The organism is Psychrobacter sp. DAB_AL32B (genome assembly GCF_002224105.1).
Taxonomy (GTDB): Bacteria; Pseudomonadota; Gammaproteobacteria; order Pseudomonadales; family Moraxellaceae; genus Psychrobacter.
On the sequence record NZ_NEXU01000027.1, the window covers coordinates 1 to 47,206 of the forward strand.

Here is a 47,206-nt window from a genome sequence, read left to right on the forward strand (position 1 = left end):
TAGTACTTGGCCTTTTATGAAAGATTTAGATTACAGGTTAAATTAAAACTTTTAACCATCCATTTAACCTATTGTTTAGCTGATCATCATTCTAGTTCGTCATATACTGACTAAACTCTTTGCGTAGCTTGGCAAGCTTAGGCGGAATGGCAAAGTTACAGTAAGCTTGACCAGGGTTTCTGTTGAAAAAGTCTTGATGAGCTTCTTCAGCTTCATAGAACTCAATTGCAGGATGTACCTCAGTAACGATATTAAGCCCCATATCTCGTAGCTTATTGATGGTGCGATCGATGGTTGGCTTTTGTGCTTCATCCGTGTAATACACGACGCTGCGGTACTGGCTGCCGACATCATTACCTTGACGGTCCTTAGTGGTAGGATCGTGCGTACCAAAGAAGACATCAAGTAGCACCTCTAGTGGTAGAACAGACTCATCAAAGGTGATGTTAATAACTTCGACGTGTCCAGTATTGCCGCCACATACCGCCTGATAATTAGCCGTGGCTGACTCGCCGCCCATATAGCCTGATACTACTGACTGTACGCCTTTTAGGGCTAAGAATACGGATTCGGTGCACCAAAAACAGCCACCGCCTAAGATAATATTTTGCATAGTTCTTCCTATTCTTATTACTATAAAATATGAGCCAAGCATGTTTGCCAAATCTAGTCTGCTTAGCGATATACATTTAGCTTAACAGCGCAGTTGCCTGCAATAAGTAACAAACAGTAATGTTATAATGTGCTTTTGCTACGTTGAGCAGCTCTCAATTAATAGCATCAAACAAAACTGCTAAATACTTCTAATCTAAGTTCTACTATCAAAGAATGAGTCGCACCATGAGCCAATCTAAGCCTGCTATTATTAAACACGATACCCTATTTGACAAACCGTTCACTACACCACTAGACAAAGCGGCGCGCTTTTCCTTTGATGAGCAAGTGGTGGCTTGTTTTCCAGATATGATTCGTCGTAGCGTACCGGGTTATGGTCAAGTGCTTGCGATGCTACCGATATTTGCCCGTCGTCATTGTAAGTATCGCCAACAGGGTGATAATGGTCAGCGTGTCAGCCGCATTTATGATTTGGGCTGCTCGCTTGGCGCGGCAAGCATGACTTTAGCTGGCGAGTTTGAGCCGCAAGATTTGCAGATTAAAGCGATTGATATATCGCCGGCGATGACCGCTGAAGCAACTATCTTACTGAGTGATAATTATCCTGAGCATGATATAGAAGTTATCACTGCTGATATTCGTAATGTTGAGCTTGAGCCATGTGATATGGTGATTTTAAATTTAACTTTACAGTTTTTACCAGCTGCCGATAGAGTAGCAGTGCTAGAGAAGATTTATGCCGCATTAAGCGAAGGCGGCATACTGGTATTGACTGAAAAAACTCATGCTTTTGATGAGCAGTATGATGCGTGGTTGGTTGAGCGTTATTATGACTTTAAACGCGCCAATGGTTACACCGAGATGGAAATCAGTGGCAAACGTAATGCGCTAGAAAACGTCCTCATTACCGATACTTTAGATGAGCATCATACGCGTTTGTCACAGGTTGGTTTTGAGCGTCATTTAACGTGGTTTCAGTTTTTAAATTTTGTATCCATCGTGGCGTTTAAATAATACTTACGCGCGATGTAAATAACGCTTAGCTTTTTAAAAAATACTTTTTACACTATCTTTTGATCAACACGGTAATCCGCTTTTATGCTTAACGACACTATTCTCCACGCTGAACGTGAACTGTATTTAACCTTGTTGACACTGGCACAGCAACAGCCCATGGCTTATGAGTGGCTCAAGCAGTTACCAACGTGGTTAAATGATATAAAAGACAAAGCCAATTATGCCCATGCGCCTGCTTATCAAGCGTCGGTAGCACGATTGCCAAAATTATCCGTCGATAATGTACAGTTAGATAGCGATATATTGACAGTCAATGCACAGTTGCGTGACTCTGAGCGTAAACAAGCGACTGCTTTGTTAAAGCAACTGATGCCGTGGCGTAAAGGACCTTTTCAAATCGGTAGTCAGATTGGTAGTGATCAGAATAAAGGGGAGCAAGCCGAGCCAATTTTCATCGATACTGAATGGCACAGTGATTGGAAATGGCAACGAGTTGCGCCGCATTTAGGTAATTTAAAAGGACGTCGCGTTCTAGATGTGGGCGGTGGCTCTGGTTATCATGGTTGGCGTATGGCAGGCGCAGGAGCGGATACGGTTATTATTATTGATCCGTCGTGCTTGTTTTATCATCAGTTTATGGCGATTCGTCATTTTGTGGGAGCGGCAGATAGCTATCGTACCCATTATATTCCGGTGCCACTGGAGGCTTTACCTGAAAATAGCCAGTTGTTTGATACGGTGTTTAGTATGGGCGTGCTTTATCATCGCCAATCGCCATTTGAGCATTTACAACAGCTGAAAGGACAATTGGTCAAAGGTGGCGAGCTGGTGCTTGAAACTTTAGTGATTGAAGGCGATGCTAATACCGTACTGGTGCCACATGACCGTTATGCGCAGATGAATAATGTGTATTTTTTACCGTCTGTAGCGGCACTTATTGGCTGGTTAGAGAAAGCTGGCTTTACCGATGTGCGCTGCGTCGATGTGGCAGTGACCTCGACCGATGAGCAGCGCAAAACGGAATGGATGAACTACCATTCGTTAGCGGACTTTTTAGATGTTAATGATTCGACAAAGACCATCGAAGGATATCCTGCTCCCATGCGTGCAACGATCATTGCAAAAAAATAGCACTTACGACGGCAGGCGGTCATGAAAACAAGGAGAAGAGATTATGAAAATATCGACTACTGTGATTATGATTGCTGTCAGTTTATTACCACTACCTACAATGGCGTATGATGCTTATGGCACGCCGTTTGAAGGTTGGGGGTTTGTCAAAGACGACTGGCAACTGGTCTGTGATAATACCTTGACTTGCCGAGCAGCAGGTTATGCAGATGAAGGTTTAGTATCTGAAGAAATACTTTCAGCTAGTATATTGTTGACGATCGTAGCCGGTGAAAAACTGCCTAGTGCAGAAGTTGTTTTGAGTAGCGAGGACTATGATGAGCAAGAAAAATTGGTGAGTGATCAACTATCAGAAAATACTGACAATGTTGAGCTGTCATTAAATGATAAATCTTATGGTATGGTGCAGTTTTCAGCTGACGGAAAAGGGCAGTTAAGTCGCGCCCAACTACAGCAACTGCTCAAACTTGCTAACCAGAATACTAAGATACAGTTCACATCAGGAATTTACAAATGGCAAGTATCGGACAAAGGATTGGCGGCGGTATTGCTAAAACTTGACGAAGTACAGGGTCGCATAGGTACGCCGCTAGCATTTATCAGTAAAAACAATCCCAATCGACAAACACCTAAAAAAGCGTTGAAAATACCTATCGTTAAAAAAGACTATAGCTATTTAGGCGATGCCGCGCTAGAAGCAGGTCAGCAAGCGCTCGACCCAAAAAAACTGGCGTACTTTCAAGCAAATATAAGTCGTTGGGTTGATATTAATTCTGAGCGGTTAATAGGCTCTGAAGATGGTATGGGAGATTGTGAGCTAGTTAATCCTAAAAGTGAGGCTTCTATCAACCTAGCGGAATATTCTAGTAATAATCTTGATTGGGATTTTACACCCGTTAATGCCAATTATACCTTGGCCAGTCACCTCTGTTGGCGCGGTGCCTATAATATGGGTGCAGGATTTTGGCTGATAATTCATGCTAAGCCAAGTAAGCCACAACTGATTACGACATCAGCGAGTGATTACTCTGATGGTGAAATTTCTGCTTTTCACAAGGATAGAGGGATAGGTGATTGCTGGAATAGCAGAACATGGGTATGGAATGGCAAAACCTTTGCACTAACGGAAGATTCTAGTACAGGAATGTGCCGAGGCTTTGCCGGTGGCGCATGGAATTTGCCAACTTACGTCAGTGAAGTCATAAGAAGTGATAACAAGGTTCAGTGAGTCGTGGCGGTACTTAAGCGGTACTTAAATAAACCACTTGTTAAAAGCCATTTCTAACAAGACCTTTAAGATAAAACCGATAAAACCAGCACCGAGGGCCAAAAACATCCAAAAGGTACCGGCACGACCAGCGCCGGACTGTTTTGATAAGTCCCAAATAATAAAAAATAAGAAGGCAATAAAGACGGGCAATAAAATGTAAAGTCCCCAGCTGGTGACGGTACTGGCAGCAATAGCAAACATAATTTTATCCTGTATAGAAAGTAGTAAAGTACTACGCTCTCTATTAGTTATTTTTATGACTTTTTAATGAAATACTTATAAATAGTTGAATAAGTATTCAAGAGTCACGATATGTAGAGAGAGTAGGCAATAAATGGCGTTATTATAACGCGGAATAGACTGGGTATAAATGTTTCGCCAACCTCAGGCAACAGGAACGCTACAATAGCTCTGACCCGCAAGTCATTTAGCGCTTATAATAATGATCAAAAGCAGTCATCAAAAACAGCTATCAAATAAAAGTCGTGACCATCAACTATAATAGTTAGCATTTTATGGCTATTTTTGCTTCAAATAGTGCAATAGCTTGTAAAGGTTGTTATATTTATAGGTTACTTATCTTTTCATCTTATTTTATATCCCATTAATTTTTTGTTTATTTATCTGAGTTTATAGTCCTATGTCACAAGCCCAAATTGATACGCTCGCCTCACTGTTTGACAGTGCGATTCAAGTCCTAAAAACTGACGGCGAACTACCGGCTGATTGGCAAAATAACAGCCAAATTACGCGTACTAAAGATGCCAGCCATGGTGACTTTGCGAGCAACATCGCCCTGACGGCTGCCAAAGCCGCTAAAGCTAATCCACGCCAAGTGGCTGAAAAAATCGTTAATGCCTTGCCTGAAAATCAAGATATCCGCCAAGTAGAAATCGCCGGTCCAGGATTCATCAATGTATTTTTGAATAGCGACGCCAAATTTGCGGTGTTAGACGATATCTTTAATCTGCAAGAACGCTTTGGTTTAAGCAAGCAGTTTGACGGGCAAAAAGTACAAGTTGAATTTGTCTCTGCCAATCCAACGTCGAGCTTACATGTTGGGCATGGGCGCGGTGCTGCATTTGGTATGAGCGTATCAAACTTGCTTGAAGCGATTGGCTATGACGTCACGCGTGAGTATTATGTCAACGATGCCGGTCGGCAGATGGATATCCTAGCCACCAGTACTTATTTGCGTTATTTAGAGATTAATAACGAAACAGTTATCTTCCCATCAAACGCGTATGTCGGTGATTATGTCCGCGATATCGCAGCAACGCTAAAAGTGCAGCATGGTGATAGCTACGTTCATAGTTTTGCAGAAGTTGCTAAAGATGTGCCAGAAGATGCACAATATGAGATAAATTCTGATGGCGAAAAAGTACTGCTATCAGGTGATAAAGAAGCCCATATCGACGGTCTGATTGTCAATAGCAAAGCATTACTTGGTGAAAGCTATGAGCTATTTTTAAATGCAGCATTGAATAGTATTTTGGCTGATATCAAAGACGATCTAAATGACTTCGGTGTAAGCTACCAATGCTGGTTTAGCGAAAGATCGATTGATAGTGAGATTGAGCCAGTCTTACAGATTTTAGATGACAAAGGCTATCTGTACGAAAAAGACGGGAATATTTGGTTTAAATCGACTGATTTTGGTGATGAAAAAGACCGTGTAGTACGCCGCGCCAACGGACAAAGTACGTATTTTGCTTCTGATATCGCTTATCATAAAAATAAGTTCGATCGTGGTTTTGACAAAGTCATTAACGTTTGGGGCGCAGACCATCATGGTTATGTGCCACGTGTAAAAGCTGCCTTGTTGGCACTTGGTATCGATGCTGATCGTCTTGATGTGGTACTGGTACAGTTTGTCGCATTATGGCGCGGTAGCGAAAAAGTGCAAATGTCATCACGTTCTGGCAAATTTGTCACCTTACGTGAGCTGCGTCATGAAGTTGGCAATGATGCGGCGCGTTTTTACTATGTCGCACGTAAGCCTGAAGTGCATGTTGACTTTGATTTAGAGCTGGCCAAATCGCAAAGTAAGGACAATTTGGTTTACTACATTCAGTATGCGCATGCGCGCGTTTGCCGCGTCCTTGAGAAATTAGTGAGCAGTGGTTTAAATGTTGATGATGCTATTGGTGCCGAGCAGCAGCAGTTACTCACTGCGCCTAGCGAAGATGAGCTGATTAAATTGCTTGCTGCTTATCCAGCTACTTTGCTACGCTCAGCGACAGGCTATGAGCCGCATATATTGACCAACTATCTTAAAGAATTAGCCGCACTATTTCATGGTTGGTACGACGGCAATCGCATCCTCCCGGTGAGTCTGACTTCAGGTGAAACACCGAGCGTAGATGAGATGGCTTTGATGCAAGCCCGTCTACGCTTGTCTAAAGCAGTACGGCAAGTATTGAGCAATGGGCTTGGTTTATTAGGGTTATCTGCACCGTCTAGCATGTAAGATAAAAGCAGACGATTGATAGTAATAATTCGACAATGACAGATATATTCAGTAGGGAGAACGAGATCCATGTTAGCCAAAAAACCAAAAGGTGCCACTGAAAAGCGCAAGACGAGTAGTGTGTCAGGCTTATTATGGATGTTTGTTGGAGCGGTTCTAACGCTCATGATTGGGGTATTTTTATACCTTTCACCATTGTTTAACTTTAGTCCTGGTGATAGCGCTGCCGGTACGGATCCTGATAAACAAATACAGCAAAGAGTCGACACGGATACTGATAATGGTGATTATGAGTTCTACGATATTTTACCCAATCAAGAAATGGCGACTATCCCTGATGAAGATTTCGGTAACACAGAAAACGGTCAAATAGGTCAAATTACAGATTTCGAACCTGATGTCGTTGTTAATCAATCTGAAAGTACTACCCCGAATAGTAACGATGATACCGGTAATTTTGGTATCTCTGAAAACACGACTATTGAACCCGGCCGCGGCAACAACGCTGCTACTGGCAATAACAGCGATGATATTGTCATTGTTGAAGAAGATGCGACTTACGATGGAACGCCAGCTACTAGCAATACGGCTGCTGGCTCAAACAGAACAAACACGGCGAATACAGGTAACGCGAGTATACAACCAGCCAAACCTGCTGCGACTTATATTTTGCAAATCAACAGCTTTGGTGATGCGGACGAAGCGGATCGTCGCCGTGCGCAAGTGCTTATGGCAGGTGTTGATGCTAGAGTGGTGAAGAACACCACTGGTAATGGCTTGCCTATTTATCAGGTTATCTCGCGCCCGATGAATAACCGCCAAGCAGTTGCTACTGCGCAGCAACGACTACAAAATAATGGTATTGATTCTATTATTGTTGAGCAGCGTCGTTAGGGTCGGTATTTTGGTGTGGTCTATCAAATAAAAAGCGTCACAACGACGCTTTTTTTATCCCTTTTTTTTAGAACATCCTATCAAACTTCATATAAGAGCATAATGATGACTGTCACCCATTCAGAAACTGTACCCGTCGGTATGATGAAAGCTTTCTTTCAAAAATACTTTATCGATGCCTTTACTGGCATGGCACTGGGACTTTTCGTGACCCTAATTGCTGGTCTTATTATCTCGCAAATCGGTGGCTGGCTAAATATACCAGCATTGATTGCGGTTGGTAAGCTGGCATCAGTATTGATGGGCGCGGGTATCGGTGTGGGCATCGCTTATTATCTCAAAGCACCAACCTTAGTGATGCTCAGTTGTTTAGTGGCGGGAATGTTGGGCGCACATTCCGAAGCGCTGATGGCGGGGACATTATTTACACCGCAAGTAGGCGGCCCTGCAACGTTTGTTGCGCTGCCTGGCAATCCGATTGGGGCTTATCTGACGTCAGTTTTCGCTTATCGGGCTGGTACATGGGTCGCTGGTAAGACTAAGCTTGATATTTTACTAGTACCGTTATTGGTATGCGCAGTGGCATTGGCAGTTTGCGCCCTACTTAATCCGCCTGTTGTTGCGGCTGTCAATGCGATTGGCCAAGGCATTCAAGCAGCAACGACCCTTCAGCCATTATTGATGGGTATTGTGATTGCTGTAGTGGTGGGCATTTTGCTGACCATGCCGACATCTAGTGCTGCTATTTGTATTGCGATTGGACTTGGTGGCGTAGCAGGCGGGGCAGCGGTAGTGGGCTGTGCAGCGCATATGATAGGTTTTGCGGTAGCAAGTTATAAAGATAATGGTATCAGCGGCGTGATATCTCAGGGTTTGGGAACCAGTATGCTACAGATTCCCAATGTCCTCAAAAAACCTATCGTTTTATTACCCGCAGTGATAGCAAGTGCTGTCGTTGGTCCTATCGCGACCGTCGGTTTTGGGCTGGCATGTACGGCTACAGGAGCCGGTATGGGTACCGCCGGATTGGTCGGCGTGTTTGGTGTGATTGAAGCGTCACAAGAGATTATGAGCACGGGACAGTTATGGACGGCGATTATTTTATTGATGTTTGTATTACCTGCTGTGATTGCTGGTATGGTGGCATATATAATGCGCCGAGCTGGTTGGTTGGTCGATGGTGATATGAAACTGCCTTAGGTTGTTTATGCACAATGCACAATGCTCAATGCTCAATGCTCAATGCTCAATGCTCAATGCTTAAAGTTATCCTAATGATGACTCATAAAGAAAGCCCAGCTATTTAAACAGCTGGGCTTTCTTTATTCTATCTTTTATACAGGATTTATTTATAAAAGCTTTTAAAATTAACGACGCACATCTTTAGGTGCATCGCCGTTTGGCCAATCTTTATCTTTATTGGCTTTTACAGGGCGAGGCAAGTGGGTAAAGTAAGCAGCAATATCGACCGCTTCTTGATCGCTTAACGAGTTACCTTGACCAAATGGCATTTTACCTTTGATAAATGCAGCGGCAGTATAGGTACGTGCCATACCGGCACCATCATTGAATGACTTATCGCCCGCAACTGCTGGATAGATATAAGTACCATCGTCATTGTATTGGCCTTCACCTTCAACGCCATGACAGACGGTACATTTCTCTGCAAATAGTTTTTTACCATTATCAGTATTTGGCTCTAAGTTTTTATCAACTTTAACAAAGCCGCGGCCTTCAGGTGACACACCAAACGGCATATCTTGTGACAGCCAGCTCATGTAAGAAACCATCGCATTCATATCATCTGAAGCTAGATCAAGTGCTTTACCATTCATTGAACGCTCAAAACAACCATTAATTCGCTCTTGTATCGTATTGACGCGACCAGCTCGCGTACGATAAATGGGATAAATACTTGGCATGTTATTCCAAGGTGCAGCATAGGCCTCTGAGCCTTTGCCTAAGTGACAGCTGGTACAATTAAGCTGATTACCGACGTTATCTGGCATTTCTTTGTAGGTATTGGTAGCGATTAGTAGACCACGGCGTACCGCTGCGCCATATTCGTCATCAGGAATAGTAGATTCGTCCGGCATTTTGATAGAAGGTTTGCCAGCTGCTGTAGCGTCGCCCCCTGCGCTAGCAGTCGTGTCATTGGCAGCTGGCATACTACCTTTTAATGTATCGGCATATGCCTGAAGGTCTTTTACCCTTGCTATTGCTGCTGCTTCTTCGACACGGTCAACCGCTTTGACTTCATTACTATCGCTACAGCCGGTCACACTGGCTGCACTAATCGCAAAAATGGTGGCTATTAAAAAGGAGGAGGACTTGGCGCGAGGGAATGTTTTCATTAGAATATCCTTATCTTAAAAAATAATATGTAAATCTGAATTTATATGATAGTTTAGTTGCCATAATGGCAAAAATAACTTTTTATTTCGAATAGATAGAATGCTCATAGTGCCAAGAACAAGAGCAATGATTAGAACAATGACAAGTATGCTTAGGCATTCGTAGCAATCTTATTCAATAATCAGCCTAACTCTACCTATCGAAATATAACAAGTAATTAATCTGTAAGCTGCTAGTAACATAATTGTACCAAATACAAATACGTAAAGTGTTTCAAAATTAAAAATAATAACCTATTTAGTAAATTAAAGATAAAATTTAGGTATATTGCCTATTATTTATAAAGTGTTTATTATTTTAATGATTAAAAAAGGGCTTAAACGTTATCTGCGTTTAAGCCCTTTTTGTATGGATGTTCTTTATCATTGCTGATTTAGCTCTAAGTTATTTAGCTTCAAGTTATTTAGCAATAACCGCCTTACGGACAGTAGTTTTTTTATGGTTTTTACCTTTTAACTTCCGAGAAATTTTATTGATGTCATTGAGCACTTTGCTATAACGTGCTGGGAACACACGCTGGACAGCATCCATCATTTTGGCATCATTTCCAATCAAGCAGCGCGGCTGGTTCGTCGCTGCGGCATGCAAAATAACCCATGCGGCCTTGCTGGCATCAAATTTTAAAAACTTATTAAAACTACTAATGGCTTTGCTGCCGCCGCGCATACCGATATCTTTGATGCTGTCGTTACCACGCGCGCTATTGGCGATGTTGGTTCTAATACCACCAGGATGAATACAGGTTGCTGACACACCGCAATGCTGAATATCTAGCTCTTGGCGCAAACTCTCGGTAAAGCCACGTACGGCAAATTTACTGGCGTTATAGGCAGATTGTGAAGGCTGAGCAGTCAAACCAAAGAGGCTTGAGATATTGACGATATGACCATGTTCTTTAAACTGGCGACATTTATTATCTTTATTGGCAAATTCGCTTTCTTTGACGCTATTTTTAATTAACGGCAAAAATGCTTTGGTGCCATAGACTACGCCCCAAAAATTGATATCCATTACCCATTCAAGTTCGCTAATGCTACTGCCTTCGACCGTCGAATACAGCGCTACGCCTGCATTATTAAAGATAAAATTCACTTTGCCATGCTCTGCCATGACATTATCCGCCCAAGCCTCAACGGCCTTGTTATTTGAGACGTCGAGTACCGTGGTAGTCGCTTTAATATCGTAACCAACGAGCAGCTCTTTGGTTTGTAGTAGCTGCTCGGCGTTGATATCAGATAACGCCACATGACAGCCCATTTTTGCTAAATGAATGGCAAGCTGACGTCCCATACCAGATCCTGCACCCGTAATAGCAGCGACATGGTTATGATAATAAGGAGCAATGTCATGGTCTGCATTGGTAGAAAAAGGCAGATGTTGACGTAGTGAGGTTGCTAGAGCAGATACGTTATTAAGCATGATAAACAGTCCTTTGTCTCATTAATAATATTACTAGATAATAGAGGCTTACTAGCGTTTCTACCTTAGCATGATTTATGATGAGGACTGATGGCGATTGATAGACGCCGCTGTCATTTTTATCCAGTACATTGGCTGCAATAAAAAAATGAAAAAATAAGCAGACATAAAAAGAGCGTCTAGCATAAGATATGATAGACGCTACTAATTTAATGACAGTTTTAATAAAGCAAATAAGACCCTTTAAGCGTCTATTGCTATCTGTTCTGAGTCATCATTAGAAAAGGTGATTTCAGGGATTTTACCTTCGTTAATTACTTGCTCATCAACGAGTACTGTCTTAGCATCTTTCATAGAAGGCAGCTCATACATCGTCTCAAGAAGGGCATTTTCAACGATAGAGCGCAGTCCACGAGCACCAGTTTTGCGTGCCATGGCTTTTTTAGCAATCGCATCAAGCGCTTCTTTGGTAAACGTAATGTCAGCGCCTTCCATATCAAACAGATACTTATACTGCTTAACCAAAGCATTTTTAGGCTCCGTCAATATTTGAACCAATGCATCTTCGTCCAGCTCTGTAAGCGCAGCAAGGACAGGAAGACGACCGATTAGCTCAGGAATAAGCCCAAACTTAATCAAATCTTCAGGCTCTACTTGTTGCAGCAGCTCTGAGCTACGTTTACTATCGTCTTTTGAGCTCACATCAGCATTAAAGCCAATGCCTGTTTTTTCCGTACGCTGCTGAATGACTTTATCAAGGCCAGCAAACGCGCCACCAACGATAATCAAGATATTGCTGGTATCAACTTGGATCAGCTCTTGCTGTGGATGCTTACGACCACCGTGCGGCGGAATAGCAGCAACCGTGCCTTCGATGAGCTTTAGCAAAGCTTGCTGAACGCCTTCGCCTGACACATCACGCGTGATAGAAGGGTTGTCACCTTTTTTGCTGATTTTATCAATCTCATCGATATAGATGATGCCTTGTTCCGCTTTACTGACATCATAATCTGATGCTTGTAATAGCTTCTGCACGATGTTTTCAACGTCTTCGCCGACATAACCTGCTTCGGTTAAAGTCGTCGCATCTGCCATCGCAAAAGGCACATCGAGTAGACGTGCTAAGGTTTGGGCAAGTAATGTCTTACCAGAACCTGTAGGACCAATCAGCAAGATGTTGCTTTTCGACAATTCAACCATCGCATCATCAGCGCCGATCTTAGCTTTTTTGCTGTCATTGGCTAAAGTTTGGCTAACTTTTAGACGCTTATAATGGTTATAAACGGCAACAGCCAAGGCTTTCTTGGCAGCATCCTGTCCGATGACGTACTCATCAAGCTTGGCACGCAATTCTTTTGGCGTTGGTAGCTTTTTATTGACCCAAGAAGTATCAATGTCGCTATCGTCATCACCATTTTCGTCAGTGTCGGCAATGAGATCAGTACACAGCTCAATACATTCATTACAGATATTGGCATCGTCAGCAGCAATCAGCTGCTTCACTTCACTTTTTTCTTTGCCGCAAAACGAGCACTGCGGGGTATTATCTTCTGCCATAAAAGGCGCTCCTAAAATTTAATGCTTATAAATATTCTGAATGTCTACGTCGATACTTGAGTGTGCTGCCATTAAGTTTAAATAGGGCATAACTAAGTTTAAATAGGGCATAATACTCAGGCATCGCGGCTTATCAAGGCTCTTATACGGTTACTAATATGGTAACTACAACTATTATAGTCACTATTTATAGTGACTATAAAACAGTGACTATAAAGAAGCAGGGCGACGCTCTAATACTTCATCGATCAGACCATATGCTTTGGCTTCTTTAGCATCTAGCCAATAATCACGCTCGACGTCTCTTTCAATTTTCTCTACCGGTTGCCCAGTACGCTCAGCCAAGATTTCATTTAAGCGAGCACGAGTTTTTAGGATTTCACGTGCATTAATTTCGATATCGGTTGCTTGACCTTGCGCACCGCCTGAAGGCTGGTGAATCATCACGCGAGCGTTGGCTAATGCGTAACGTTTACCTTTCTCACCAGCGGCCAATAGGAATGAACCCATGCTATACGCACCGCCCATACAAATGGTCGATACTTCAGGTTTGATAAAGTTCATGGTATCAAAGATTGCCAAACCAGCACTGACTGAGCCGCCTGGCGAGTTGATATATAAATGAATATCTTTATCAGGGTTTTCAGCTTCTAAAAATAGCAACTGCGCCACAATAAGATTGGCCATATGGTCTTCGACTTGACCGGTTAAAAAGATAACACGCTCACGCAATAGACGTGAAAAAATATCAAACGAGCGTTCACCACGTGCTGACTGCTCAACCACCATAGGAACCAATGCGCTTTGAGGGGCGCTCTGAGTATATTGCATGCTTTGAGCATCGTTGTGTGCACTCATCAACATATCAAAATGCGGGTTGGCAGTGATGCGATCATAATCTGTCATAAAAATATCCTGTTTATAAATATAAAAGATAAAAGGTAGAGGCTTGCAAATCGTTCATTTTTTATTGGTGTTTATCATTGTAAACATTGCTGGTTTGTAATAAAACTTACTAGCTAATAAAACCTATTGGGTTCAATGAAAATCTATATATGGTCAATAGCTGATAAATAATGGTACTGAACCGTAGCTGCTAAAAATAATTGAGCTAATGGTAACTTTTTTATCGGGACAATAGTAACTTTTTAATGTGACAAATGATAAATGACTCCCTATTAATAAGGGGTTTATGCGCATTTATCAAGGGCTGTACCGATAAACTATTCATAAAGATAGTATATAAGTTACCAATAAAAATGCCCTAACACATATGTTAGGGCATTGCGTTAGGGCATTTTTGGATCAATCTTAGCAATCAGTACCACTTAAAGGCAAGTTGCTAAGTTAGCGCTTGCTAAACTACATAGCTTGCTGCTGTTGTTGCTGAGCAGCCAATAGGTCTTGGTAGCTGACTTCTTTGTCAGTCACTTTACCTTGGCCAATCAGATAATCAACGACCTGGTCTTCTAGAACCACAGACTCAATGTTGGCGCGCTGTTGCTTGTCATTGGTATAGTACTCAATGACTTCGCTTGGATCTTCGTAGTTTTCTGCTGCTTCTTTGATGAAAGTTTCAACACGTTCTTGATCAACTTCTAAGCCTTTGGTATCGATAACACGAGCAACGATGATGCCAAGACGGGCAGCACGTAGCGCTTGTTCTTCAAACAGCTCATTTGGTAGCATGTCTTTATCGAAGCTATCCGCGTTTGCACCAAACTGCTGAGAAAAACGTTGCATCATCATGTTGCGTTGACGCTCGATTTCTTGCTCTAGCATGGCGTTTGGTACGTCAAACTCGTTTTTTTCTAGCAAAGCGTCAAAAGTCGCTTGCTTCACTTGGCTACGCGCAGCATTTTTGATTTCGCGTTCCATGTTTTTACGGACGTCATCTTTTAACTTCTCAACGCCACCTTCTTTGACACCAAATAGCTCAAGGAATTCTTCGTTGATTTCAGGTAGCTTAGATTTTTCAACCAATTTTACGTTGATTTTGAACTGAGCTTCTTTTCCAGCTAAATTTTCAGCTTGGTAATCTTCTGGGAAAGTCACGTCGATGGTTTTTTCTTCGCCAGCTTTCATGCCTTTGATGCCTGCTTCAAAACCTGGAATCATCTGGTTGCTACCGATAACCAGTTTGAAGTCTTCAGCAGAACCGCCTTCGAACTTCTCGCCATCGATAGAGCCTTCAAAGTCAAAGGTCACTTGATTGCCTTTGTCTGCTTTACCTTTTTTCTCAACGAATTCTTCACGTTGTTTTTGTAGGTTTTCAATCATGGTATCAACATCAGCTTCATCAACCTTGGCTGTGTGACGCTCAACTTCGATTTCATCGATACCTTGAACATCGACTTCAGGGAAGATTTCAACCGTTGCTTGATAAACCAAGAAATCATCTTCAAGTTTTACGTCGTCGATATTAGGCATGCCAACAGCGCGGATGTCTTCAGATTTGATCGCTTCAAAGACGGTATCACGGATGACGTCGTTGATCACTTCTTGTTGAATGCCAGCACCGTACTGTGAACGGATATGTGACATTGGGACGTTACCTTTACGGAAACCGTCAATCTTGGCAGTTTTCGCCACTTGACGAATACGACCTTCAACTTTGTTTTGAATCTTTTCAACGGGTACTTTAACCGTTAGCTGAGTTTCTTTGTTAGATAACTTGTTGGTTGTGACTTGTAAATCTGTAGCCATGATCATTACACCTTTAGGATTAAATAATAGACAACCATGCCTCAAAATATGGGCGTGTACGATTGGTTGCCGTTGGAATAAATAGGGGATAGTGATAGCTATTTTACCACCAATGCCTTGAGCAATCGCCTTTGGCACTGATATGAAAAATGATAAATCTTAATGGACGCTATCAAATATCAATATTAAACCGTTAATGGGTCGCATAATAACGCTTTTTGATGAATTATACAGACAAATAACGGCTTTCAACAAAATTTTAAAAGTAGAACAGTATAATCTATCTGATTATTAAAGTAAAAATTATCTCTTTAATAGCAGCTCGCAAGATTTCTATAGACCTTCCGCTACCTGCTATCAAATAAGGTTACAGCGGCAGTTGCGTCAATAATTGCTGAATCGCCTGACCGCGATGACTGATACGGTTTTTATCGGCAGCGCTTAAGCTGGCGGCAGTTGCTTGTAACTCTGGCAACCAAAATAATGGATCATAACCAAAGCCGCCATCACCATGAGGGGCTTCTAAAATCTCACCTTGCCATAAACCTTGCGCGATAATTGGTAGCGGATCATCGGCATGGCGCACCATTGCCAATACGCAAACAAATAGCCCTTTAATGGATTCGTCAGCCTGCTCAGCGCGGATAGGCTGTAAATCAGCGATAAGTTTGACGTTGTTTTTGTCATCGTTACCGTGCTCGCCTGCATAGCGCGCAGAGTAAATACCTGGTGCATTGCCTAATACGGGTACGCAAATCCCTGAATCATCAGCAATGGCAGGTAAACCACTAATACGACTGGCATGTCGCGCTTTAATAATGGCGTTTTCGATAAAACTCAAGCCATCTTCAATCGCATCGTCGATATCCAACTGTCCTTGCGGCACAACCGTCACATCTAAATTTGCTTCGGCAAACAATCTTTTAAACTCAGCCAGTTTGCCTTTATTATTACTGGCGAGCACCCACTGATTATGAGTGGTTGATTGGTTAGAAGATAGCGAAGTACTGGTAGCGCTCATTGGGTCTGTCCCGTTATATAGTAATAAAGAGTATGATCTGATTTTAACTGTTAGCTCTGTTCTAATGCTATTGTTTATTAATTTGTCATTTACGCAAATACTGGCTAAACCTGACGTTGAGCATTGCTACGCGGATAGTTGATAAATAACTACTGGCTATGCTAGTTGCACTTTTCATAACATTTGGTAACTGATATTTGTCGCGACTATTGCTATAATAGCTACCAAGCTATCGTGAATTATATCTTATAGCTTGTGAATATTAAGTTAATAAACGTTTAAAAAGCCAAGTATTTGGCTTTTGAGCGCACAGCAAGAAAAAAATAAGCGTTAATTTTGGATTCATAATAATACGTGATACTGTGTTAAACAATAACATGTAGTAAGCGATAAAATTCATTTCGAATAATAAACTCAGCCAATTTAGTTCGCTATTTTATAGAGTATTTTGCGTGGTAAAAATAGCGTAAAATTCGGTTTCTACAATCAGTTTCTATTAATCATTTTCTATAAAATCACAACTAAAACTAGCAAGGATAAAATAATTATGTCAAACGTTACTTTACCAAACCTACCGTATGCAAAAGACGCGCTTGAGCCACATATCAGTGCCGAGACGTTAGAATACCATCATGATAAGCATCATGCTGCTTATGTGAACAAATTGAACGAATTGCTACCAGGTTCTGGCCTAGAAGACAAAACTTTGTCAGAAATCATCGTAGCAACCGCGAAAGATGACAGCAAGCAAGGTATGTTTAACCAAGCAGCCCAAGTATGGAACCACACGTTCTATTGGAACTGCATGACGCCAGACAACGGCGGCGGCGAACCTACTGGTGATCTAAAAGCTAAAATCGAAGAAGATTTCGGTAGCTATGATAAATTCCGTGAAGAGTTCAAAAACGCAGCAATGACTCAGTTTGGTTCAGGTTGGGCATGGTTAGTTGCTGATAAAGTTGGCGGCAAACTGTCTATCGCTAAAACTGCTAACGCTGATACGCCACTTGCACATGACCAAGTAGCGGTATTGACTTGTGACGTGTGGGAACATGCTTACTACATCGATTATCGTAACCGTCGTCCTGACTATGTTGATACCTTCCTAGACAAACTAGTGAACTGGGACTACGCAAACGCAAAATATAAAGGTCAAGATGCTGGTGTTGAAGAGTAATCTTTAAGACTCAAGTATTTGATTAATAAAAAAGGACGCTGAGAGGCGTCCTTTTTTGGTTTGTATTTTAGAAACTAATAATTTATTTTTGCTTATCTCTTTGTTTAATATGTTCTTGCGTCTCTAAAGGAATTAAATCTTTATATAAGCTTTCAAGCTCTTTTGGTTTAGTAATTAGTTGATCCGCAATATAATTCAATATACTAAATAATTTCTCAGCAATCTCAGCATTATCGTCTAAGTTTATCTGCCCAGGATGTACTGCGTTGTTTCCTACCACTCTTAATAAGTCTAAAGCTTGCTGTATTGTAGGGCTTAATCCTTCCGTTACTAAGTCCTTTATATCATCATTAATTTTCTTCCCGCTCTTACCTATTTGTTTCAAAAGCATTTGAAGAGCTAAGCGCAAAAGAGCGGTAGAACCTTTTGGCGAATCCACTAAGATAGTTGAAGCTTCAATATAAAGAGCTTTTATACTTTCATCTAAGTCTTCGTTTGGTGGTGGAATTGTAGTTTTTTTAGGATAAACAAGCTCTTTATTTACCCACAATGTAAAGTTATTACATGCAGCGCAAGTTGCTACTGAGAAGCCTCTAGGTACGAATCTATAAAGTCTCGATTGCAAAGGATTTTTAATGCCTCTTAGGAAAACTAAGATTGCTTCTTGAGTATAATCACGTACTTGATTTCTATAATCTAGGTACAGGTTATTGATAATCTCGTTAGCTGTGCTACCTGCTTTATTCGCGTCAAACCATTCTTGAGTAGCAACGGTATTGCAGTGTGGACACTGAAACTTAATACTTTCATACTTAGGTAACATTTGGGACTCCGTAAATTAATAGCATATTACTCTGGTCAGAAGTTGAACTTGTGCTTATAGAACCTCAAACCCAAATTTCCCCAACGCCTCTCTCAACATCGCAATATTATAATAAGCATGCGCATTAACGGTATTTTGAAAGAAGATATATAACGTATCAAAATGCTGACGCTGATTGGCAATCGCTTGCGCCCAGTCGTTCATTTCAATCTCACTATAGCGATAATCATGACGGTCAGCTGCACTCATCGCATCCCACCAGTTTAGATTATTACCATGCATGCGCAGATAGCCAGTGCGCTGTGTAAATATCAGCCGTGACGGCGGTAGACCACTGACTTTGGGGTAATCAACGCTACACCAAATTAGCCCTTGCTCGGTAAAGCTGTCGACCACTTGCGGGGTATGCCAGCCGTTATGACGAAATTCAACGGCTAATGGATAATCTTTAAACCAGCTGACAAGATTGGCGAGATATAAACGATGCTCGCGAGTACGATCAAAGCCATGCGGGAATTGTAATAATAGTGGCGCTAGAGCATTGGCTTCGATAAGTGGTGTGAGGGCAGTCAGAAACGCTTGGGCATGTTCGGCAGTGCCTTTACGCGCATGCGTAAAGTCTTGATGGAGTTTGATCGCAAATTTTAATTCACTGTCTGCTTGCACATATGCTTTGTCGACCATACCTGCAAAGGCTCTTTGTCCGATAGGCGCGTAAAAGGTGCTATTGATTTCTACTGCACCGTATTGTTTGGCGTATTCACGTAAGAAGTCCGTTTTTTTGGTGCCAGTAGGGTAGAGCGTACCGAGTAAGTCGGTATCGCTATAACCACCAGTACCAAGGTATATCTTTGGTGAAGAATTGGAGGGATCAGTGGGATTACTGATAGTAGTGGCCTGATTTAAGGAGTTAGATGTCTTGGAACTATTATTAATCATAAATGAATTCCTTATCAGGCGAACTTTATCAGGTAAACGTTGAGGTTAAAAAAGCAAAGTAGATAAAGCCATAAGCCATAACACAAACAATAAGGTCAGTGCCAAAAACTGGGCGGCAGAGCCAACATCTTTGCCTATCTTTGCTAATGGATGCTGTGCAGTTGAAGTATGGTCGATACTTGCTTCAAGTCCTGTATTAAACAGCTCAACGATAATAGATAAAAAGGAGGCGATAAGCAGGATCATTTTTATAGTGATGGTCAAAGGGATGAATACGAGCGCAATGACCAAGACTAAATTGAGCCAAAATGCTTGTCGAAAAGCCGCTTCATTTTTATAGGCCGCCATAAAGCCATCGGCAGAGTAGCCAGCAGCTTTAACGATTCGCCCAAAGCCTACCTTACCTTTTACATTATCAGCGAAGCTTCCAGCAGTTTCCGTTCCCGCATCTGGTGTATGAGCAGCATGGTCATGATGATTGTGCTGATTAGGCGATCGAGAAATCGGCTGTTTATCAGAGTTAGGCTGTTTAAGGTCGCTCATATAGAAGTCTCAATCATCGTTGAAGAATAGCGGACAGTTTAGCACGCGTAAACTTACTTTTGTCTAGACCATAACCACTCAATTAATGCTAAAAGCGCGTTGTTTTCTGTGTTATCACCAAGCTCACGACCGCTCAGCTCACGATAGATTGCTGCGCGTCCGTCATCAAATAGCGATTGCGCGTATTTAGTCGCGTTATCAACGCCCATCAATTTAACATAGGTAGATTTATCTAGTTTCTCATCGCTACCAGCAGGCTTGCCTAACGCATCGGTGCTGGTAGTGACATCCAAAATATCATCTTGTACTTGAAAGGCGAGACCAATATGCTGGGCGCATTCTTGCAATGCCATACGCTGCGGAGCCGTAGCGCCAGCACAGATACCGCCCATCAGCATGGCCGCTTCAATCAACGCTCCCGTTTTATCACGGTGAATCGCTTCTAAATCGCTTTGTGAAATACCAGTAGTGGCTTCGGCATTGAGATCAAGCATTTGACCGGATACCATACGCCGTGCACGCGGGGCAAATATGGCGAATAGCTGGCTGGCGATAGCTGAATCAAAGGGCGCAAAGGTTGGCATCTCGGCGCTCAACACTTCAAAGGCTAATGTCTGCAATACATCACCTGCCAGTAGTGCCGTCGATTCTTCAAAGACGATATGAGCGGTCGGCTGCCCACGGCGCAGTTCGTCATCGTCCATACACGGCAAGTCATCGTGCACCAACGAATAAGTATGTAACAGCTCAACCGCTAAGGCAGCACGGCGACACATATCATAATCCGAGTCGTTTTCTAACAAAGCTTCCAAACCATCGGCGTTAGTCATGCTATTTTCACTATAATTATTATTATAGGTGCTAGCAAAGGCGCTGGCGACTAATAATGGGCGTACCAATTTACCTTGACCGGTCATCACATAGCGGCACGCATCAAGCAGTGGACTTGGCAGCTCAGCGTAAGCAAATAAAACGTCGATATCTTGCGTGAGTTGCGTGCGCACATCGTGATGAAACTGCTTAGTATTGGTAAAAGGCATAAAGCGGGTATCTGCAAGGTTTGGCGTAAAAGAAACAGTCATAATCCAACCATCTATCAGGTGAATAATAAAAATATCGTTAGTGTAGCATGATAGATTATATTCCTTGTGCCACACGTTGCCTCCGTGAATAATTTTTTACGCTTTAGTGTTAAAAAAACCGTTTGAACCACTGAAATACGATAACAAGCCGTTGTTACGTATTGGCGACTTAACTTAGCGGCTGAATATGTTTTGATAAGAGGTTACGTTAAGCGTTTGCTTTTCACGCGCTAATTCTAGTATACAAACAAACACTTAAGGCAGATTGCTAGTCAGGTAAAGGGCTGCTGCTGATTTAAGAGTGACTTGTGAGTATGGTATTAGCTTGTGACAGTCGGGGGCATAATCCCCTACACTAATTGGCGTGAAAATGATTTGGTGGCTAGAACGTGAGTTTTTGTGCAGATTGTTTGAGCAAAAATTTCATATAACACCGATTCTGATTCAAGATTTTGACTCAATTATCAAATCAATATCAGTATAAATATCAGTAACTGAAACAATAGTATATAAATAAAGCGTCCTATTTATTTGTGCTAACGCGGTAACATTAAGCATAGAAAATGAATATATAAACATGAGCGCTGGATAATAAAGACATCATCACTGCTCAAGCTAATTTGCTAAGTTTTATAAGTTAGTAATTGAGCAGTGCTTTTACTCGTTTTACGCACAATAACTGGCTATCTGTTTTATATTCTAAAACATAGCCTTTATTACATAGCAAGGAGTTCCAAATGGTATACCAAGGAAATCGCATTACGGTGACAATGCTAGAAGATGGCATCGCCAATATGCAATACAACGCCGAAAATGAGAGCGTGAATAAGTTCGATGCTGAAACTAATAAACAATTTGCTGAAGTGGTTAACGCGTTAGAAAAAGCGGATGACGTTAAAGGTTTAATCGTAACATCAAGCAAAGGCGTATTTATCGCTGGTGCTGATATTACAGAATTTGTGGCTTCTTTTAAGCAGCCAGAAGAAGAAATCAAAGATTGGGTTATTAATATTAATGACGCCTTTAATCGCTTTGAAGATTTGCCGTTCCCGAAAGTAGCTGCCATCAATGGCGCGGCACTTGGCGGTGGTTGTGAGATGACCTTGGTTTGTGAATACCGCGTCATGAGCGATAAAGCGATCATCGGTCTACCTGAAACCCAACTGGGTATTTTCCCAGGTTTTGGTGGTACGGTTCGTACTACCCGTGTCATCGGTATCGATAATGCGCTTGAGCTGATTGCGACTGGTACACCTAAAAAAGCACTGGATGCGCTAAAACTAGGCTTGGTTGATGCGACCGTTGCTGCTGATGATTTGCAAGATGCGGCGATTGACCTAGTTAAAAAATGTATCTCAGGTGAACTTGATTGGAAAGCGAAGCGTGAAGAGAAGCTGAATCCAGTTAAATTAAACCAGCTTGAGCAAGCGATGGCGTTTAACAGTGCAAAAGGTATGATCTTTGCAAAGGCCAATCCTAAACAGTATCCTGCGCCAGCACTTGCTATCGCGGCGATGGAAAAACACGTTAACTTACCACGTGATAAAGCGATTGAAGTAGAAGCTGCTGGTTTTGCAAAAGCGGCCAAAACCCCACAAGCAGAAAGCTTGGTTGGTTTATTCTTAAGCGATCAATTGGTTAAAAAACTAGCGAAGCAGCACAGCAAAAAAGCACATGAAATCAATGAAGCTGCGGTATTGGGCGCTGGTATCATGGGCGGCGGTATCGCTTATCAAGCAGCCAGCAAAGGCTTACCAATCATCATGAAAGACATCAAGTCTGAGCAATTAGACCTTGGTATGGGCGAAGCAAGCAAGTTACTTGGTAAAATGGTTGATCGCGGCAAAATGACCCCAACTAAAATGGGCGAAACCTTAAGCCGTATCCGTCCTACTTTGAATTATGGCGATTTTGCTGAGACTGATATCGTTATCGAAGCGGTCGTAGAAAATCCAAACGTTAAGCGTGCGGTATTAAAAGAAGTTGAAGGCTTGGTCAAAGACGATTGTATCTTAGCCTCAAACACCTCAACTATCTCTATTACCTTCTTGGCTGAAGCACTTGAGCGCCCAGAAAACTTCGTTGGTATGCATTTCTTTAACCCAGTACATCGTATGCCATTAGTGGAAGTTATCCGTGGCGAAAAGTCATCTGAAGAAGCGATTGCGACCACGGTTGCGCTAGCGTCTAAAATGGGCAAAGTGCCTGTTGTCGTTAACGATTGCCCAGGTTTCTTAGTTAACCGCGTATTGTTCCCATACTTTGGCGCCTTTGATTTGCTCCTTAAGCAAGGCGCTGATTTTGCCCATGTCGATAAAGTCATGGAAAAATTCGGCTGGCCTATGGGTCCTGCATACTTAATCGACGTTGTTGGTTTAGATACAGGCGTACATGGCGCAGAAGTGATGGCAGAAGGTTTCCCTGACCGTATGAAGCCTGATTATAAAGGTGCGATTGAGCTTTTATATGAAAACAAACGCTTAGGTCAGAAAAACGGCGTTGGTTTCTATAAGTATGAAATGGACAAACGCGGCAAGCCAAAGAAAGTTGCTGATGAAGCGACTTATGAGCTGTTAAAAACTACTACTGATAGCGACAAGCAAACGTTTGATGATCAAGCGATTATCGACCGCACCATGCTAGCGTTCTGTAATGAAACCGTCCGTTGCCTAGAAGACAATATCGTCAGCACGCCGTCAGAAGCGGATATGGCGATGATTATGGGCGTTGGTTTCCCGCCATTCCGCGGTGGCCCTTGCCGTTATATCGACCAAATGGGTCTAGATAACTACTTGGCACTGTGTGAAAAATATGCGCACCTTGGCAAAGCTTATGAAGCCCCGCAGAAGATTCGCGACATGGCAGCAGCAGGCGAGACCTTTTACGCCACCGCGTAATAGGCAGTCATTACTAGGATGAAGTGCAGTACACGTGCTCGATAAGATTACTGGTAATTTATTTATTATCAGTAACCTTCTAAATTAGATAGGCGAGCATGACAGTACTGCCACTGACAATAAAAATTGAAAAGGAAGATAGTATGACAATTTTAAGTCCAAAAGACGTGGTCATCGTAGATGGCGTACGCTCAGCGATGGGTAAAACTAAAAACGGCATGTTCCGTCATGTCCGCGCTGATAGCATGTCTGCTGAATTGGTCCGTGCATTGGTTGAGCGTAATGACTTTGACCCACGTGACGTAGAAGACATCATCTGGGGCTGTGTTAACCAGACGCTAGAACAAGGTTTAAACATCGGTCGTAACATCGGTTTGCTTGCTGATATCCCTAAAACAGCTGGTGGTCAAACCGTTAACCGTCTATGTGGTTCTTCTATGCAGGCGCTACATACCGCTGCTGCCCAAATTATGACCGGTCAAGGTGATGTATTCATCATCGGTGGTGTTGAGCATATGGGTCACGTCGGCATGATGCATGGCGTTGATCTGAACCCTGAAGCGTCAAAGCATTATGCAAAAGCGTCAAACATGATGGGCTTGACCGCTGAAATGCTAGGTCGTATGAATAATATCACTCGTGAAGAGCAAGATGCCTTTGGTCTTGAATCGCATCGCCGTGCATGGGCTGCGACCACTGAAGGTCGTTTTGACAATGAAATCATCGGTATCGAAGGCCATGACGAAGCGGGTCGCTTGCAACTATGTACTGTCGATGAAGTGATTCGTCCGGATGCCACGATGGAGCAAATGCAAAAGTTACGTCCAGCCTTTGATCCAGTAGGCGGTACGGTAACGGCTGCTACCTCATCTGCATTATCTGATGGTGCGTCAGCAATGCTAATCATGAGCGCGCAAAAAGCAAAAGAGCTAGGTCTTAAGCCACGTGCTCGTATTCGTAGTATGGCAATTGCTGGTTGTGATGCCGCTATCATGGGTTACGGTCCTGTACCTGCGACGCAAAAAGCACTTAAGCGTGCTGGCATGAGCATCGATGATATGCAAACGATCGAGCTTAACGAAGCGTTTGCAGCGCAAGGCTTATCAGTACTAAAAGCCTTGAACTTGACGGATAAGCAAGACATCGTGAACATCAACGGTGGCGCGATTGCCTTAGGTCATCCACTAGGGTGTTCAGGCGCTCGTATCACAGTGACATTGCTTAACGCTATGGAGCAATCAGATACTGAAATCGGTCTAGCGACGATGTGTATCGGTCTTGGTCAAGGTATCGCTACTATTATTGAGCGTGTGTAAATTTCAGTTAAGCTGATATTTGTTGATTAATATGCTTTGATATCTTGTAAAATGAGCGCCTCTAACTTAATGTTAGAGGCGCTTTTTTGTGTTTGCAATAAAGTAATACGAGTAAATATGCTGAATCCAATCAGGTTTTATCGATTAAGGAAGAAAGTCATCAAAGTTGGGGCGTGGTTTGCTATAAATGAATGGTGAAGGTAAATGCGAGATAATAATAAGCGAAGCCAGTATAGATATAAGAATAAAAATAGAAGCAGAAATAGAGTAGGTAAACAGGATAGGCGTAAAATTACCAAGCGTAAGGAGCAGAAACCCCAACGTACTAAAGGGTCGACTAAAATAAAACTAAAGCAGGTATTTTTTCCTTATTTGGGCTTAAGTATCCTCAGCATTCTAATTTTTGGTGCTTTACGCTGGTTACTGGATGTTTATCTAGACGTTCTACCTTTAAAAGAAAGCTACTGGGATTTTGGTATTCCTTTTCTTTTATCTATTTTAGTCGTTAGTATTTGGATGTGGCCGAGGTACGAGCTTCTGACTTTAAAGTGGGTTCAGCGTAGTAGTTCAGGCTACTTTTTTATAACGATGGTTTTAGCATTAGTGATACCGCTTGTTCTCAGCCAAAACTATTTGTCTAAAGCTGCGTACGAGGTTATTGAAGTAAACAACCTGAATGATGTTCGTAACTATCCAAAACAAAAGTATTTCAAGGTGGATAATTTTAAACCACTAAAATCAGAGCAGGTTTCTTATATAGAGACACAAGTAGTCAGTGGACGGTATTTTGACTCGACATTGCATGTTTATTATTACATTGCGACGCCATTTGCGGCCGCTGATGATATTTGGCTAGGTTCTAGTTACCATACAAGCTACGATAATCGTGAAGACCAAAGTATTAAAGACCGTCAATACTCAGCATTTATTAATGACTCTCGCCACAAATATCAAGCCAAAGACCTCTCTACTATCAGCTACTTTAAGAAACTTAAATCGTCAAATCAGAGAAGTGGCTACTTACATACGATTTCGACAGTTAATAAGCAGTCTAATTTAACACCCTTGATATTGGTACCTGAATCAGGATTGTTTGTTGACAGTTTAGAGCGAGATTTCGTCTGGGGGTTTGGCTCATTTGTTATTGGTATGGGAGTGTGCTTATTGCTTATTTTTGCAGCAGATATTGATAATAAAGAAAAGAAGAGCACACGAAAGCATATACAAAAACAAAAGCATGTAAAAAAACGAGATCCAGTGAAGGATGTGTCAAAAAGTCTAGTAGCTTTGTTTAGAAGTAATAAAAAACAACCTGCAACGTTAGTGTTAATGCTGACTTGTATAGGCGCATTTATCCTGACCGTATTCATGGGTATGGATATCATTGATCCCTTGTCTAGGCAGGTAGATAAGGTAGGCGGATTGAGCACAGACGCGCTGCAAGCTGGTAAATATTGGCGGGTAGTGACATCGCTTTTTGTACATGCAGGGATTATGCATTTGGTAATGAGTCTAGGGATGCTTTTTGCTGCTGGCTATATTTTGGAAAAAGTATTAGGTCCTGTACGTTTTATGATTGCCTTTTTTATATGTGGAATCTTTTCCAGTATTTTAGGTGTTCTCTATTATGATATGGACATGGCAGGTGCTTGGAGCGCTATATTTGGCTTGTTTGGTATAGCGATAATACTGATTACTTATAAGATTTTTAACAAAAAGCATAGAGAGCTATATGGTGCTACCGTGGCTGTCATACTGATTATTACTTTAAACAGTATGTTTTTTGCTTTCATAAACACGCTCAGTTATATGGTGTATTATCTTTTAACCTTATGTTTTGGTATGGCTCTTGGTGTCGTCATGGTAATGACTCAAAAACAGTCTTTATTACGCAATGCTAGACGCCATAATATATAGTTATTGGCTACTCATAATCAAAAACTTACGCTAAGCAGTATCAATCAAGCGTGATTAATGGTGATTAATCATTATTAAAGGCTATCTCCATTGACGCACTCAGCAAACTATGTCTAAATGAGTGTAAGGCTAATAACGATAATATCAATGATAAAACTAATATAGCCTTTAATAATAAAGTCAGCCGTACAAGGAGTGTACTATGTCCACCATGATTACTGATCGTACCTACCGTATTGACCGTGAAAATACCCAAGCAATGATAATTGACGTCCAAGAACGTCTGACCCCGCATATCTATGACCATGAAAATATTATCAAAAAAATAACGACTTTGATCAAAGGTTTGCAAGCGCTTGATATTCCAATTATGCTCAATGAGCAATATAAAAAGGGCTTAGGCGAAACCTTGCCCGAAATTCGTGAGTTGTTAGAAGGCGATAATGCCAAAGGCTTTGAAAAAGTCACTTTTAGCGCCTGCGACAATGACGATTCATGGAATCACCTTGCTCAGCAAAATCGCAGTATTGTTTTATTGTTCGGCGTTGAAACTCATGTTTGTGTCTTACAAACCGCGCTTGATTTGCTAGATAATGGTATGCAGCCGGTCATTATTGGTGATGCGGTTGGTTCGCGTTTTCCGTATGATAAAAAGCAAGCCATTCGCCGTATTCGCCGTGCTGGTGGTGTGATTACCACGGTTGAAACGATTCTGTTTGAGCTATGCCGAAGTAGTAAAGACCCTGCGTTCAAAACCATTAGTAACTTGATTAAATAGTTTTTTTTACTCGATTTAGAACAGATAGCGCTTACTAACATAAGCGCTATTTTCTTTTTATAGTGGCGCCAGTTAATTACAGGCTAGCATCCTCTTTTATAACACTCATAAAATGTATAATAACCGCTGGTGCTTAAAGATAAGATAAAGCGCTATACATTCGTAGAAAAAATCAGAGAAAATCCATGTCATTAACCAATCCAAAGCTTGCCTCAAATATTGATATAGATAATGTCACTCATTTTTTACTAGAGTTAGATGCCCTTAAACGAGTTAACAGGCGCAGTTACGTGACAGGTACGACTCGTTTGGAAAACTCTGCCGAACATTCTTGGCATTTAGCGATGGCATGTTGGTCAATCGCTGAATTGTTCGATTTAGATGTCAATCATGAAAAATTACTAAAGATAGCGCTGGTACATGATTTGGGTGAAATCGATGCAGGCGATACTTTTTTATATGCCGATACACGCGGTGATGCGCACGTTGAAGAGCGCGCTGGCATTGCGCGCTTACAAGCTGAGCGCGGTAATGGTATTAGCAATTTAAATGAGATTTGGGAAGAGCAGGAAACTGGCAGCAGCAAAGAAACCCAGCTGCTGAAAGTAGTTGATCGCTTATTGCCGTTTTTACTCAATTTAAATACCAATGGAAAAACGTGGACTGATTCTAACGTTACACGCTCGCAAGTAGCAGGGGCGCATGCCTTTATTAAAGACAGCTTTCCGAGTATTTATGATTGGCAGGTACGACAGATTGAATTTGCGACGGCGCAGGGCTGGTTGATTGATGCGTAAATGAATAAGAGATGGTTTGAGCGTTTAAGTATTTTACAGCCCGTCATGATTTTCAAATGCTGGATTTTCAAGTGCTAGAGCATTTATAGTTAAATTAATAACAAAGAGATTGATAAATGAGAGTATCTGATACTTATAAAACCTTCGCTAAATCGCTAGCCTTTATCAGCCTGCTAGGATTGGTGCAAATGGCTCAAGCTCTTGCCCCTATCAGCGATGGCAGTAAATTGGTACACGATGCCAAAAAACAAATCGGCATTACCACTAGCTATGATCCTACTTACCGTAAGCTGGATTTCCCACGGGGCGATGTGCCGATAAATACGGGTGTCTGTACAGATGTGGTCGTTCGTGCTTATCGCTTGCAAAATATAGATCTACAGCAATTGCTCAACTATGATATGAAATCCAACTGGTCAAGCTATCCAAAAACTTGGGGACTTAAATCAACCGATAAAAATATCGACCATCGCCGTGTACCCAATCTTGAAGTGTTTTTTGCGCGTCATGGGCAGACGTTATCAATCACTGACAAATCCAGCTTTCAGGCAGGAGATGTGGTGACGTGGCGACTACCAAACGGCAATTTACCGCATACAGGTATCGTATCGGACAAAACAGCTGCTGATGGCACACCGCTGATTATTCATAATATCGGACGCGGTACGCAAGAAGAGAATATTTTGTTTGCCTATCCTATTAATAAACATTTTCGTTATTAATTTTAAAACAAGGTTAGAGAGACTATTTGTTAGTATTCATGCCAGCATTGGTGGTTTGTTGTACAATTTCTTCTACCCGTAAAAAATCCGTATGCCGCACGTCTTTGCCGCTGGTACAAAAAATGACCAGCTCAGCAATATTTCGAGCATGGTCGCCCACGCGCTCGAGCGCGCGCAATACCCATAGTATATTAATCACTTTAGACACATGACGACTGTCTTCCATAATATAGGTCATCAAGGAGCGAGTGGCAGACTGATACTCTTCATTGACAGACACATCGCTTTGCAATACCGAAAACGCCTGCTGAGGATTCATCCATAAGAAGGCATCAAGCGCATCAAGCAGCATTAAGCGTACCTGATTGGATAAATGCTGAACCTCTGAATAGCCTCTTGGTGAAGCACCATCTTCAATCAATTGGCATGCCATACGCGCTATCTTTTCTGCTTCATCACCCACACGCTCAAAGTCAACAATGCCTTTACTAATGGCCATGACTAAGCGCAAATCATTCGCTGCTGGCTGGCGCTTAGCAACCAATAAAATAATTTGCTCATCGATTTTAATTTCTAACTGATTGATTAGATCATCATCAGTAATCACTTTTTTCGCTGTTGCCTCATCTGCTGCTATCAATGCACGGGTCGCAACCATGACTTGCTCGGCTGCCATGCGTCCCATTTGCATAAACAACTCAATAACTTCATTTAGATCATTATCAAAACTCTTTGATAAATGCTTTTCAGTTATCAGCATGGTTACCTCCTTAATCGAATCGGTCTTAATCGTATTGGTATTGGTCATAAAGATATTGCCAAAATGATGATGGTTATGAAGGGTCACTATGAATTACTGCTATAAATCACTGCTATAAATAACCGCTATAAACAACTTCTTTAAATAAAGAGCAACTTAGCCATAACGACCGGTAATATAATCTTCAGTCGCCTTTTGTGCTGGATTGGTAAATATCTGATCCGTCTCACCCATCTCTACCATATCACCCAAATACATATAAGCGGTGTAGTCGGAAATGCGCGCAGCCTGTTGCATATTGTGCGTTACGATAGCAATCGTATAGTCATTTTTTAAATCCGTAATCAAATCTTCAATAGCGCCAGTAGAGATGGGATCAAGCGCTGAGGTTGGTTCATCTAATAACAGTACTTCAGGTTTCGTTGCCACCCCACGGGCGATACAAAGTCGCTGTTGTTGACCACCTGATAAAGATAATCCTGAGGCTTTAAGTTTGTCTTTGACCTCGAGCCATAACGCCGCCTTTTTTAGTGCCCATTCGACACGCTCATCCATTTCTACTTTGCTCAGCTTCTCATATAGACGTACGCCAAATGCCACGTTGTCGTAGATGGACATGGGAAACGGCGTAGGCTTTTGAAAGACCATACCCACCCGCGCACGCAGTAAATTGACATCCACCTCTTTAGCCAAAACATTTTTGCCATCCAAGATGATTTGACCTTCGGCATGCATGTTAGGATATAAGTCGTACATACGGTTAAGCGTGCGTAGCAGCGTTGATTTACCACAGCCTGATGGACCGATAAACGCGGTTACATTTTTTTCTGGGATGTCGATATTAATGTTTTTTAACGCTTTAAAATCACCATAATAAAAATCCAAATCCCGAATGGCAATCTTAGCAGGCGGCATATTGTCGGGCATATCTGCCATGGTTTGTTTGGTCAGATGAGCGCTATCTGGCTGCTTGTGCTGGCTATTAGTAGAGGTTGGCTGACCTAGTAAACGACCTTTGATACTGCCTTTATCTATTTTCTGCTTAGCGACTTTTCTTTCTAGTACATCAGTCATAATCGTATCCAGCTATTTTTAAATATCGTTAAAGGAGGAGTGGGTTATCCGCCGTACTGCTCACTATGGTTGTCAAAGTTTTCAGATAGTAAGTTATCTCGTATGATCTTTACCGCCTATAAAGCGCGCCGCAATATTCAATAGCAATACTGTCATAGTAATTAGCAGCGCCGCCGCCCAAGCCAGCGCATGCCAGTTATCATAAGGACTCATGGCAAACTGATAGATGGTGTTCGGTAAGTTGGCCATCGGTTGGCTCATATCTGTACTAAAGTACTGGTTATTTAATGCGGTAAACAGTAAGGGGGCTGTCTCGCCAGTAATACGAGCAAACGCTAACAGCACGCCTGTGGTCAAACCTGCTTTGGCGGCTTTGAGCGTGACTGTACTGACCAGCTTCCATTTCGGTGTGCCTAGTGCATAGGCTGCTTCACGCAGGGTATTAGGCACAAGATTTAGCATGTTCTCCGTCGTACGTACGACAATGGGAATCACAATCAGCGCTAATGCTAATGCACCTGCCCAGCCTGAAAAGCTTTGACCTTTGACCAGCAACGCATAAACAAACAGCCCAATAACGATAGATGGAGCAGACAGTAAAATATCATTTAAAAATCGGGTGACTTTACCTAACAGGCTGCCATGTGAAAATTCAGCCAAATAGATGCCTGCCATCATGCCGATGGGTGCGCCAATGGCTAAACCTGAAAAAGCCAACATCACTGAACCAATAATGGCATTACGTAAACCGCCTTCGCCCATAGGTGGCGGTGTATCTGCTGTAAACACCGGCATTTTTATTAAACCTTGAAAGCCTTCAACAAACAGCGTGATCAAAATCCAAACCAGCCAAAACAAACCAAAGACGATCGCTGATAGAGCAAAACCAAGTCCCAATCTATTGATAAAACGGCGCTTGTTATATAAGCGCTTGTCATAGCGGTCTTCAAAGCTTAAAGCAGGCTGGTTAATCTGGGCAGTATGAGTATTGACTGTTGCTAAAGTCATCAGGCTTTTGTCCTTTTTGAATCAGATAACTGCTTTAAATATCACAAGCTACTCAGAGCTACATGGTATTTAGGAGCTCACTATTATTAATTGCCAGCTTTTTGGTCAATACGCATAAGCATCAGCTTAGATATCGACAGCACAATAAAGGTAATCACAAAAAGAATTAAACCTAAGTGCAATAATGACGCTAAATGTAACTCACTTGAAGCTTCAGCGAATTCGTTGGCTAATGCTGATGTAATCGTAACGCCAGAAGTGAATAGACTTGGGCTGATGTTATAGGCATTACCAATTAAAAAGGTCACTGCCATCGTTTCGCCCAATGCCCGACCAAGCCCCAAAATCACCCCACCAACCACGCCCGCTTTGGTATAAGGCAAAATGATTTTGAACATGACCTCCCACGTGGTTGCGCCCATACCGTAAGCGGATTCCTTTAATAAATCAGGTACTACAGAGAAAACATCGCGCATGGTGGCGGCAATAAAAGGAATGATCATAATCGCCAGTATCAATGAAGCGGTAAACATACCAAGCCCCATGGGCGCACCCGTAAATACTTTACCAATAATAGGTAGGGGACCAATATTTTCAATAAACCAAGGCTGAATGTGATCGCCAAAAAATGGCGCAAACACAAACAATCCCCACATACCGTAGATAATAGAAGGGATACCCGCCAATAGCTCAATAGCAATACCCAAAGGCTTTTTCAAAAAATTGGGACATAATTCTGTTAAGAAAATAGCAATCCCAAAACTGACTGGAACGGCAATACAGATCGCGATAAAGGAGGTGACAACCGTCCCATAAATGGGCGCGAGTGCACCGTATTGATCGTTCACCGTATCCCAGTTATTGCTGGTATAAAACCCTAGTCCAAACTCAGTGATACTTGGCCAAGCACCCACAATTAATGAGAGGAGAATGCCACCAAGCGACAGCAGCACCAAGATTGCAAATGCTTTGGTCGCATTCACAAAAACGGCATCGTAACGTTTTTGTTTAGCCAGTTGGGACCTTAAATCATTCATAAGTGTCTCAGCGTTGAATAGAATCAAGTCAAAATAGTAAAAGAGTCAATGAGGTTTTATCACAACAAACTTAAAAAAATCTTTAAATTTTCTGTGATAAAACCTCTCAAACCCATACCGGAGAATAGTGGTTTGAGAGGTTGGCTCGACAGTGATTATGCAATCACTAGGATAAACAGGTTACTGTGCAGGCTTATAGACAGGCTGACCGTTGCTATCAACGACTTCATTCCACTTTGCTTTAAATAAAGCAACGGCAGTATCAGAAAAAGGAACGTAATCAAGTGCCAAAGCATCATCGCCACCTTGAGCGTATGCCCAATCAAAGAATGCTAATACACCAGCGACTTGTTTGGCATCTTGTGGCTGCTTATGTACTAAGATAAAAGTGGCAGCGGCGATAGGCCATGCTTGAGCTGTTTCGGAGTTGGTAATGACTTTATAAAATCCTTCTTGCTGTGACCAATCGATGTCACCAGCAGCAGCAAAGGTTTTTGCAGAAGGCTGGACAAAGTTACCAGCTGCGTTTTTGAGGGCCACGTGTGACATGCCGTTTTGCTTAGCGTAAGCATATTCAACATAACCGATAGAGTTTTTCATACGCGTTACGTAGCTTGAAACGCCCTCGTTACCTTTACCGCCCGCACCAGTTGCTGACGTTGGCCATTTCACTGTCTTATCGACGCCAACACTGTCATTCCAAGCGCTTGACACTTTTGCTAGATAGTCAGTGAAGTTAAAGGTCGTACCAGAACCGTCTGAGCGAAATACCGTGGTAATAGCCGCGTCAGGAAGGGTTAAGTCGGGGTTTATGGCAGCAATTGCAGGGTCGTTCCAGTTGCTGATTTTACCAAGATAGATGTCCGCTAACATTTCACCATTTAGCTTTAATTGACCGGGTTTAATACCGTCAATATTAACGATAGGAACCACACCGCCGATAACGGTTGGGAATTGAATCAGACCGGCTTCGTTTAACTCGCCTGGCGTCATAGGTGCGTCGGATGCGCCAAAATCAACCGTTTTAGCAACGATTTGTTTGATACCACCGGATGAGCCGATTGACTGATAGTTAACTTGTCCACCTGTTGCTTTGTTGTAGGCATCTGACCATTTAGCATAGATAGGCTGCGGAAAAGAAGCACCAGCCCCTGTAATATTCATCGATACATTTTCAGCTGAGCTAGCATTAGCGTTACTTGTAGAGTCACCGCTAGAGGCCGTAGTTGCTTGCGCTGTTGTGGCAGGCTCATTGCTTTCATTGCTATCGGGTGTTTGACTACAGGCTGCTAAGGTAAAGGCACCAGCGACTGCTACAGCTATTAATGAATGACGCATTATTTCTCCTAAAATTAATCAATTTTGAGTATCAAGCATTTATAAATAACAATGACAATAGTTTTCTGGGGTTTTCTGGGGTTTGCTGAAATGATGCTCTGCGGTTAATAAGGAGAGTGTGCCAAATGAATATGACAGTTTGATGACATAAAGCGTTTGTGTAAAAAAATAGCGGCTTATAAAAAGACAGTGATAGATAGGCACAAAAAAAGCATAGTCAGTAATGTTATTACTGATTATGCTCATATTTATCAATGCTACTCGTTAAAAGCGTTTTGTACTTAGATAAATGGGACTAAATTTTAGCGCTACCTAGTAACTGACCCATTTGTACCGTTGAGCCATGCTTCATAGTATTTTGCCAATCAGTGTTTGCTGCTTTTGGCAGTACCACAATCGCGGTCGAGCCTAAATAAAAACGTCCAAGCTCATCGCCTTTCTTAAAGCTCATATCATGATCCGCTTCTTGAATGTCATCAGTACGTATGATTTTACCCGTCGCAACCGTTTCGATCCCAGCGACAATCATCGCACCGACCATGACCACAGCCGCTTTACCATAGGCGGTATCAAACAGACAAACTAGGCGCTCGTTGCGAGCAAACAAATCAGGCACATTTGCTGCCGTCGCATTATTGACCGAAAATAGCGTACCAGGGACATAACGGGTTTTGGTCAATGTGCCATCAAATGGCATATGGACGCGGTGATAATTGCTTGGCGCAAGATAGACAGTGGCAAAGCTACCATCAGCAAAATAATCGCCGTCGGCACTGTTGGCCAATAGCTGCCCGATATCATAGTCGCGACCTTTGGCTTGCAGAAGCTTATGGTCATTGATTTGCCCAAGCTGCGATATCATCCCATCAGCAGGACTGACGATACCATTGATGGTAGTATCGATAGCGCGCGCATCGTCTTGTAGCTCACGGGTAAAAAAATCATTAAAGCTCTCATAAGCGTTTAAACTTTGACGCTCATATTCATCTAAGCTAACATCGTAAGCTTTGGCAAAGCTACGAATGAAAGCGCGTTTGACCCAAGGATGGCGGCTGGCGGCTAAACGTCCAGCTGCTTTGCTGATTTTTTGTTGGGGTACAAACTGTTGTAAGGTAGTAAATACATTCATAATAGATGACCAAAGTAGTGATTAAAAAAGCAATGATGAAAATAAAAAGTGGTGCTAGAAAACAATAGACAGTGACACTTATAGATAGTGATATTAATAGATAGTGATATTCATACATAAATAAATACATTTTATCATGGTCGGCAGCTGACTGTATGACCATAATCGTTAAAGGAAGTAAGTAATGAGAGCACTTATCCAGCGGGTAAATCATGCCAGCGTCAGCGTTGATGACTGCTGCGTTGGCTCTATTCAGCATGGGGTATTGGCATATATTGGTTTGGGTCACGATGATAATCTACAAAGTGCGCAGCGCTTAGTCGATAAAATCCTCACTTATCGTATCTTTGAAAATGATGACGATCCGGCTAAGGCCGGTAAACTGGATAAAAATGTCCAGCAAGTGGCTGGCGGGTTATTATTGGTATCACAATTTACCTTGATGGCAAAAACGGATAAAGGTCGTCGCCCTGATTTTGGCGGCGCGATGGCACCTGATGCGGCACAGGTATTATTTGCACAATTGGTTACTTATGCAAAGACTCAGTATCCCGGCATTGCAACGGGTCAGTTTGGCGCTAATATGCAAGTTGCGAGCGTCAATGATGGACCGCTAAACTTTTTATTAGAAGTAAGTTGAGCGATTAGACTTGATGCCAAATATTAAAATTTTAAAAGTAAATGTCATCAAGCTGTCATAATTAATTCGTTTAATAGGAAGAAGCTAGCGCGTGTGTTTACCGCCTTTTTATAGGATAGATTTTGTCCTCTAACACTGAGAATGCCGTATGTATAATGAGCAAATTTTGATTGTTGAAGATGAACCTGCGATTCGTGAGATGCTCGTCATGACACTAGAGATGGCTGGATTTGAGAGTTTGCAGGCAGCTGACGTCTCAGAGGCGCACCAGCAAGTGGTGGATCACAGACCAGCGCTGATTTTATTGGATTGGATGCTGCCCGGAGATAAAAGTGGCATCGATTTTTGCCGTATGCTTAAAAATGATGCGCTGCTCGCTGAGATACCAGTCATTATGTTGACTGCCAAAAGTGAAGAAGACAGTAAGGTTCATGGTCTTGATGCTGGCGCTGATGACTATATGACCAAGCCTTTTTCTACCCGTGAATTAATCTCAAGAATCAAAGCGGTATTGCGTCGTAGTAGTGCGCTCAGTAGCGATAAGCCTATCGAAATAGGAAAGCTAAGCCTAGACCCCAAAAGCCAGCGTTTCATGGTTGATGATAAAATTATCGATATGGGTCCGACAGAATATCGCTTATTGGCATTTTTTATGAGTCATCCAGAGCGTGCTTATACGCGAGCACAGTTGCTAGATCAAGTATGGGGCGGCAATGTTTATATTGAAGATAGAACCATTGATGTACATATTCGGCGTTTACGAAAATTACTACACCCTTATGATTGTAATACGTTGATCCAAACGGTACGCGGTACGGGTTATCGATTTTCTAGTCTGGTTGAATCCATTTAATTCACTATAAAAGTGCCATCTAATAAAAAATTGAATAACAATCGAAGCTGACCTAATGCAGCTAATAGTAGTAAATCTAATTGATGAGAATGATAATGCCGACCGAAAATAATCAACAAGGCAAATTAGAGCCAATCTCCCAGCACAATACAACCGATCAGCTGAAAAAAATTAGAAGCGCTCTACTAGCATTACGAGATGCAGTAATTTTGCTCAATGACGATGATGGTCTAGAGTGGTGGAATCAGGCGGCAGAAGATTTATTGTTATTGCAAGCAGCTGATAAGGGCAAGCACATCTTTGATTTTATTAGGGTGCCTGAGTTTCGTCAATATTATCAAGCGGCCACGACGCCTAATGATGGCGATGGCGTTCATGATGGTGTGCATATGGTGTCGTGGCGAGATCCTAATCGCTATTTAAAGTGTGAGCTCACGCCTTTTGGTGACGAAAAACTACTGATTATTTATGATGTGACGCGCTTGCATAACTTGGAAGAAATGCGCCGCGACTTTGTGGCGAATGTTTCGCACGAGTTACGTACACCATTGACCGTGATGATGGGTTATCTAGAGAATTTCTCAGATCAGCCAGATATGCCAGCGCATTGGCGACGTGGTTTTGAGTTGATGAGCCAGCAGACGGCTCGTATGAATAGAGTGGTGAATGACTTATTGTTGTTATCTCGAATTGAAATCGAAGAGACGCACGAGCTCAATTATATCGATATGACCAAGCTGCTTACGCATGTTTATGATGATGCGCAAGCCTATAATCAAGAATATGGGCATACCATTCACTTGCAGATAGATACTTATGACGGGCTACAAGGCTCAGAGATGTACCTAAATAGTGCGTTATCCAATCTGGTGATTAATGCCGTTAAATATACGCCAAAGGGCGGCAATATAGCTATTAGCTGGACCAAGACAGCAGAAGGTTGCCGGTTTGCCGTCGAAGATAATGGGATTGGTATTGCCCCTGAGCACATCGCGCGTTTGACTGAGCGCTTTTATCGTATCGATAAAGGTCGTAGCCGTGCCACAGGCGGTACGGGACTGGGACTAGCAATTGTAAAACATGTCTTATATCAGCATGAGGCCAACTTGCAAATTGAGTCAGTAGAAGGGGTAGGCTCAACCTTTAGCATGGTGTTTCCAGCTGCTCATGTGCGATCTGCATCTATAAGTTGACGACAAAACGGCCTTCTTGACAGGGATGAATAGCGTACTGCAAATCCAGTAAAGATATTTGCTTTGTCGTTAATTTTTGCGTTGTCTGGGACACAGTGCTGATAAATCAACACGACCTAATGTTGATTGATAAATTTCTCAAATAGCCTAATTTTTTTGCAAAAGTGGGTAAGGATTCACCGCGCTGCCATTAATATAAATCCCATAATGGACATGCGGCGGCGTGCCTTTGGCGTTGCCACTATCACCAACATAACCGATGATATCGCCTGCATTGACCCAGTCATTGGGAGAGATGTCAGCATAGTCTTCTAAATGCGCATAATAATGTCCTGCACCGCCCGGTCCCACGACCACCACTACACGCCCACCCAATCTATCGTCTCCAACCTTGCTGACGATACCTTGTGTCGTTGCTTGTATCGGCGTACCTCGATCTGCAAAAATATCAATCCCTTCATGGGAGCGTCCTTGGCTACGCGCAGCGCCCCAAGTATCCGTCAGATGCTGCTTTGGCAGCGGACTGGGTAAGCTGTTTTCGGTCGGCGGTTCTTGTTGTAACAGACTTAGCTGCTGCCATTTTGCCAGCACAAATGACTGTGTTTGTTGGCTGATACTTGGTACGAGTTTATCGAATACAAATAACAGCGCTAATAGCACAGCAGCCTTAATCAGCACCTTTAGCACACGGCTTAACAATGTTGGTTGTGCTGGTCGTGGTGGTTGGTTTTCTTCATTTGGTCGCATCGACGTCTCTTAAACTTATTGTGTTGTTTTAACTAATATTATATTGATCTTGTCCTTTAACGTTTGTATAGCATTGTTATATCTGGTTTTTATCCCCATAAATATAAATACAGTAACTATAACTATAACTATAACCCCTCTAATAGAGCGCTTCTTTTAGACTATTAAGGCGGGTATTAATGGCCAATTTTTTATGAATGACTTTCTATGACTGATTTTTTATGATAAATCTTAATACTGCACTTATTATCGATACCGAAACCGATCAAGGTCGTGATCCACGACCTATCCAAGTGGCAACTATTAACGTAGCTACTGGTTTCGAGTGGATGAAATACTTTAATAGTGGTCGCTCGATATCACCCGTCGTGATTAGAATTCATGGTATCACCGATGATGATGTGGCTGGGCTTGAGCGTTTTGAATTGGATGAATTTGAATTACCGGAATATTTAATTGGTCACAACGTACGTTTTGATTGGCGTGTTATTGGCAGTCCATCGGCCAAGCTGATTTGTACTGTTAGGCTGGCGCGCGTTGCCTTTCCCGAATGGAGCGCTTATGGTCAATCTAAGTGTATTGAGCTATTATTGGGCAAGGGTGAGGCGAGTAGGATGACGATTGCGGCTCATGACGCGTTAGGTGATGCGCGCATGTGTTATTTGCTCTATCAGGCTTGTTGCGAGCGTTTAGAGATTGCGCCGACTGATTTTGTGGCTGCCCATGCTATCGCCAACAAAGCCAATCCTGTGAGTAAAATGCCCTTTGGTAAATATAAAGGACAGCTGATTAAAGAGGTGCCCATCAGCTATGTTAAATGGATGCTCGGTAACATCCATAATATGCAGCCGTCACTTTATTCTGCATTGACTAAGCGTATCAAGGCAGAAGCGGAGGCGGTAAACTCGACAGATTAAATAGCTTGATTTGGCGTTAAATGGAATGTTGAATCTATTGCTGCTTGTTCAACCAATCAACGGCCATTTGCCACAGCTCAGGTGCTTTGGCATTGGTTCTACTACTAAAATAACGCATATGACCGATACTTTTTAGGCCAAAGTCTGTAGGGGCAAAAAAGCGCTTTTCTACCGGCATCTGCGTAAAGACGCGAATCATATCATCCATATTTTTGCTGTTGGCAATTTCATCATCGCTAAAACCTAGCCACAATGCTGGCATGTCAATCTCATCATAAAAATGGCGATGTATGCTTTTTCCAAACGCCGTCTTGATATAACCTGCGCCATTACACCACTCGCGCCATTGACGAGCAACGCCACGTGGTAGCGGTTCGCCCATGCCGATTTTATCCGAAGGCGTATAACCTAAGGCCAAGTTCGTGAGTGGAATAAAAGCATCCATAAAACCCATTGCCTTGAGCTTATAAGGCATGTCCATATTTTTAATACGACCTGATGAGCAGGCAACATTAAATACTGAGGCGATAGCTTTATAATTGGGCATCAAACCAATCAGCTGACCACCCGCGCTATGACCAATTAAGTGGTAAGTGGCATGGGTAAACTCGTCCTGCAAAGCATCGAGGACGGCTGGCATGTCATGACGGCCCCAGCTGATTAAAGAAGCATCACATTTTGCCAAATCGCATGAAAGCGACTCACCGATACCTTCGTTATCAAAAGTCAGCACACCAAAGCCACGCTCTGCCAAATAAGTGGCAAAATTATGATAAAACTGACGTTTGATACCTGTTGCGGGTGCTATCATGAGCGCTATTTTTACTTCATTTTTAGGGCGATATACGGTCGCCGCCAATGCTTGATTGCGATCAGTCATTATGCTTAATGAGTAAGTGTCTATTTGAGTATTGGTAGAGGTGCTTTCCATGGTTGAACCTTAATATATTTTTGTCGTTTTTATGAGCGAGCTTTATTGGTAAATAAAAAGTGTTAATTTGCCATAAGCTGCCAATGTGTAGCCTTAAAAATGTAGTAATTGCGTAGTGATAAATCGTTGCTACCGCGTGATAGCATTGCTTATGTTAAAATAAATCTCAGTAGGGAAGGCGTTCAAATATGACTTCTAAGTTCTATTGCAGTTTATCTTGCATAATATTATCCATAAAGACTCGACTGAATCGCTACTTAAAATATTCAATACGTACGAATAAAGATGCTTTAATAAACAAGTTCTCAATAAAAACAATCGATGTGAAAATTAAGGAAGCTATATGCAAATGAAAATTAACAATCACACTTATGAAGTTATTACTAGCCAAGATATTACTCATATTGAAAAAGCAGTGGATAAATCAATGCTTACCATGCCATTAGTAGCGGTGTACTGCGGTTCACGCTTGGGCAATAATGAAGTATATGAGCAGGCAGCACGCGAGCTTGGTAGTGCTTTGGCAGACAACGGTATGGGTCTGGTTTATGGCGGTGCGAGTATCGGTTTGATGGGTGCGGTCGCGGACGAGGTTATTCGAGGCGGTGCACAAGCAGTCGGTGTGATTCCAACCTTTATGCTAAAGCATGAGATTGCCCATGAGCAGCTGACTCGCCTACATTTGACCGACACTATGCACACGCGTAAAACAGTGATGGCAGAATATGCTGATGCCTTTATCACCTTGCCGGGCGGGCTTGGAACATTAGAAGAAATTATGGAAATTGCTACATGGCGCCAGTTGTATCAGCATGAAAAACCGATGATTATTCTTAATATCAATGGTTTTTATGATCGTATGATTGAGCATTTAAAATATACCGCTGAACAAGGTTTTATGAAGCGAGAAGATCTTGAGCGTTTGGTGGTTTGTAATACGATTAATGACGCCATTGACCTGCTAAAGACACTGGTAAAAATAGATGACGCTGTCAACACTGAAAAAATGGTTGGCAACTAAAGGCTAGCGTAAGGGGTATTTATGACAGTATCTTGAAAGAAAATAGCTTTATATAACAAAGGAGAGAATGGCTAATAATGAGCCATTCTCTCCTTTTTTTTGATTAATTTTTAGAACAGCTCGTGACTAATGCTATTGCTAAAAAGCTATTAATCACTGGTAAGTTACTGCATCTCAGTGACGTTTAAATCATCTAGAGTCATCTCGCAAATACCGTGATTCACGCCCGCCATCGCCAGCGGAAAACCGCGTTCTTCAGCCAAGGTACAGGCAAGTGTATCAATAGTTATACTATCGTTGTGCGCTAGATACGCCCACTTATGAGCATAACGATTCCGATTTTCTTGCGTATCATAATCAAGCAAACCAAGCTCCGTCAACTCATCGACAATTTGATCCGCCGCTATCAAAGTCGATGACGCTTTGACATTTTCAGCGCGCGCATAGCGTATATTAGAATATAGACTCACATCGGCGACACGTAAGGTATCGTCTTCACCGGGAATTTGTTGCCCACCATATAAGGCATTACCAACGGTACGCGCACTATGGAAGGTTGGTACAAACTCAGCCACATAATCAATGGCTTGCTGGCTACGCGCTTGTAGAGGCGCTTTATCCCAGCCATCTTCGATATAGTGTACATATTGTTGCGGCAATTTAGGTTGGGCGCTGTCTTTACTGGAAGCGACCAATCCATCATCGAACAGCGTGATAAATTTACTCATGCCATGTATCTGAAAATAGCCACCCGGATAAGGGGTTAGCTGCGCCATACCTTCTGGTGTACCGCGATTGCCATAGACGATAATCTCTGGTATCTGTCCGCCAGTGTCACCCCAGTGGGTAATATAAGAGGATTTAAACTCGACCATGCGTGTGACTTTTACACCGACCATATCGTCGATCACACCAGTACGAAAGCCACAAGCATTGATTAAGTAATCCACTTCGATAGATTCAAATTCGCCATTAGATTCAGATTCAAGTTCGGAACTGGCAGCTTGCTGATAATCAATACGCCATTTAGTAACATGATGATCAGCGTTTGAGCAATTTTCACAATCGACAGGCATCACTTGCTTAACCTGAGTGTCAGTAAAGATATGGGCATGCTCATAACCTTCTAACGCCAATTGTGCAGAGGCAGCCAAGCGAAAAATATTCCAACCGTATTCTTGTACGACAATAAGTGGAAATTTGACTTTATTCAAATCCAGATATTTCGCGACCGGTATCATCCACTCGTCAGCCGTATGTGGTACTGCAACTTGTTCACGCTCAGACAGCTCAATTAGCTGTTCATGATTATATAATTGATAATAATTTTCAGGTTCGCCCAGTACTTTGTTATTAGCATCTTCGGCGATAAGCTTGCGATAAGCATCGGTCAATATGTCGAGACGCGGCAGCAAATCTTGTGGCAAACCTTCATCGCGAGTCGGAACGGCAAATACCGTTGGGCGTACATCGATGGTATGAGGGTAAAGACGCAAAATATCGATGCATTGTTTGAGCAGCGCGACGCAGTCTTCGTCAGGAATTTCACGGTATAAATTGCCACCAGCATGCAAATGGCACATCGGTGGACCATCGATTAATGATTTGTTTTTTTCAAAAACATAAGTCTCAAGCCCTAACGCCGCAAGGCGAATAGCGATGGTTGCCCCTGCCGTACCACCACCGAGAATACCGACGCGTTTGGTGGAATGCGCTTGATTTATCATAAAAGAGTGAGTCATTTTCGTGTTCATATCCTTAATAGCATTTGCATCAAGTGTTACTTAAAATGGTACTTGGCATATTCATTAGGTGGCTTATGCATATTGATATGCGTGCAGAGTCAGTCAAGTTCAACCGTCATATTAGGCCGCAATGGTCATATTCTCCATTGTGTAGTAATTCTTAATTTTCATAGTCTTATTGTACGAAAAACTACAACTAATATGATGGCAAATACGTAAGTGGGTACATGAGTTTTGTCAACAAGCAACACCGCAATTTTCCAATATTTCAAACCTACAATTTTCCAATATCTAAAAGTAGTCAGTGGAGCGGCTTATCAATTAAATTAAGTATTTTAGTTTGCTTGTTTTGTAATCTTTATGAGCTTTTGTAAATTTATATATTGCTATAAACGACTACTGTTTTGGGTATGTTATATTAAAAGTGCTTCAAATCAGGTTTAAGTCGTCTTTTAAGCTGCCTTGAATCATAAGATGACAAGAAAATACCTAACAAAAACTTATTATGACCATAACAAGGAAGTTATATTATGAAACATATACTTATCTTATCTGTTCTTTCAGGAGCGTTAGCGCTTAGCGGTTGTTCAACTTTTAACAATATGTTTGGCAATGACGATTCTGGCATGCATGATGTGCAAGCTACCAATAAAAACACCGCGCCAGTCGCTAGCAAATACGGCATGTTAGTCGATGCTAGCAATCATATGACCTTGTATACCTTTGATAAAGACTCAATGAATAAATCAGAATGTGGCTCTGCGTGCTTGGTTGCTTGGCCAGCGTTTTTGGCACCTAGTAACGCAAAAGCTTCGGGACAGTTTGCCGCTTTTAAACGCGAAGATGGCAAATATCAGTGGGCAATGAACGGTAAGCCTTTGTACTTCTATGCCAATGATACTAAGGTTGGCGACAAAGATGGCGACAATAAACTTGGCGTTTGGCATATTATTAAAACCGCCAGATAAAGTTTAACAATAACTTCATTTGTATCAAAAAAGCAGCCTTTTAATGGCTGCTTTTTTTAATGGTTTTTTTAATAGTCGATTATTCTTTAACAATAGCAATAGAGTACAGTTTTAGATATGACGCTTTTACTTTCAACAGATTATAAAGTTAATAGTAATCAGTCTGAGTTATTTTATAAGTTACTTTGCTTTATTTTTTGCAGTGGCTTTTTTCTCGACCAACTCACCATCGATTTGAATCGGCACTTCAGTTGTGATGCCACTTGCAAAAGCCGTCATGCCATAAGCAGCACGGTCAATGATACCGGTCGCGCGAAAACCAATAACAGGCTCTTTGGTCAGCGGACTATTGGCAATTTTGTTTAAAGTCACCTCTAGGGTCAGCGGCTTGGTTTGACCTAGCATGGTAAAGTCGCCGGTGACTTTGGCTTGCTGTGGGTTTTTGAACGTGACATTGGTGGATTTAAAGGTCATGGTTGGATATTTTGCCACATTAAAAAACTCATCCTTTTTTAAATGAGCATCACGCGCACCCCAATTGGTATCGATGCTATCGGTTGCAATGGTAAAGTCCATGCTGGATTTTTTAGGTGCTTTGATATCGTAATTGACCGTACCTTTGATATCATTAAAGTGACCCATGGTGGTCGAAAATCCTAAATGATTGACAGAAAATCCGACGCGAGTGTGCGAGTCATCTAACTGCCACTGAACTGGCAGCGCCGCACTTGCTAAAGTAGCTGTCGTAAGAGCGGATGTCATTAGTAAAGCTTTTACTGTTTTTATTAACAAAGAGGTTGCCATTTTATATTGTCCTTTAGGAAGTTTTTTATAAGTTACTATCATATGAATAGTTATCATATAAATAACGCTTATCACCGTAGTGTTTACTAGCATGACGCTTGTCATTTATAACGTATTCATCGTTGAAAGTCAGTAGGTTTATTAAAAATAACTTAACAACATTAGGCGAATACGGGTCACTAAGTAATCAATGATGATAATTAAGCGATATTTTTAGATTCTGTTATTATTTAGTAAGGTCACTGTTTTATTATTATCCTAGCCCCGACGTGCTTGCATCAAGCGCCAAAAACCGTTAAAATCCCTCTTTAATTTTCCCGCTGGGGAAAGGCTAAGAGAGCGGAAGTGTGGTATTGGGTGCTGGAATAAGCCAGTGATGCAGTTGCCAGACTGATAGATGTCCTTAGTGCCTCAGTTACGTATGCCCAGTCTGACGATTATTCTGATATGTCGTCAATCTACTTGTGTATACATCGGACATAGAGAGATTATTATGCGTAAAGATATCCATCCTAATTACCAAGAAGTTTTGTTCCATGATACTAACGCTGACGTGTTTTTCTTGACTCGTTCAACCGTTAAAACCAAAACCACTCGTGAATACGAAGGGTCAGAATATCCGTATTATCCACTTGATATTTCAAGTGCGTCGCATCCGTTCTATACGGGCGAGCAACGTAAAACTTCTACTGAAGGCCGTGTTGCTAGCTTTAACAAACGTTTCGGTGCTTTCGGTGGCCGTAAGAAAGCTGCTGATACTGACGCTGCAGAATAAGTCATACATATTGCGTGACATTATTTTGAGGATACATTGCCTCAAGTATGCACTGTTATAGTATCAAGAACATAAAAAAACCGCTGATAACTCAGCGGTTTTTTTTGTTTGGTTTTTTGAGATAGGTGTTAAATGGTTTTCAGTCATTAAACTCAGCGCTGGAAGGGTTCAGCAACTGTGTAATCAGCTCTGCTAACTGCTGCGCCCAATAGCCATACATGAGGCTACTTGGATGAAAACCGTCACTGGCGAACATCACTGCGATATCGATTGGCGTGCCATTGGAGTGCTCTGCTATCATTCTCTTAAAGTCAGTTGCCATGTAAGTGACACGGTCATGAGCAGCACAGACTTGCTGTAACATCTCATCAAGGATTGCCGCTTTAGCACCCACAAAGTTACTTAGTGGGGCAGGTATTGCAGGCATTTGAGCCATCGGTGGTAAACTTAAAAAAATCAACTCTCGTACGCCAAATTTACGCTGAGCGATAGCAATAATGTCTTCGATTTGCTGTTGCCATTTATCCACAGAAACACTCGTCGTTGTATCATTGACACCGACACTCAGCACCATCACATCAATAGGCTGGCTAGGAGCGGGAAGGACATAAAGCCTACGCAAGATATCAAAGCTGGTATGTCCGGTAGTCGCTTGCAATGACCAGTTCAGCGCATCAAACTGGGTAGGAATAATGGGCTGCTGCTCCAAGATTGGCATCAGCTTGCCACACGCCACACCTTGCTGCGTACCCCCTCCCAC

43 protein-coding genes are annotated in these 47,206 nt (G+C 42.1%); 20 read left to right on the forward strand and 23 right to left on the reverse strand.

Going from position 1 to position 47,206, the window contains the following annotated elements:
* Positions 1-91: 91 nt before the first annotated feature.
* On the reverse strand, positions 92-613 hold the full coding sequence (gene msrA, locus CAN34_RS03420; protein ID WP_079692744.1) for a peptide-methionine (S)-S-oxide reductase MsrA: 522 nt from the start codon (positions 611-613) through the stop codon (positions 92-94).
* Between the two features lie 215 nt (positions 614-828).
* Here msrA and cmoA point away from each other — a divergent pair, with 215 nt between their 5' ends.
* The 3 genes from cmoA to CAN34_RS03435 all read left to right on the forward strand — a co-directional run bounded on the left by cmoA (position 829) and on the right by CAN34_RS03435 (position 3,991).
* Entirely contained in the window at positions 829-1,629 is an 801-nt protein-coding gene (cmoA, locus tag CAN34_RS03425) for a carboxy-S-adenosyl-L-methionine synthase CmoA (RefSeq protein ID WP_089554459.1), read from the forward strand.
* An 84-nt stretch (positions 1,630-1,713) separates the two neighbouring features.
* Positions 1,714-2,763 (forward strand): tRNA 5-methoxyuridine(34)/uridine 5-oxyacetic acid(34) synthase CmoB, encoded by a 1,050-nt coding sequence (cmoB, locus tag CAN34_RS03430; protein ID WP_089554460.1) that lies wholly within the window; start codon positions 1,714-1,716, stop codon positions 2,761-2,763.
* 43 nt (positions 2,764-2,806) lie between these two features.
* The gene (locus CAN34_RS03435; protein WP_089554461.1) at positions 2,807-3,991 is read left to right on the forward strand and encodes a DUF1176 domain-containing protein; all 1,185 of its coding nucleotides are present in this window, start codon (positions 2,807-2,809) and stop codon (positions 3,989-3,991) included.
* A 24-nt stretch (positions 3,992-4,015) separates the two neighbouring features.
* On the opposite strand, the gene CAN34_RS03440 is transcribed toward CAN34_RS03435, so the two are convergent.
* Positions 4,016-4,234 carry a DUF2788 domain-containing protein gene (locus CAN34_RS03440; protein WP_079692740.1) on the reverse strand — a complete coding sequence of 73 codons (219 nt, stop codon included), beginning with the start codon at positions 4,232-4,234 and terminating at the stop codon, positions 4,016-4,018.
* A gap of 439 nt (positions 4,235-4,673) precedes the next feature.
* On the opposite strand from CAN34_RS03440, the gene argS reads away from it, so the two are divergent.
* The 3 genes from argS (at position 4,674) to CAN34_RS03455 (ending at position 8,597) form a co-directional block, all read left to right on the forward strand.
* Positions 4,674-6,503, forward strand: a complete 1,830-nt coding sequence (gene argS / locus CAN34_RS03445; protein WP_089554462.1) for an arginine--tRNA ligase — start codon at positions 4,674-4,676, stop codon at positions 6,501-6,503.
* A 69-nt stretch (positions 6,504-6,572) separates the two neighbouring features.
* The gene (locus CAN34_RS03450) at positions 6,573-7,397 is read left to right on the forward strand and encodes an SPOR domain-containing protein (RefSeq protein ID WP_089554463.1); all 825 of its coding nucleotides are present in this window, start codon (positions 6,573-6,575) and stop codon (positions 7,395-7,397) included.
* A 102-nt stretch (positions 7,398-7,499) separates the two neighbouring features.
* Positions 7,500-8,597, forward strand: a complete 1,098-nt coding sequence (locus CAN34_RS03455; protein ID WP_254423071.1) for a PTS transporter subunit IIC — start codon at positions 7,500-7,502, stop codon at positions 8,595-8,597.
* A 167-nt stretch (positions 8,598-8,764) separates the two neighbouring features.
* Here the strand turns inward: CAN34_RS03455 and CAN34_RS03460 are convergent, their stop codons facing one another.
* The 6 genes from CAN34_RS03460 to rdgB all read right to left on the reverse strand — a co-directional run bounded on the left by CAN34_RS03460 (position 8,765) and on the right by rdgB (position 16,515).
* Complete coding sequence (locus CAN34_RS03460) at positions 8,765-9,751, reverse strand: c-type cytochrome (RefSeq protein WP_089554465.1); 987 nt, start codon at positions 9,749-9,751, stop codon at positions 8,765-8,767.
* Between the two features lie 460 nt (positions 9,752-10,211).
* Positions 10,212-11,231: an SDR family oxidoreductase gene (locus tag CAN34_RS03465; RefSeq protein ID WP_089554466.1), complete on the reverse strand. Its 1,020-nt coding sequence runs from the start codon at positions 11,229-11,231 to the stop codon at positions 10,212-10,214.
* Positions 11,232-11,474: 243 nt separating this feature from the next.
* The gene (clpX, locus tag CAN34_RS03470; protein ID WP_089554467.1) at positions 11,475-12,788 is read right to left on the reverse strand and encodes an ATP-dependent protease ATP-binding subunit ClpX; all 1,314 of its coding nucleotides are present in this window, start codon (positions 12,786-12,788) and stop codon (positions 11,475-11,477) included.
* A gap of 210 nt (positions 12,789-12,998) precedes the next feature.
* Positions 12,999-13,646: an ATP-dependent Clp endopeptidase proteolytic subunit ClpP gene (gene clpP, locus CAN34_RS03475; RefSeq protein WP_302476510.1), complete on the reverse strand. Its 648-nt coding sequence runs from the start codon at positions 13,644-13,646 to the stop codon at positions 12,999-13,001.
* Positions 13,647-14,150: 504 nt separating this feature from the next.
* On the reverse strand, positions 14,151-15,494 hold the full coding sequence (gene tig, locus CAN34_RS03480) for a trigger factor (protein ID WP_079692732.1): 1,344 nt from the start codon (positions 15,492-15,494) through the stop codon (positions 14,151-14,153).
* 367 nt (positions 15,495-15,861) lie between these two features.
* Positions 15,862-16,515: an RdgB/HAM1 family non-canonical purine NTP pyrophosphatase gene (gene rdgB / locus CAN34_RS03485; RefSeq protein ID WP_089554469.1), complete on the reverse strand. Its 654-nt coding sequence runs from the start codon at positions 16,513-16,515 to the stop codon at positions 15,862-15,864.
* Between the two features lie 547 nt (positions 16,516-17,062).
* On the opposite strand from rdgB, the gene CAN34_RS03490 reads away from it, so the two are divergent.
* Positions 17,063-17,692, forward strand: a complete 630-nt coding sequence (locus CAN34_RS03490; RefSeq protein ID WP_079692730.1) for a superoxide dismutase — start codon at positions 17,063-17,065, stop codon at positions 17,690-17,692.
* An 82-nt stretch (positions 17,693-17,774) separates the two neighbouring features.
* On the opposite strand, the gene CAN34_RS03495 is transcribed toward CAN34_RS03490, so the two are convergent.
* The 4 genes from CAN34_RS03495 to CAN34_RS03510 are packed head-to-tail and all read right to left on the reverse strand — an operon-like array spanning position 17,775 to position 21,079.
* Complete coding sequence (locus tag CAN34_RS03495) at positions 17,775-18,515, reverse strand: DUF4145 domain-containing protein (protein ID WP_089554470.1); 741 nt, start codon at positions 18,513-18,515, stop codon at positions 17,775-17,777.
* A gap of 54 nt (positions 18,516-18,569) precedes the next feature.
* Positions 18,570-19,454, reverse strand: coding sequence for a DUF72 domain-containing protein (locus CAN34_RS03500; protein ID WP_254423072.1), 885 nt, complete (start codon positions 19,452-19,454; stop codon positions 18,570-18,572).
* A gap of 45 nt (positions 19,455-19,499) precedes the next feature.
* Entirely contained in the window at positions 19,500-19,997 is a 498-nt protein-coding gene (locus tag CAN34_RS03505) for a diacylglycerol kinase (protein ID WP_089554471.1), read from the reverse strand.
* A 53-nt stretch (positions 19,998-20,050) separates the two neighbouring features.
* Positions 20,051-21,079: a polyprenyl synthetase family protein gene (locus CAN34_RS03510; RefSeq protein ID WP_089554472.1), complete on the reverse strand. Its 1,029-nt coding sequence runs from the start codon at positions 21,077-21,079 to the stop codon at positions 20,051-20,053.
* A gap of 737 nt (positions 21,080-21,816) precedes the next feature.
* On the opposite strand from CAN34_RS03510, the gene fadB reads away from it, so the two are divergent.
* The 6 genes from fadB (at position 21,817) to CAN34_RS03540 (ending at position 29,506) form a co-directional block, all read left to right on the forward strand.
* Positions 21,817-23,976 carry a fatty acid oxidation complex subunit alpha FadB gene (gene fadB, locus CAN34_RS03515; protein ID WP_089554473.1) on the forward strand — a complete coding sequence of 720 codons (2,160 nt, stop codon included), beginning with the start codon at positions 21,817-21,819 and terminating at the stop codon, positions 23,974-23,976.
* A 143-nt stretch (positions 23,977-24,119) separates the two neighbouring features.
* Positions 24,120-25,292: an acetyl-CoA C-acyltransferase FadA gene (gene fadA / locus CAN34_RS03520; protein WP_079692726.1), complete on the forward strand. Its 1,173-nt coding sequence runs from the start codon at positions 24,120-24,122 to the stop codon at positions 25,290-25,292.
* A 204-nt stretch (positions 25,293-25,496) separates the two neighbouring features.
* On the forward strand, positions 25,497-27,209 hold the full coding sequence (locus tag CAN34_RS03525; RefSeq protein ID WP_089554474.1) for a rhomboid family intramembrane serine protease: 1,713 nt from the start codon (positions 25,497-25,499) through the stop codon (positions 27,207-27,209).
* 202 nt (positions 27,210-27,411) lie between these two features.
* Complete coding sequence (locus CAN34_RS03530; protein ID WP_079692724.1) at positions 27,412-27,987, forward strand: isochorismatase family protein; 576 nt, start codon at positions 27,412-27,414, stop codon at positions 27,985-27,987.
* A 185-nt stretch (positions 27,988-28,172) separates the two neighbouring features.
* Positions 28,173-28,784 (forward strand): HD family hydrolase, encoded by a 612-nt coding sequence (locus tag CAN34_RS03535; RefSeq protein WP_089554475.1) that lies wholly within the window; start codon positions 28,173-28,175, stop codon positions 28,782-28,784.
* 116 nt (positions 28,785-28,900) lie between these two features.
* Positions 28,901-29,506, forward strand: coding sequence for a DUF1287 domain-containing protein (locus CAN34_RS03540; protein WP_217320607.1), 606 nt, complete (start codon positions 28,901-28,903; stop codon positions 29,504-29,506).
* A 22-nt stretch (positions 29,507-29,528) separates the two neighbouring features.
* Here CAN34_RS03540 and phoU read toward each other — a convergent pair whose 3' ends face one another.
* From phoU to asd, 6 genes are all read right to left on the reverse strand, one after another.
* On the reverse strand, positions 29,529-30,266 hold the full coding sequence (gene phoU, locus CAN34_RS03545; RefSeq protein WP_089554476.1) for a phosphate signaling complex protein PhoU: 738 nt from the start codon (positions 30,264-30,266) through the stop codon (positions 29,529-29,531).
* A gap of 156 nt (positions 30,267-30,422) precedes the next feature.
* Positions 30,423-31,202, reverse strand: a complete 780-nt coding sequence (gene pstB / locus CAN34_RS03550; RefSeq protein WP_165767607.1) for a phosphate ABC transporter ATP-binding protein PstB — start codon at positions 31,200-31,202, stop codon at positions 30,423-30,425.
* Positions 31,203-31,433: 231 nt separating this feature from the next.
* Positions 31,434-32,348, reverse strand: a complete 915-nt coding sequence (gene pstA, locus CAN34_RS03555; RefSeq protein WP_089554478.1) for a phosphate ABC transporter permease PstA — start codon at positions 32,346-32,348, stop codon at positions 31,434-31,436.
* Positions 32,349-32,434: 86 nt separating this feature from the next.
* Positions 32,435-33,385: a phosphate ABC transporter permease subunit PstC gene (pstC, locus tag CAN34_RS03560; protein ID WP_089554479.1), complete on the reverse strand. Its 951-nt coding sequence runs from the start codon at positions 33,383-33,385 to the stop codon at positions 32,435-32,437.
* A 180-nt stretch (positions 33,386-33,565) separates the two neighbouring features.
* Entirely contained in the window at positions 33,566-34,723 is a 1,158-nt protein-coding gene (gene pstS / locus CAN34_RS03565; RefSeq protein WP_089554480.1) for a phosphate ABC transporter substrate-binding protein PstS, read from the reverse strand.
* A 295-nt stretch (positions 34,724-35,018) separates the two neighbouring features.
* Positions 35,019-35,852, reverse strand: a complete 834-nt coding sequence (asd, locus tag CAN34_RS03570) for an archaetidylserine decarboxylase (protein ID WP_089554481.1) — start codon at positions 35,850-35,852, stop codon at positions 35,019-35,021.
* A gap of 184 nt (positions 35,853-36,036) precedes the next feature.
* Between asd and dtd the strand changes: the two genes are divergently transcribed.
* From dtd to phoR, 3 genes are all read left to right on the forward strand, one after another.
* On the forward strand, positions 36,037-36,492 hold the full coding sequence (dtd, locus tag CAN34_RS03575; RefSeq protein ID WP_089554482.1) for a D-aminoacyl-tRNA deacylase: 456 nt from the start codon (positions 36,037-36,039) through the stop codon (positions 36,490-36,492).
* A 148-nt stretch (positions 36,493-36,640) separates the two neighbouring features.
* Entirely contained in the window at positions 36,641-37,345 is a 705-nt protein-coding gene (phoB, locus tag CAN34_RS03580) for a phosphate regulon transcriptional regulator PhoB (protein WP_079692715.1), read from the forward strand.
* 95 nt (positions 37,346-37,440) lie between these two features.
* Complete coding sequence (phoR, locus tag CAN34_RS03585) at positions 37,441-38,538, forward strand: phosphate regulon sensor histidine kinase PhoR (RefSeq protein ID WP_089554483.1); 1,098 nt, start codon at positions 37,441-37,443, stop codon at positions 38,536-38,538.
* A 147-nt stretch (positions 38,539-38,685) separates the two neighbouring features.
* Here the strand turns inward: phoR and CAN34_RS03590 are convergent, their stop codons facing one another.
* A complete protein-coding gene (locus CAN34_RS03590; RefSeq protein ID WP_089554484.1) occupies positions 38,686-39,285 on the reverse strand; it encodes a M23 family metallopeptidase in 600 nt (199 codons plus the stop codon).
* Positions 39,286-39,506: 221 nt separating this feature from the next.
* Between CAN34_RS03590 and CAN34_RS03595 the strand changes: the two genes are divergently transcribed.
* Entirely contained in the window at positions 39,507-40,202 is a 696-nt protein-coding gene (locus CAN34_RS03595) for a DUF3820 family protein (protein WP_089554485.1), read from the forward strand.
* Positions 40,203-40,236: 34 nt separating this feature from the next.
* On the opposite strand, the gene CAN34_RS03600 is transcribed toward CAN34_RS03595, so the two are convergent.
* On the reverse strand, positions 40,237-41,133 hold the full coding sequence (locus tag CAN34_RS03600; RefSeq protein WP_089554486.1) for an alpha/beta fold hydrolase: 897 nt from the start codon (positions 41,131-41,133) through the stop codon (positions 40,237-40,239).
* A 343-nt stretch (positions 41,134-41,476) separates the two neighbouring features.
* Here CAN34_RS03600 and CAN34_RS03605 point away from each other — a divergent pair, with 343 nt between their 5' ends.
* Positions 41,477-42,154, forward strand: coding sequence for a TIGR00730 family Rossman fold protein (locus CAN34_RS03605; protein WP_089554487.1), 678 nt, complete (start codon positions 41,477-41,479; stop codon positions 42,152-42,154).
* Between the two features lie 164 nt (positions 42,155-42,318).
* Here CAN34_RS03605 and CAN34_RS03610 read toward each other — a convergent pair whose 3' ends face one another.
* The gene (locus tag CAN34_RS03610; protein WP_089554488.1) at positions 42,319-43,896 is read right to left on the reverse strand and encodes an FAD-dependent oxidoreductase; all 1,578 of its coding nucleotides are present in this window, start codon (positions 43,894-43,896) and stop codon (positions 42,319-42,321) included.
* 533 nt (positions 43,897-44,429) lie between these two features.
* On the opposite strand from CAN34_RS03610, the gene CAN34_RS03615 reads away from it, so the two are divergent.
* A complete protein-coding gene (locus tag CAN34_RS03615; RefSeq protein WP_089554489.1) occupies positions 44,430-44,867 on the forward strand; it encodes a hypothetical protein in 438 nt (145 codons plus the stop codon).
* Positions 44,868-45,047: 180 nt separating this feature from the next.
* Here CAN34_RS03615 and CAN34_RS03620 read toward each other — a convergent pair whose 3' ends face one another.
* Complete coding sequence (locus CAN34_RS03620) at positions 45,048-45,671, reverse strand: YceI family protein (protein WP_089554490.1); 624 nt, start codon at positions 45,669-45,671, stop codon at positions 45,048-45,050.
* 493 nt (positions 45,672-46,164) lie between these two features.
* Here CAN34_RS03620 and CAN34_RS03625 point away from each other — a divergent pair, with 493 nt between their 5' ends.
* Positions 46,165-46,446, forward strand: a complete 282-nt coding sequence (locus tag CAN34_RS03625; protein WP_011281173.1) for a type B 50S ribosomal protein L31 — start codon at positions 46,165-46,167, stop codon at positions 46,444-46,446.
* A gap of 139 nt (positions 46,447-46,585) precedes the next feature.
* Here CAN34_RS03625 and CAN34_RS03630 read toward each other — a convergent pair.
* The coding region (locus CAN34_RS03630; RefSeq protein ID WP_089554491.1) for an SGNH/GDSL hydrolase family protein at positions 46,586-47,206 on the reverse strand (621 nt) is incomplete at its 5' end.

Excerpts from the sequence above, each read along its gene's own strand:
- msrA (WP_079692744.1), bottom strand. The coding sequence starts at position 613 with ATGCAAAATATTATCTTAGGCGGTGGCTGTTTTTGGTGCACCGAATCC.
- cmoA (WP_089554459.1), top strand. The coding sequence starts at position 829 with ATGAGTCGCACCATGAGCCAATCTAAGCCTGCTATTATTAAACACGAT.
- cmoB (WP_089554460.1), top strand. The coding sequence starts at position 1,714 with ATGCTTAACGACACTATTCTCCACGCTGAACGTGAACTGTATTTAACC.
- CAN34_RS03435 (WP_089554461.1), top strand. The coding sequence starts at position 2,807 with ATGAAAATATCGACTACTGTGATTATGATTGCTGTCAGTTTATTACCA.
- CAN34_RS03440 (WP_079692740.1), bottom strand. The coding sequence starts at position 4,234 with ATGTTTGCTATTGCTGCCAGTACCGTCACCAGCTGGGGACTTTACATT.
- argS (WP_089554462.1), top strand. The coding sequence starts at position 4,674 with ATGTCACAAGCCCAAATTGATACGCTCGCCTCACTGTTTGACAGTGCG.
- CAN34_RS03450 (WP_089554463.1), top strand. The coding sequence starts at position 6,573 with ATGTTAGCCAAAAAACCAAAAGGTGCCACTGAAAAGCGCAAGACGAGT.
- CAN34_RS03455 (WP_254423071.1), top strand. The coding sequence starts at position 7,500 with ATGATGACTGTCACCCATTCAGAAACTGTACCCGTCGGTATGATGAAA.
- CAN34_RS03460 (WP_089554465.1), bottom strand. The coding sequence starts at position 9,751 with ATGAAAACATTCCCTCGCGCCAAGTCCTCCTCCTTTTTAATAGCCACC.
- CAN34_RS03465 (WP_089554466.1), bottom strand. The coding sequence starts at position 11,231 with ATGCTTAATAACGTATCTGCTCTAGCAACCTCACTACGTCAACATCTG.
- clpX (WP_089554467.1), bottom strand. The coding sequence starts at position 12,788 with ATGGCAGAAGATAATACCCCGCAGTGCTCGTTTTGCGGCAAAGAAAAA.
- clpP (WP_302476510.1), bottom strand. The coding sequence starts at position 13,646 with ATGAGTGCACACAACGATGCTCAAAGCATGCAATATACTCAGAGCGCC.
- tig (WP_079692732.1), bottom strand. The coding sequence starts at position 15,494 with ATGGCTACAGATTTACAAGTCACAACCAACAAGTTATCTAACAAAGAA.
- rdgB (WP_089554469.1), bottom strand. The coding sequence starts at position 16,515 with ATGAGCGCTACCAGTACTTCGCTATCTTCTAACCAATCAACCACTCAT.
- CAN34_RS03490 (WP_079692730.1), top strand. The coding sequence starts at position 17,063 with ATGTCAAACGTTACTTTACCAAACCTACCGTATGCAAAAGACGCGCTT.
- CAN34_RS03495 (WP_089554470.1), bottom strand. The coding sequence starts at position 18,515 with ATGTTACCTAAGTATGAAAGTATTAAGTTTCAGTGTCCACACTGCAAT.
- CAN34_RS03500 (WP_254423072.1), bottom strand. The coding sequence starts at position 19,454 with ATGATTAATAATAGTTCCAAGACATCTAACTCCTTAAATCAGGCCACT.
- CAN34_RS03505 (WP_089554471.1), bottom strand. The coding sequence starts at position 19,997 with ATGAGCGACCTTAAACAGCCTAACTCTGATAAACAGCCGATTTCTCGA.
- CAN34_RS03510 (WP_089554472.1), bottom strand. The coding sequence starts at position 21,079 with ATGACTGTTTCTTTTACGCCAAACCTTGCAGATACCCGCTTTATGCCT.
- fadB (WP_089554473.1), top strand. The coding sequence starts at position 21,817 with ATGGTATACCAAGGAAATCGCATTACGGTGACAATGCTAGAAGATGGC.
- fadA (WP_079692726.1), top strand. The coding sequence starts at position 24,120 with ATGACAATTTTAAGTCCAAAAGACGTGGTCATCGTAGATGGCGTACGC.
- CAN34_RS03525 (WP_089554474.1), top strand. The coding sequence starts at position 25,497 with ATGCGAGATAATAATAAGCGAAGCCAGTATAGATATAAGAATAAAAAT.
- CAN34_RS03530 (WP_079692724.1), top strand. The coding sequence starts at position 27,412 with ATGTCCACCATGATTACTGATCGTACCTACCGTATTGACCGTGAAAAT.
- CAN34_RS03535 (WP_089554475.1), top strand. The coding sequence starts at position 28,173 with ATGTCATTAACCAATCCAAAGCTTGCCTCAAATATTGATATAGATAAT.
- CAN34_RS03540 (WP_217320607.1), top strand. The coding sequence starts at position 28,901 with ATGAGAGTATCTGATACTTATAAAACCTTCGCTAAATCGCTAGCCTTT.
- phoU (WP_089554476.1), bottom strand. The coding sequence starts at position 30,266 with ATGCTGATAACTGAAAAGCATTTATCAAAGAGTTTTGATAATGATCTA.
- pstB (WP_165767607.1), bottom strand. The coding sequence starts at position 31,202 with ATGGCAGATATGCCCGACAATATGCCGCCTGCTAAGATTGCCATTCGG.
- pstA (WP_089554478.1), bottom strand. The coding sequence starts at position 32,348 with ATGACTTTAGCAACAGTCAATACTCATACTGCCCAGATTAACCAGCCT.
- pstC (WP_089554479.1), bottom strand. The coding sequence starts at position 33,385 with ATGAATGATTTAAGGTCCCAACTGGCTAAACAAAAACGTTACGATGCC.
- pstS (WP_089554480.1), bottom strand. The coding sequence starts at position 34,723 with ATGCGTCATTCATTAATAGCTGTAGCAGTCGCTGGTGCCTTTACCTTA.
- asd (WP_089554481.1), bottom strand. The coding sequence starts at position 35,852 with ATGAATGTATTTACTACCTTACAACAGTTTGTACCCCAACAAAAAATC.
- dtd (WP_089554482.1), top strand. The coding sequence starts at position 36,037 with ATGAGAGCACTTATCCAGCGGGTAAATCATGCCAGCGTCAGCGTTGAT.
- phoB (WP_079692715.1), top strand. The coding sequence starts at position 36,641 with ATGTATAATGAGCAAATTTTGATTGTTGAAGATGAACCTGCGATTCGT.
- phoR (WP_089554483.1), top strand. The coding sequence starts at position 37,441 with ATGCCGACCGAAAATAATCAACAAGGCAAATTAGAGCCAATCTCCCAG.
- CAN34_RS03590 (WP_089554484.1), bottom strand. The coding sequence starts at position 39,285 with ATGCGACCAAATGAAGAAAACCAACCACCACGACCAGCACAACCAACA.
- CAN34_RS03595 (WP_089554485.1), top strand. The coding sequence starts at position 39,507 with ATGATAAATCTTAATACTGCACTTATTATCGATACCGAAACCGATCAA.
- CAN34_RS03600 (WP_089554486.1), bottom strand. The coding sequence starts at position 41,133 with ATGGAAAGCACCTCTACCAATACTCAAATAGACACTTACTCATTAAGC.
- CAN34_RS03605 (WP_089554487.1), top strand. The coding sequence starts at position 41,477 with ATGCAAATGAAAATTAACAATCACACTTATGAAGTTATTACTAGCCAA.
- CAN34_RS03610 (WP_089554488.1), bottom strand. The coding sequence starts at position 43,896 with ATGACTCACTCTTTTATGATAAATCAAGCGCATTCCACCAAACGCGTC.
- CAN34_RS03615 (WP_089554489.1), top strand. The coding sequence starts at position 44,430 with ATGAAACATATACTTATCTTATCTGTTCTTTCAGGAGCGTTAGCGCTT.
- CAN34_RS03620 (WP_089554490.1), bottom strand. The coding sequence starts at position 45,671 with ATGGCAACCTCTTTGTTAATAAAAACAGTAAAAGCTTTACTAATGACA.
- CAN34_RS03625 (WP_011281173.1), top strand. The coding sequence starts at position 46,165 with ATGCGTAAAGATATCCATCCTAATTACCAAGAAGTTTTGTTCCATGAT.